Here is a 57258-nt window from a genome sequence, read left to right as displayed (position 1 = left end):
AGAGCCGTTGTTAATGGATCTCTCCGACCGGGCGGTCCTGGGCCAGGCGCGTACGCGTGGCGCGCCGGTGTGGTCTGAGGTGTTCCTGTCGGAGGTCAGCGCGCGCCTGGCGGTGAGCCTGGCGATTCCGGTCGGTGAAGACGTCCTGCTTGGCGAAGTGCCGATCGATCGGCTCGGCGAGTTTCTCGAGCGTCTGCCAGGCGAAGCCGGGATGTCGACAATGATCCTCGATCGCCGTGGCCAGGTGATTGTCAGTTCACCAAGCCGTTCTGACGCTCGGCAGCTCGAGCTCGCTCAGTTGCCGGTGATTGGCGACGGCATGCAGGGGCGTTTCGGCAGCCGGAATTTCGTCTGGGGCGGCGAGCGCTTTATTGGCACGCTGACCAGCGTTCCGCAACTCGGCTGGATGGTTCTCGTCGCGCAGCCACGAAGTGAGGCTTATGAACCTTTTCTGGCCACTTTCCGGGCGCTGGCTGCCGGCTTGTTGGCGGCACTGTTGTTGGCCATCAGCGCGACCTGGATCGTGGCGCGAGGTTTCGCCCGGCGCATCGGCGCTTATGCAGCACAAGCGCAGGCCTTTGCCGACGGCGACTATGAGCGGCCCTGGCCGCATGCGCACGTCAAGGAACTGGATAGCCTGGCGGAGCATCTCGATCGCATGTCGCTGGCCATTCGCCAGCGAGAACGCGAGCTGGCGATTGGCGAAGCCCGCTATCGCTCGCTGATCGGCAATCTGCCCCTGGTGATTTTCCAGTTCGACGCCCAGGGCGTGTTTACGCTCAGCGAAGGCAAGGGGCTGCGGAACTCCGGCTGGCAACCCGGCAGGGCGGTCGGGCAGTCGATCTTTTCTCTTTATCGCCACGACCCGGAGGTTTGCGAGAAGGCTCGCCGCGCGCTTGCCGGAGAGGCGCAGCACTTCACCCTGCGCGTCAACGACACGGTTTTCGAGACCTATTTCAATCCCGTCCGGGAGGCGGACGGCGCGCTGGAAGTGATCGGAGTGGCCGTTGATATCAGCGATCGCGTACGCGTCGAGGAGCAATTGCGGCAAGCGAACATGGTGGTGGAAAGCAGCCCGGCGATGCTTTTCCGCTGGCGTGCCGAAGAGGGTTGGCCCGTGGCATTTGCTTCCGACAACGTCAGCCAGCTGGGTTATTCGTCAGCGGAGTTGCGGGATGGATCGATTCGCTTCGACGCACTGATTCACCCGGACGACCGGCAACGGGTTTCTGCCGAGGTGCAAGCCCACGCCGCACACGACGACGAGCACTTTCAGCAGGAATACCGGGTCGTCTGCCGGGACGGGACGATTCGCTGGCTTGACGACAGGACCGCAATCGAGCGCAACGCGGCCGGGCAGGTGACCGAATATCGCGGTATCGTCATCGACATCAGCGAGCGCAAACACGCGGAACAGGCGCTGCAGCGAGTCAACCGGCAGCTGTCGATGATCAGCGAATGCAATCAGGCGCTGATTCGTGCCAACGACGAGAGCGAATTGCTGAACACCGTCTGCGAGATCGTCGTGCAGGTCGGTGCCTACCGAATGGCCTGGGTCGGTTACGCGGAAAATGACGCCGCGCGGAGCGTGCGACCGGTGGCGCACGCTGGCCATGCCTCCGGCTACCTCGAGCAGCTGAATTGCTCCTGGGTGGACAGCGAGCGCGGGGGCTGCGCCAGCGGCATCGCCATTCGTAGCGGCCACCCGTGCGTGCTGGCGAACATCGCCAATGAGCCCGGCTTCACACCCTGGCGCGCTGGCGCCATCGAGCGGGGTTATGTCGCCCTGTGCGCCCTGCCGCTGCGGCATGGCGAGCGGATCCTGGGCTCCTTGAGCATTTACTCGGCGGCCCTGGGGGCCTTCGACGCCGAGGAAGTGGCTCTGTTGAGCGAGCTGGCGGACGATCTGAGCTTTGGCATCAGCGTGCTGCGTACGCGGATCGAACGCCAACAGTCCGAGCAGGCGCTGCGCGAGAGCGAGGCGCGCTACCGGCTTCTCTTCGACGGCAATCCGCATCCGATGTGGGTCTACGACCGGGACTCGCTCGCTTTCCTGAACGTCAATGATGCGGCCCTGCGCAGGTATGGATATTCGCGCGCTGAATTCCTGAGCATGCCGGTGAGCGACATACGCCTCAGCGACGACACACCGCTTCTCCTCGAAGATGTCGTCTCGGTTGAAGAGAGCGGCGATTGCCCCGGGGTCTGGCAACATGTCACCAAGGACGGAACCATCATCGACGTCGAAATCGTGGCCCACGCCATCTCCTATCAGGGGCGTGCCGCGCAACTCGTTCTGGCCGAAGACGTCACCGAGCGCAGGCGCGCCGAGCAGGCGCTGCTGGAGAGCGAGTTGCAATACCGCGAACTCGTCGAAAACGCCAACAGCATCATCCTGCGCTGGAGTCCCGAGGGCAAGGTCAACTTCATCAACGACTTCGGTCTGAAGTTTTTTGGCTACTCGGAAGACGAATTGCTTGGCCGGCATGTGATTGGCACCATCGTTCCCCCGTATGAAACGAGTGGCAAGGATCTGCGCCCGCTGATGCTGGATATCTGTCGTAAACCGGAGAGCTTCGAGCGCAATATCAACGAGAACATGCGCCGCAGCGGTGAGCGCGTCTGGGTCTCGTGGACCAATCGGGCAATCAGCAACGGCCGCGGAGAGGTGGTGGAGGTCTTCAGCGTCGGCTCCGACATCACCGAGCGTCGGCAGGTCGAGGAGGAGCTACGACGCTATCGCGAACACCTCGAGGAACTGGTCGCCGAGCGTACCGACGAGCTGCGCCAGGCGATGGCGCAACTGCTGCAGGCGGAAAAGCTCGCCGCGCTGGGCAACCTGGTTGCCGGCGTGGCGCACGAACTGAACACACCGCTCGGCAACGCGCGCGTCGTCGCCAGTGTCCTCGGCGAGCAGTTTCGCGAGTTCGCCGACGCCGTTGCCAGCGGCCGCCTGAACCGTGCCCAGGTCGACACCCTGCTCAGCCGAGGCCGCGAAGCGCTCGACTTGCTCGAACGCAATACCGCCCGCGCCGCCGAACTGATCGGCCACTTCAAGCAGGTGGCGGTAGATCAGAGCAGCGCCCGCCGGCGCGTGTTCGACCTGCGGCAGACCGTGGACGAGATGCTGCTCACCCTGCGGCCCGGTTTCAAGCACAGCCGGCACCGCATCGAGCTGGAAATCCCGGCTGACCTGGCCATGGACAGCTACCCCGGTCCGCTCGAACAGGTCATCGCCAATCTCGTCGGCAACTCGCTGGCGCATGGCTTCGAGGGCAACGAGGGCAACGAGGGCAGCGTCGAGGGCCGCATCGAGATCATGGCGCAGCGTGTCGCCCCCGATCAGATCGTGCTGCGCTACCGCGACAACGGCAAGGGCATCCCCGCCGAGATCCTCCATCGCATCTTCGAACCCTTCTTCACCACCCGCCTCGGCCAGGGCGGCAGCGGCCTCGGACTGTACATCGTCTACAACCTGGTGACCGCGGTATTGGGCGGCAGCATCGAGGTCGATAGCCCGCCGGGGCAGGGTGCGAGTTTTACGCTGACTTTGCCGAGGACGGCGCCGGAGCGTGTGGTTGGGGGTTGAGTGGAGTGCAGTGGGGTGCGGCGTGCGGCGCTGGGCGATTGACGATCGCGGGCCGCGGGGGAGCGTTTGCTTTCGGTATCCCTGTTGAGCGGGATTGTGACAATTTGTGTCAGTTGAGTGACGAAATGTGGCGCCGTTGATCGGCGCTGCGTGCGGAAAGTCACGCTTTTGCGTGCTTTCAGGCTCCTGGCACGGAACTTGATACTGGTTAAATCAACGGATTGTCCGTTGCACCTACTGGAAGGAGTCCAAAACATGAAGAAGCTGCAAAAAGGCTTTACCCTGATCGAGCTGATGATCGTCGTCGCGATCATCGGTATTCTCGCCGCCATCGCCATCCCGCAGTTCTCCGAGTACACCAAGAAGGGTGAAGACAAGGCTGCGCAGTCGGACGCCAAGAACATTCTCACGGCAGCCGTTGTTGCCAGTACCCAAGAATAATCTCGCTATCTAGATCCTGGAGAATATGATGAAGAAAACTCTATTGCTGGCTGGCCTGCTGACGTCAGTCTTAAGTTCCGTCGCATACGCGGGTGGGGCGGCGATTTGTGTTGGTGATGGTGTATCCAAGACTGTTGCTGTTGGCGAGTACACCAAACGAACGTTCGAGGCTAAGTGCTCGGCGAACGTGTTTAGTCACTACGCTGACACCAACCTGTCGTTTGGGGTCGTTGCTGGATCATCGAAAGGGAAGAACACTTTTGGCGGTGGTACGGGCGGCGGTGGTATCAAGCCCATGGAATCGTGCGACAGTTCGACCGGTTGCGCGGCCAAAGTGACCGCTACTACTGCGGCTACCGCACGCGACTCGAGTTGATGGGTCACCCTGAAGGAAGAAGAACGCGCCTCGGCGCGTTTTTTCCGTTGCATGTGGTCATTCTGTCTTAGTGCGCTCCGTTCCGGCTTCCGTAGCCGGGCGGTGCTGCTGATCCTTGTCTTGGGGACGCTGCTGGTCGGCGTTGCCTTTCTGGCGGCCTCCTTTTCTCCGCGACAGCCGCAGACCGTGACCATGGACGTCGGGTTTTCCGGAATCCGCTTCAGCCTGGTGTTGTTCGCCCTTTTTTGGGTGCAGGAACTTGTCGGCCGCGAGGTGGAAAAGCGGACGGTGCTGTATGCATTGGCCTATCCGGTTTCCCGTGGGGCCTATTTGCTGGGCCGTTTCTTTGGTGTACTGGCTCTGCTGGCCGTCGCCGCTGTGGCGCTGGGCGGGCTGTTGTGGCTATCGGTGATCGTCTCCGGTAGTGAATATACTCAGAGCTATGCCGTCCAGACCGGCTGGCCCTACTGGCTGACCATTGGCGGTCTGTGGGCTGACGCTGCGGTGGTTGCGGCGTTTGCGTTGTGGATAGCCAGCCTGTCAACCGTGCAGATGCTCCCGGTTGCCTTGGGCGCGCTGTTCGCGGTGGCTGGAAAGAGCTTGGGTGCGGTGCTTGACTACCTTGAACGTGGTGCCGATGGCGATCAGGAGTTGATCGGTCGCTACGGGTCCTTGCTGGAGACCATCCAGTACCTGCTTCCCGACCTGTCTCGCCTCGACTGGCGGACGTGGCCGATGTATGGCGTCCCCCTGAGTGACGCGGCTGTTTCGTACGGATTGCTGATGGGCGCCGGCTATGTGCTCGTGCTGCTGGCCATGGCGGTGATTACTTTCGGCCGGCGCGAGTTCTTTTGAAGGCCGGCATGGGTCATCGTTTGTCGTTACTGCCGCTGCTGGTCGTGATTGCTGGGGGGCTTGTTTTCTGGCTGGGGCAGAGCGGCCTGAAAGGCGTCAAGCGATCACGGCCGAATGCGGAGATAGAGGTCGCGCTGCCGATTTTCGTGCAGGTCGCGCTGGCCGGTGGTGACCGCTACCTGGCGGCCAACTGGTCGGTCATACGCGCATTGGTCACCGAGACCAGCCGTATGGCACCCGAGGAATACGCGGTGCTTGGCCAGGTTCAGAAAGATGCGTCCTGGCTGAACCCTGCGCACGAAGACAACTACTACATTGCCACGGCGATACTGCCCTGGGAGGGGCAGGTAGAGCCCACGCAGGTCATCTTGCGTCGAGCCACGGTGGCGCGGTTTTTTGACTATCAGCCACCGTTCTACTACGCCTTCAACCTGTTTCACTTCATGGGTGACGTGCAGGGCGCGTCGGAGTGGTTGCGGCGAGCCGCAGAGGAACTGCCGGACCCGGATGAACGGCTAACGATGCAAGATCTTGCCGCCAGCTGGCTGGATCGCAGCCAGGATCTTGACATGGCCGCCCGAATCGTCGACGCGATGGCCGCCCAGGCCAAGCGCAAGGATTTTGCCGCTTACCTGCATCAGCGTAGTCAGCGCCTACGCGATCTCGCTGCCTTGCGGCGTGCGGCGACCGTCTATTCAGAGAGGCGTGGTAAACCGCCCGAATCGCTTCAGGACCTGCTGAGTGCCGGGTTGATCGATAGCCTGCCTGTCGATTCCTTTGGCTCCGGTTTTGCCATTGACGCCGATGGTCTTCCGGTCTTCGCGAGTAGCCTGAAAAAATGAGTCCCGCAATTTTCATTGATGCCTTGTGCAAGACCTACCCACGCTCCTGGCGGACACCGGCATTCGAGGCCGTGCGCGGACTGTCCTTGACCATCAGCGAAGGTGAAGTCTTCGGCTTCATCGGCCCCAATGGTGCGGGCAAGAGTACGACGATCAAGGTGCTGACTGGCGTATTGCAACCCAGCAAGGGGCGTGCAGAATTATTCGGCAAAGATGTGTCATTACCCGAGGCCAGGCGCGGCCTTGGCTACGTGCCGGAGAACCCGAGTCTCTACGACTATCTGACGCCGCTCGAAATCCTGACGATGGGTTTGGCGATCCATCGTGTCAAGCTGCCGGATGCGCGCCAGCACTGCATGCAGTGGCTGGACAGGTTTGCGCTCTCGCACGTGGCCGACAAGCGCGTCCGCAGCTTCTCGAAGGGTATGACGCAGCGCGTCGCGCTGGCACATGCGATGGCGATACGGCCACGCCTGCTGATTCTCGACGAGCCACTGTCCGGGCTTGACCCGGTGGGGCGCAAGGACGTTGTGGACGTCCTCAGCGACTATCGCAGCTCTGGCGGAACGATTCTGCTCACCTCACACGTGTTGCACGACGTCGAGCGCCTCGCCGACCGCTTCGGGCTGATCAATCGCGGCGAGCTGGTGACGGTGCAAGCGCCTGGCGAGCTGCTCCATGATGAACAAAAAGTGACCGTGCGCTCAGCAGGGGCCGGGCCGGTGAGCGGATTTGTTGCCGAAACGAATGGACGATGGCGTGCGGATGTCCGCCGTGACCAGCTCTGGCAGTCGCTCGATGCCTTGCGTGCGGCGCAGCATACGGTGCTCGACATCCGCCCCGCCCTCACCCTGGAGGACGCGTTTTTCCGCTTTATCGATTCGGCGCCGTCAAGTGAAGCGATGTGCCGATAGAAACGTAGGCGCCACAAGCGGGGTGTCAAAGCTGCGTGTGGCTGAGGACTATTTTTCTCGCGAGTAGGGTGCCGGAAGTGGCTTCATCCAATTCGGTAGCGTGGCAGTGCCGAGACGTCCGACGTAGTGCGCGGCGGCTTGGCCACCCTGGCGATCCGCCAGCGTGTAGTGGTAGTCCGCGGGGCTTCGATGAAAGGTGGCGGCGCGCCAGAACTCGTTGAAAGCCGTGTGCGCGCCGGCGAGAAGAAACAGGCAGGCCACCCAGAGGCTGGACGGCGCAGCGAGCCGGCCAGGTGCCAGAAGCGTTTGCACGCAGATCACCAGCAAGACCAGCAGCGGTGTCGTGCTGAGCCGCAGGCCGAGATCGTTCGAGGGTCCGAAACGGATTAGCGGCAGAGCCAGCAGTACGATCACTGCGAGCCAGAACTCCGCGCGGCTGTCGCGAACGTGTGGAGCGAGCACGAGGGTCAAGAACAGAAATTCGCAACTGACGAAGAGAGCGTACAAGTGGAGGGAAGCTGCCTGTAAAGGGTAGTTTACCGGAGCAGCGGGCGGCACCGTCGCCAGCGTGGACTCGATGTTCCCGGTGTCGAGCAGGAGGAAAAGGGCAATCGGCAGAGAAAACGCGGCTGCCGCAACGATGCTGCTCCACGGCAGGCTCTGCCCGCCAAACCGGCGTTGGTATTTCGCTGCTCCAAGCACCGCGAACGGTAGCAATCCCATTGCTGCGAAAGGGGTCCAGATCAGGGTTAAGGGCAGCAAGGCGACGGTGACCCGGAATAGTTCAGCCCCGTTCAGGTGGCGCAAGAAGACCACTGTTGCGATCCAGATCGGCAGGCAGTGATTGGGTGCCCAGAGCAGCTGATTGGTGAGCGAGGGGTAACTCATGGGAACCCACCATTCGAGCCGTAACGGAAAGAGCGGCATTGACTCTGTGGCGATGATCTGGCCAAGAAAGTCCATTCCGCTGAAGAAGACCACCAGTAGTAGCGCCACAGCGAGTCGCCAACCGGCTCTTCCAGGTAGCGGTAGCATCAGCAGGAAGATCAGCACACCGAAAGTGGTCCAGGCGTAGACCGCGAGGTCGAGATGAGCAAGCCCGAAGAGCTTGCCAAACACCGCAAGCGGCAGAAAGTAGCCAATTGCCGAGCGAAGAATCAGTGCTGTCCCGTCGGCCGCCAGGTAGTGGACTGGCCACTCGGCGTTTACGAGGTCACCGAGAACGGCGTCGCGAATGTACCAGTCGGCGTTGGCGTGCATGAAGTGGCTGCCACCGCCGAAGGCTGCCCAGGCGCAGCTCGTCAGGACCAGCAATACGACCGCCGACCGCGCATGTTGGGAACGCCATACGGCGGGCCACGGGCGGAACACCCGGGCGATGAAATAGATCATCGCGCTGCACAGCAGCAGGGCGATTGGCAGGCGCAACCAGCCAAACAAGAAAATCAGGTTCGGTAACGCCAGATAGGCCAGAGCGAGGGCGGTCAGTCCGTCGACGCCGGCAGGCGCGCCGACCAGGGCATCCGCCTGTTGGCGCTGCTGCGTTTGCCGAGCACCTGGCTCTAGCGCTGCGTCGTCCGCCGGGCCGCCTTCAAGCGGCATCATTCATCAACCGGCGAAAAATTGACGCGCTCCTTCTCCACCACCAGCGGTCGTTTCAGGACCTGCGTGTGAATCGCCGCAATGTATTCGCCGAGAATGCCGATGAAAAACAGCTGCACCGAAGCAAAGAAGAAGAAGCCGATGACCACTGGAGCGATGCCCACTGAAAACTGTTCCCAACTGACCAGTTTGTAGATCAGGTAGGCGATTGCCACCAGCAGGCTGAGCGCTGAAAGGGCGAATCCGGCCATCGTGGCCAGGCGGATCGGCACTTTCGAATGACTGGTGATGCCCAGGATCGCCATGTCGTACAGGGTGTAGAAGTTGTTCTTGCTGATGCCGCGGCTTCGCCGTGGCTGGACGAACGGGACTTCCGCGTGCGCAAAGCCGATGTCGGCGATCAGCCCGCGGAAATACGGGTAGGGGTCGTCCATTTGGCGAATGATTTCGATGACCTCCCGGTCATACAGGCCGAAGCCGGTGAAGTTGGGGATCAGTCGGGTATCCGAAATGCGCCCGATCGTAGCGTAGAAAAAGCGGCGAACGAAGGTCATCGCGGTGGTGTGGGCGCTACTCGGCTTCACTCCGGCGACGACGCGATAACCTTGCTCCCAGCGCGCGATGAATTCCGGAATCAGTTCGGGCGGTTCCTGCAGGTCCGAGGCCATGGCGATGACTGCTTCGCCGCGCGCCTGCAGCAGGGCGTGGGTCGGTGAGCGGATGTGGCCGAAGTTGCGGGTGTTGACGATCAGCTTGACGCGCTTGTCGTCTGCGGCGATGGCCTTGATGCGGGCGACGGTGCTATCGGTCGACGCGTTGTCGATAAAGATGTGCTCGTAGTCGTAAGCGGGGAGGCGTTCGAACTGCTCGCGGATGCGCGCGTAGAGCGCGTCGACGTTGTCCTCTTCGTTGAAGCAGCCGGTGACGACGCTGATCAGCTTCATGGCGTCGGATGTGTCATGACGAAAGCGTGCGAGAGTGCGGCGTGCCGTCGAGTGCGGGGAAGATTGCGCAAAACATGAAGCTATCCGATCACAGGCCGCGTTGATAAATGAGTGCCTTGAGTTGCTCGTTCTCGGCGTAAGGGCTGTCGATCATGTCGATCATGATCGGGCCGTCAGCGGCGACGTCACAGAGCAGCAACTCGCCGCGCATCAGCTCGCGGCAGGAAATCTGGCCTTTCTGCAGCGGGATGGCCAGGTAGATGTCCTCGTCGCAAAGCGCGTGCCCCTTGCCGAGCGCGTGGCGGGCGTAGACGCCGCGGACCAGCGCATCGAGGTACTGATTTTCCCGGCTCGGCGAGATGCGCTTCTGGGTGCCCGGTGCGCCGCACATTTCTGCAGCCTTTTTGTGCGCCTTGAACCACTGGTCAATCTGATGTGGCAGGCTGCAATACTCCGCGACCGGCAGGCCGTCAGCGGCGATGTCGATGTGTCGTTCAAACGTGCGCGCGCCTTTGGCGTAGGCGATGGCGATCGATGTCTGCCAGTCGCGCTGTTCGTGCGTCGAGAAACCGATGACATTGTGCGGATAGCGTCGGCGCAGGAAATCGATCTGGTTGAGCTCGATTTCGTGGTCTTCGGACGGGTAGAGCGAGACGCAGTGGTTGATCGCCAGCGGAATGCCGCGGCGATTGAAGAACTTGACCAGGTCGTCGATATCCTTCAGCGACGAGCCACCGGTGGAGACGATGACCGGCTTTTTGGTGGTCGCAATCTTCTCGATCAGGATCCAGTCGTTGATGTCCGAACTGGCGATCTTGACGAGCTCGACGCCAAGCTCGACGCAAAGCTCCACCGAGACTTCATCGAACGGCGTCGCCATGGGGATGCAGCCTGCTTGTCGGATGGCGTTGATCAGCGTCGCGTATTCGAGCTTTGAGAGCCGGGTGTCAAGGGTACGCTTGATGTAGCGGATGTCTGCGCGCTCACGAAAGTCGCGATGAATGAAAGCATCGACGTCGCGAAACTGCAGCTTGATCGCCGCCTTGACGTTGTTGAAGCGCACGATCCGCGAGAAGTCCCGGATGATCCGCAGTCCGCGCTCCAGGCGTCCCTGGTGATTGTTCGCCAGTTCGAGGACGAACAGATGTTCAAAAATCTCGGCGCCGGGCGACGTTTGCGAATGGCTCATGGGCTTGGCGGTGTGGTGGTCTAGCCACCGGGGTGGCACAGGTGGTTATGGGTGTCCGAGTGCTGATCTTGAGTCACGTGAATTCTATACGGATTGAACGCGCAGCGTCGCGCCTGGCCGTCCGAGCGCCTGCTTTCCGGACGGATCATCGACGAGATGTCGTCCGACATCGTCTCCCTCGCCGAGCGGATCATCGTTCGTGATCGCTTTCCGGGCGAGCGCAAAGATCTGCCCGGTACTGTTGATGCCTGAAGCGTCGATGACGAAGCCGCAGTTGCGCAGCAGGGCTTGGACCGACTCGGTGGTGAAGTAGTTGAGATGCTCGCGCATGGCGACGAAGCCTAGCGGCGGGAGCCGCCCGAGCTTGATGCGGCTGGCCGTGCACAGCACATCGGCGGCAATCAGCAACGGCCGATTGCGCAGCAGCAGACGCAGGCAGGCAGCGCGCAGTTTTCTGGAACCAGGCGCTGGCCGCCAAGCCTCTGCCGGAACTTCGACGTACAGCAGACTGCCAACAGTAGTCGACGATTTCAGGCAGGCGGGTCGGCATCGTTCGGCGGCCACAGGTTGCGCGCGAGTTCCTCTCTGTCGAGGAAGGGGTACATGTCCTCCAATGGCGCCGAGACGATGCGGCCGTCGTCGAGCTGGCGCGAACTCGTGCGGGGTTCGAATGACTGCTTCTCGTCAAGCATCACCTGACACAGCTGCGGACCAGGGGCGTCGAGAATGTCCTGAAGGCGTTCGGCGAAGTCGGCAGCATCGAGGCGCGACGCCGGAATGCCGAAGGCCTTGGCAATGGCGACGAAATCGGGCAGCGCTACGCCGGACTCGGGACCGGCGCCAGCCAGGCGGCCGAAGAAGTTGCTTTGCGAGCTGCGGATCGACAGGTAGCCGCAGTTGTCGAGCACGAAGATCTTCAGTGGCAGCCGGTGCTGGGCAGCGGTCTGCAACTCCTGAATGTTCATCATGATGCTGCCGTCTCCGGCCAGGCAAACGACGCGCCGCTGCTGATTACGGCCAGCGAGCGCACCGAAATACGCACCAATCGCAGCAGGCAGGTCGTAGCCCATCGACGCACTGCCCGAGTTCGAAAACATGCGCATGCCGCGCTTGATCGCTGCCGCCTGAAAGGGAACGATGGTCGCCGTGGCGTTGCCGCAGGCGACGATGTCGTCGCTTGCTAGTTGCTCGAAGAGTGTTTCGATGAAGTGGTAGGGGTTGATCGTAGCGCCGGCCGTTACGCGCTGTTCGGGGCGCACGTTCGGATAGTCGAGCAGGCGCTGTTTGCACCACGCCAGCCAGGCCTGGTGAGTCGCGGTTGGACGCCAGTCGTCCAAGGTCTTCGCGAACGCCGTGAGAAAGTGTTTGAGATCGGCAACAATTGGCAGATCGGGCTTCACGGTGGGCTTGTTCAGCTCGGCCTGGTCGATATCGACCTGAATCTTGAATGCCTGCGGCGCGAAGGCCTGCCAGTTGTAACTGACCTGCCGGACGTTGAGCCGACTCCCGAGAATCAGCAATAGATCCGCGTTCTGGACGGTGAAGTTGCCGGCGCGCGTACCTATCGTTCCGGGCCGACCACAGAACAGCGGGTCGTCCGAAGCGATCAAGTCGTGCGTCCAGGCGGTGGTGACCGGAATTCCGAGGCGCCGAATTACGGCATCGAACTCGGCAGTGGCGTGGGCCGCGCGCACACCACTGCCGGCGAGAATCACCGGTCGGTTGGCGCTGCGCAGGCGCTCGACAATGCGCTCGATGTCCGGGATGGATGTCGTGTCGCCGGTTGCGCACGCAGGCTCGAAGCGGCGAAGTTGCCGTGGGTCGACGGTCGCGCTTTGCACGTCGATGGGGATGTCCAGCCACACCGGCCCCGGCCGGCCAGAAGTCGTCAGGAGCAGCGCCTGATCGAGATGCCAGGCGATGTCCTCGGGTCGTTCCACGAGCGCCGCATACTTGGTAATGCCGCGGACCATGGGAACGATCCCGCACTCCTGGTCGCCCAGTTGCCGCAGCCCGGCAAGCGGCGTTGTCGCCAGGCAGGTGGCCCGTTTGACCTGGCCAGAAATGACGATCATCGGCACCGAATCGGTCCAGGCGCCGAAAACGCCGTTCAGGGCATTGATACCGCCCGGCCCGGTGGTGACGTTCAGGATCGGCGGCTGCCCGGCGATGCGGGCGTAGGCCTCGGCAGCCATGGCTGCGGCCTGCTCGTGATGGAAGAACACAGGCGCGATGTCGGGGTGATGACATAGGGCGTCGTTGAGGAACATCGCACCGCCGCCGGTGACCAGGAAGACGTGGCGATGGCCATGTTCGGCGAATCGGTTGGCGAGGTAACTTGCGACAGTGGTGGTCATTGAGGGATCTTCTTTATTTCGATCGGGTAGAGAGCAGGCCCGCGAAACGACGCATCAGGTTGACCAGCAGGCACCGCATTTGTGGCGGCAAGGACGCAAGCACCGCTTCCATGCCTAGAAAGAGCCACGCGAAACCCTTGCCGCCGGTTGCGCAGACATATCCCGATCGCCATGGTGACGCCAAGCCCGCCAACCATTGGCGGGGGGCTGTGAAAGGCCGGTAGGGACCAGGTGCGATCAAGGGAGCGCTCCATCCACCAGCGTGCCCTTCAGTGTGAACCAGGCTTTTTCCTACGACAATGGCGGCGGCACTGGGAAAGAATGCCAGTTTGAAGAGCGAATTCTGCGCTCCGCGCCGAAGTTCGTTATCGCTCTGACAATTCCATGAGGTGTCTCTCGCAAGTTCTTCGATGCGATCGAGAATGCCGGTACGTATGTCATTTGCGGATGCATCAGACGCGATTTCTGCGCGACGGATGTGATCCGCGGCGAGCAATGGAACGACCCGACCGTCCATTTCGCAGTAACTCAGGGTCGTTCCCTCATGGGCACGGCAAATTGCCTCGAGCAAGTGTGCTACGTGCCAGGCAGCGCCTTCGCGCAAATACCGACCACGGCGCTGGTCGGAAATGAGACCCAAAGCGGTCGGCGGCAACGTGTCCGGCGAACTGCCTTCAGACCACAGGCCGAAATAGAAGCCCGGCAGAATGCCGGGAACTACCTTCGACAGGTTGCTCTGGATACTGCCGCGCCATCCTATATCGACCAGTCCTGTTGATGACCCCGCGTCGATGCCCTGCTGAGAGAGATAGGTTAAAAGGAGCTTTTTTTGCTCCGCGATCATGGTCGCGACTTCTGCTTGAAATCCTTCGTCCGCAAACAGACCCGACAGCATGGATGACGAAGATATTCCGGTGTCCATGGCAAGTTTGTGCTTTTCAAGCTGATCGATCAGGCCGTTGCCGCCCAGCCCATGAAACTCCAACAGTTTGCCAACCGTAAGCGGCCCAGCGCGTACAGCCGAGGCGGCTTTGAACGCGGCGGCATCCATCGTGTCAAGGGCGGCCGGTGCTGTCGCTTGCCGGGACAGATAGATGTATACAAGATCAAGGGCGGGTTGTGCCGGTAAGCCATGCAGAAGCCTCTGGGTGGCTTTCCACAACAGTTCGCCATCGCGCGCGACGAAGGCAAGACGGTGGAGCTTTCTGCGCCCCGCCTCACGGATCAGTAGCAGGGCGAATGAGGCTATGACAGGACCTAGCGTGGCGTGCCCAAATTCGTAGTTGCTGGTTGGTTCGGAAGGATTCGCCATCTGGGACTTATGGAAAGCGCTATCGCCGAACTGCCGCCAATGGCAAACGAGCGACGTCTGCTGCAAGTCGGAGACACCAGCGTACGACATTGAGCAGGCCGCCGATGATCGGAAAGGCAAGGCGTGTCTGCCCTTCCTGCCACAGCGCATCTCGCACCAAGAATACTTTTTTGGCAGTTGTTGTCTTCGGCGTCACAGCCACCATTGCTGGAATTTCCCCTTGTCGACCAAAATCGGGGCAACGGCTACCGACTGTCATGGCGTGCACATCTTTTTCCGCGGGCAGGTAGATCAGTCGCTGCAGCCGCTTTGTCGCAAGCCTGAAGTCGCGGTTGATTTCCGTCGCCGGCTGGGGTTCGACATGCGCGTCAAAAAAATCGCAGATGCCCTCGTAGTATGGGTTGCCGGGCGTTTCGACCACGCTCTTCAACGACCTTGCCTCGATGTTGCACAGTGTCTGTCCCTCGTGGCCTCGGAAGTAGTATGCAACACTTGGTAACGGTGGCTCCATAGGCATCTCACAGATATGCCAATAGCGCAGAAAGGCTGTTGCCGGAACGAAAAGCGATGGATGGTCGCGGCCAAACACCAGGCCAAATGCGTCCAGATGATGCCGGGCGAATTCGCCCGTATAGTTGGCCTTGCCGAAATAGACTCCGGTCCAGTCAAGTTCGGAGTTCGCGGCCGCAAGCATGGCCTGAGTGCATCCGTAAAGCCCAGTATCACAAAGCAGGATACGACTATTAGTGCCTGCCAGTTCGAGCACGTAGTCGCGAAGCAGATCGCCCTGTTCTTCCAGGTGCTGCCTTAGCCACCGGCCGTATTCGCTGTCTGAATTCACCAGAGCATCAAAGGTTTCCGTGGAAACAGGCGCACCCATCAACTTATCCGAAACCTCGCCGGGCATCAATTGGATCGGCGGTTTCGTGCCGGATGGAATGAGCGCACCGGCAAGTGTGCCAATGGTTTGGGCTCGAAATATTCGCACCACTTGTTCCCGGACAACTTCCGGAGCGCTGCAGTAGCATCCCTTTGCGGCCGCCAGACGAGAAATCATGAACGGATGACAACGGACCGGGGAAGAAACCCTTTGTATTGCCAGAAACCGGTCATACAGAGCAAGCAGGCGCAGGCCACCCCGTGCGGCAAACAGAGCAACGGTGGACGCCTTGTCGGTTCCCATCTGGAATAACCACAGGCGGTGGCAGTAAGCATAGAAGATCGGCCCTAGAACTTCCGTAGCGAACTGGCGGCGCGTGAGATCTTCGCTCATCTGCTGAAGCGGCTGACCAAACGCCTTAGCCGTCGCAGCGGGTTGAAGCCCCCGAAGTCGTCGTGGAACTCTGCCCCATAGGCATGTGTTTGCTGCGGAGTCTCTGCCTTGCCTTCTTGCCAGGCGGCGACCTGCGCGGCGCGCAACGTAGCATCGTGGGGGTAGCGGGACGCGGCAATACGTTTCGGGCGCGCGACGGCCCAGAGGAACATGTCGGGATGGACTGTTGACAGCGGCCAGGCGACCTCCTGGCGGGCGAAAGCCAGGCCGCTTTCGTGGACAAAATCCTCTCTGACAAAAACGAGCATATTCTGTCTATACCACCAGCAGACATCATCGTTGTTCCACAAACGCGGACGCAGGAAATCAAGTGGTTCGAAACCAAAACTGCGGAACAGGGTAGCCCAGTATTCAGGCCAGTTTTCGTTGATATGGGCGGTGCCTCCTTGGTAAGGGATCGCAGCCGAAAACAAAACAACAGTTGACAATCGTGCAAGATCTCCAACGAAGGAACGCGCTCGGCCGGCAGGCAGGTGTTCCGCGACCTCAAGGGAGATGGCGAGGTCGTATTCGCGTTCTGCAGCAATACCTTCGGCCAGATTTGCCGGGCAAAAGCGATCGTGGGGAATCATGAGAGATTCGGTTGGCACGTGGCTGCCATCAAGTCCGCGGACGTCGTCAATCCCCAACTCCGTGCAGACCTTTAGCCAGGGACCGACACCGCATCCCACGTCTACCACCGATTTGGGGCGATAGTGCGTGAACAATAACGGAAGCACTATTCTGGCCGATCGCAGGCTTTCTGTTTGCTGCGCCGAGTAGAAGTCTTGAGTGTAGTCGGTCATGAATTCAGAGCCCCTTGAAGTGAACATGTTTGATGTAAAGGGCGCGATTCCACAGGCCGTTATAGAGTCGCCATGATATAGCTCTTGGCAGCCAAACTGCCCCAATGCCTTTGCGGCGCGGCGCAATGAAATCCGAACGAAAGTTGTCGCCCACATGAACAATCGCTGGAAATGACGTGCCTTCACGTTCCGCGACCAAGCTGAATAGATGTCCGCTGGCCTTGCTGACGCCATATTCGGCGCTGACATACACAGTCTCGCAAAAATCATCGAGGCCGTGGTGGCGCAGGAGGTGACGCAAGGAGAGGACATCCAGGTACATGTCGCTGACCACGGCTATGCGCAGGCCGTTTTGCAGGAGTTGGCGACACAGGTTGACGAGCGGAAGGTTGGGCCGGAGGCTTTTGGCTTCAAGTTCCAGTTCGTGGTTCAGAAAATCGTTTCGCAGGTCAGGGTGAAGAGCCAATGACGCCACCTGCATTTTCAGCACATCCTCGATTTTTGCCTCGCGAGTGGAGTTAACCGCCGCCGCCGCCTGATAGGCCAGTCTGCAGCACTGCAGCCTTGCCTCGAGGATTGCGGTTGAAGAGACGTTCTGGTCGCGACAATCGCTCAGGCCCGCCAGGCGATCGGCCAATCTCTTGAAGCGCGCGGTTTCTGGCCGAACGCCTCTCAACAGCAGGGTGTCGAACAGGTCAACAGTGAGCATTCGGCAGGCAGGCTGGGATGCCAGTCGTCGAAGCGCTGAAAGTCCGCCGCTGCCGGAACCAATTGCGTAATGTAGAAACTGCGACTCGGCAAGCCGGGTGAACATGGGCCGGAATCACATTCGCCGGAGCAGACGGTCAAGGCCGAATCGGGATCCCAGTCGCACCAGTCGCTGTATCGAGTTGTCGAGGCGGCGCAGTGCAAGGTGTTGCCGCCCTGTCGCAACCAGCCAGCCGAGCCCTGGCTTGCCTAGGGCCAGGTCTCGGCGAAGCAATCGATTGCGAACGACTGCGTCGTACTCGATATGGCGATTCTGGGCGGCATACAGGCTGTTGCCGTATTGGCTCTGCGCGTCCGACAGGTTGCGCCGATGGTGATAGTTGGCGAGAGCCTCGGGAACCACCCCGATGTCGGAATGTTCCAGAAAGCGCAGGTTGAATTCCCAGTCTCCCAGGACGGGCAGATCTTCGGCGTACAAGCCGACCTTTTCGATGACGGATCGGCGATACAGGAACGAGATCGGCGGGAACGTGTTTTCCTGAGCCATTTCGTGCAGGTAGATGCTCAGCAGGTCAGGATTGAACGGGCTGCGCGTCAGAATCTTGATGCCGTCCGGCAAAACCTCTTCCTCGATCTTGGTCGACTGGGTGACGACGCCGGCGTAGCGCGGGAACTCGCGAAGAAAGCCGACGCAGGTTTCCAGATACCCCCGCTCCCAACTGTCGTCATCATCATGGATCACGACGAACTCGCTGTCTGAGGCGCGAATTCCGGCGTTGCTGGCGGCTTCCATGCCACAGCTTTGTTGATGGTGGATGACGTTGACGAACAATCCCGTTTGCCGCGCCTGTTGGGCGATCGACTCGACGGGACCCGGTGCTCCGCCATCATTCACAAGCGTCCAGGCCACGTCAGAAAAAGTCTGCTTGGAAACGGATTCAAGAGCCCGCTCCAGCATTCGGGGGCGGTTCTTGGTTCTGGTGATGATCGCTACAACTGGCATGGTGGCTCCAGACCTCTGCATTAATGTGGACGGCTGGCCCTGATCAGCCGCTGCCATGCGCGTTGGAGCGCGAGTTTTGCTTGGTAGGCTAGTCTCCTGATGCTGAGATGCTGCTCAAGATAACGGACATATTGTTCCTGTTCTGCCAAGACCCTCGCTTGTTCGTTTACCACAGACTGCAAGTTAATTACCGGCAGCCGTTGGAGCGTCGTCAAGTCGGCCGGATGTGCAAGTGCGCGGAGGCTATTTACACAGTTTGTCGCCGCGGCCGCGACTTCGGTGAGCTCAAAGTAGGGGAAATCGAAAGGGCAGTGCTTGCTACCCAACCAAGCAGTTTTTCCACCTGACATCATGGCAAAGAACGCGTCGACGCCTCGATTGAAGTATCGATGCGCATCATCGGTTTCGCCTTGGGCTAGCAATAGTCTGCCGGCGTTATAGGCAGCGCTCACGGTCTTGGTGGCCAGGGTGTGCGAAAAGTACAGGTAGTCATAATCAGCGCAGCGCCGGAACCAATAGGTGGCGTCGTCTAGAGCGCCGATCCTGCGTGAGAGTAACGCGGCTGCATAGGCATTGGAAATTTGCCAGCGGCGGTAGTGAGGAATCGCGATGTTTGAGTTGCATATGGCTTCGATTCCGCGAACGATGTCGCGGGTGTTCTCGACAGTCAAGGTCGGGTCGTCCAGTGCCTGATAGGCCAGAACGCAGATTGCAGCAGCATGGTCCGAAGTGCCAGAATCGTAGTGATCGCGGACGCGCCGCGCCAGATCTGCCAGCAGGGTTTTGTCCCGAAGCCGCCACGGCAACGAAACCAGCGCATGGACGAGATGCGGATTGACGTAGTCGCGGGCAAACTCGATCAGATTGGCGGGCGCCTGTGCATCCGGATACATGGTGTCCCGGTAGGGAACGTCCTCTCCCGCAACAGGATCACGCATGGCAACAGCCAACAGCCACTCACTGTCACGCAGCGGGTGCCCTTGTCCAGGGAACGTAAAGAACTCCCTGTGGTGATCAGGAAGACGCATTCCGCCTCCGGCGGTTTCTCCGCAGCCCTGTTCGACGAGGAAGCAACGCTCCAACTGCTGATGTAATCGGGTCCAGTCATACACGTGAAGGTGCCAGGGGCTCGGATCTTTGCCGCTTTCGTCAGCCCAGTGGTTGGGTACGCTGATGAGCAGCCTGCCACCGGGCTTGAGGATCCGCGCCGCCTCTGCAAGCAATGCGTCAGGATCCGGCACATGTTCAAGCGTCTCGAAACTGACGAACAGATCGATCGATGCGTCGTCGATAAAGGAAAGCCGGCAGGCGTCTGAGAGATAGAAATCGATGCGCGAGGAGTAGTTGCCAAAGTTTTGCTTGGCGTAATCGACGGCATATTCGGAAACATCGACGCCAATAATTCGTCCCGCAGGGGTGAGGCTGGCCAAGAGATGTGAGCCATAGCCGAGGCCGCAGGCGGCATCGACCACCACATCTCCCGGTCTGACGAACCCGGAGGCGAATTGATAGCGATGCACGTGAGCGTCTGAGCGGCGTCCGGTCTCGCGGAACATATCCATGTGCAGATCACGCTCAAGCTGCAAGGCATTCAAGGGGTAGGCAGTCAATGCCTTGTCCAGAATCTTCTCCAGCGGAATCGTTACTGTATAGCCATCGTATTCCAAGGCTTCAAAAGGGTTGATCCGGTAATACCCCGGGTGTTTGCGGAAGCCGGCTTGGAACGCCATCTGCTCCCACCAGGCCCGCTTCTCGATCGTCAGGTGCCAGCGACCGTCCCTGTCGGGCCCGGTGGCCACGCGCAGGAACACCTGTCGACGACAAATTCGATGAATCTCGGCTAGAGCGGTCGCTACGTCGTTTGGGGCAAGATGCTCCAGACAGTCAGTGCTAATGACCGTATCGAAGCTACCGTCGGGGAATGGAAGGTTCAATATCGAGCCTGAAAAAAATCGGCCAGTGGCATATCGATTGCAGTGCGCGACAGCTGTCGGCGATACATCCACGCCCTGCGCATCAACGCCTTGGGCAAGTAGCTCTCTGACGAGCGCGCCCATGCCACAGCCGACATCAAGCATTCTGCCCGAGCCACAGAGCTCGACTATTTGGCGTGCAATCGGTTCAGGGTCATCAAAAGAGGATTCGCCAATTCGGTCCGGACGTTGCCAATACCCGTCATAGAGGCCGAGATAGTCAGTCATTGAAAACGGCTTTCCCACGCATGTCGCAGACTCCACCAAAGACATGTACGGCAGAATTCATCTCCACACGGAAGAATCCCGCCTCATCCTGCCAGTGCAGGATCTGCTGCGATCCGTATTGCTTCCCCAATTCTCGAGAAATCACTGCCTGCACCTCATAGCTTTCTGCTCCCAGGTTACCGTCGAGGCAGAGCGTGACAACAGTTTCATCACCAATGTTGAATTCCTTGTCCCAAAATACATCCCTCTCCTCAACTCCGGCCCAAACAGCAATGTCCTGATTGAACGTTCCCCAAGAGTAAATCTTTGTACCGGTGAGGGTTCTGATAACAACTGCAACATTCAAGTGGGTCAATGGCGTCTCGATCTGAGCAGAAATTTCGATGACGATCTGTTCGCCAGCCAGAAAGACCATGCGTGGCCTCCGGTCTGCCGCGAATATCCGAACCCGCTTGATCGTGGCTCCGCCCATGCCGAAGGACGACTCCGGCTTGCCTTGGCGCAGTTGGGCGCGCTGCATAGCGTCGGCATCTGCTCCTCCCCAATAGTGTGCTTCTTCCTCGAAAAGCAGTTTTCGGTAACTGCGGGTAACTTCCTTGGTTTTTCCCCAGGCAACGACGCGTCCATGATCCAGCAGCAAGGCCTTTTCCGTGAGGTTCCGGACAAGTTCGTGATCATGAGAAACCAGCAGCAGCGTCAAGCCCGACTCACGCAGGCGCATAATCTTGGCATGGCATCGTTTCTGAAAAAGTGCGTCGCCGACCGCCAAGGCTTCGTCCACAATCAGAATCTCGGGATCAATGCTGACCGCAACCGCGAAGGCCAAACGGACAAACATACCGCTTGAATATGTCTTTGCCGGTTGCGTCATGTACTCGCCAATGTCTGCGAACGCTGCAATGTCATCCAAGCGGGCTTCCATTTCTTCGCGAGTTAGCCCGATGATCGCGCCTTGCAGGAACACGTTCTCGCGCCCCGTAAACTCAGGGTGAAAGCCGGAACCGAGTTCGAGCAGTGCAGATACCCGGCCTGAAACGTCGATCTTGCCGGATGTTGGTTTGCAGACGCCACAGATCAATTGCAACAGGGTGCTTTTCCCAGAACCATTTCTGCCAACTATTCCGACACTATCACCTTTCTGAATTTCAAGGCTCACATCGTGCAGCGCGTGGAATTCCTTGTGCCGTCCGATGCGGCCGCTGCTGGCACGGGCCAGCAGCGCATGTAGTGGATGATCGTAGGCGCGATAGGTCTTGCTGACCCCGGATACTGAAATCACGGTGTCAGAGCACATCGGCAAACTCCTCGCGGCATCGAGCAAAAAAAGTGTATCCAAGCAGTAGGCAGGTGATGCCGATTCCCAACATGCCGAACCATGTTATCCAAACTGGTGATTCCCCAGTCAGAAGCGTCCGCCGCATATCTTCCATTGCGACAGCCAATGGATTGATTCGATTGATGGCCTGCAATATCCCCGGAGCGGCATTGCTCGGGTAAAAAACTGGCAGCATGAACATCAGCAACTGCACAAGGATGGGGATGCCATGGGCCACGTCGCGGACGTAGGCTCCGGCTGCGGTGAGGAACCATGCGATGCCAAGCGTCATCAGCCATGCCGGAACAAGAACGAGAGGTATGAGCAGCGCCGTGCTGTGATGATGACCCGCCAGCAGTGCACCCAGTACCAGTAGAACGATATGCGCGACGCCATGTACGCTTGCCGCCACCAGCGCAACAAGGGGCAGGATTTCTGTTGGGAAAACAACCTTCTTGACGAAGTTCTGGTTAGCCAGGAGTAGCTTTGGGGCGTTGGTGACAACCTCGGAAAATGGCGCGTAGAGGACGAGGCCGCAATAAATGAACAAAGCCATTTCAAATCCGCTTTTGCCACCGCCGCCGCCGCTCCAGCGGCCGCCAAAAATGCCGCCAAAGACCAGAGTGAAGGCAAAAAGGAGCAGCAGCGGATAGAGGAATGACCAGCCTATCCCCAATATGGAGCCTCGATACTTGAGCAGCACTTCGCGGCGCACCAGTTGGCCGACAAGGTAGCGGTGGGCAAGCAGCGAATTGATGAGCTTGAGCCTGGTCATTCTGCTCGGGTGCCCGGATCGTCGGTTCGGTGTTGCGCCATTATTGTGGTCAGTGCCGACCAGGTTCTCTTCACTGCCTGATCAAAGGAAATCCAAACGTCGAGGCCAAGCCCGAGCTTCGCGTGGGAGATATCCGGTACATATGTATCCGCGCTGAATGTGCCGGGTGATTCACGAACCTCGATGCTGCACGCGGTTGCAGAGCAGCATGCGATTCGTTTTGCCATTTGAAGCGTCGAAACCGCCTCGTCGCTGCCGACATTATAGGCTCGCCCAGCTTCACCGTGCAGCAGGAGCGTGAGCAACCAGATGACCATGTCCGCGGCATGCAAATAGCTGCGTATGGCCGATCCGTCGCCCTGGATTACGATGGGACCACCCACCATCGCATCGCGCAGGAAATTGCCGACCGCAAAACGCGCGTCGAGCGGCAGATGCGGCCCGATGAAGGAGAAGCACCGGGCGATCACAGTATCGACCTCGGGTGCCAGCGCACACATCTGCTCAACCAGTCGCTTGCCCTCACCGTAGGCGGAGGCCGGGCTCATGGGGTTGGGTGCGCCGCAGTAGCTTTCGGGGATGCGCTTGAGTTCTGCCGGCTGCCGGCCATAGACGGCGCCGGAACTGCTGACCAGCATACGGCGGCTGCCGGTTTGGCGCGCGTAGTCGAGCACGTGTGCGATGCTGGACAGCTTGTTTTTCAGCATTTCGACGGGATCGGTCTGGCCGAGGTGAGCGCTGGTGGCTGTAGCCAGATGAAGCACGTAGTCGTGATGGGCTTTCGGGAAGCTGAAGATCGCCGGGTGTCCGTGTATCCAGTGGAACTCGGTGCGGCTCGCCAAGTGCGGCATGCGGGCGAGAAAGCGCTGCGGGTCGCGGCTCAGCACCGTGGCGCCAACGCTGACTTTCAGCGCGTCATTGGCGGCGGCGATGCTTTCAAGCATCCATTTGCCGAAGAATCCTGTGCCGCCCGTAATGAAGATGCGCGATCCCGCCAGTTCGCGCCACAAATGTGCCGTGTGGGCGAGGATGTGCTCGAGGTCGGCGGCCGGCAGGGGTAGGCTGGGCGGGTTCAGGAACCGACTCCGAGAAACTTGCCGATCTTGTCAGCAGCGTAATCAAGCATCCCGGTGCTGAGTCCCGGCCATACGCCAATCCAGAAAGTGTCGTTCATCACCCGGTCGGTGTTCGTCAGCGACCCGGCAACGCGGAAATTTCGCCCGCTCATGTACGGCTGGCGCGTCACGTTACCAGCAAAGAGCAGGCGCGTCCCGATGCGCTGTTCGTCCAGGTACCTGAGCAGGTCGACGCGGTCGCAGGCGGCTTCCGGCTTGAGCGTCAGTGGAAAACCGAACCACGAGGGAGCGCTGCCCGGCGTTGCTTCCGGCAGGAGCAAAAAATCGGCAAGAGGCGCCAGGCGCTGCGTCAGCCAGGCGAAGTTCCTTTTCCGTGCGGCGATGAATCCGGGTAGACGGTCGAATTGCGCCAGCGCGCAGGCTGCCTGCACGTCGGTGATTTTCAGGTTGTAACCGAGCTGCGAGTAGGTGTACTTGTGGTCATAGCCGAAGGGCAGGTCGCCGTGCTGCTGCGCGAAGCGTTTGCCGCAGGTGTTGTCGCAGCCGGTTGCGCAATAGCAGTCGCGGCCCCAGTCGCGCAGCGATTCCAGAATGCGCTTCAGCTGCGCATTCTGCGTGAAGACTGCACCGCCTTCGCCCATGGTGATGTGGTGCGCGGGGTAGAAGCTGAGCGTGCCGATGTCGCCGAAACTGCCGACCGGGCGACCGTCGTAGGTCGAGCCGAGCGCGTCGCAGCAGTCTTCGATCAACCACAGCCCGTGCTTCCTGGCGATGCGACAGACTTCAGCGAGGTCAAAGGGGTTGCCCAGCGTGTGCGCGAGCATGATCGCTCGCGTGCGGCTGGAGATCGCTTTCTCAATCTGGGCCACGTCGATGTTGTAGGTCGGCAGGGTGACGTCGACGAAAACCGGCACACAGCCATTCTGGAGGATTGGATTGATGGTCGTCGGAAAGCCGGCGGCAACCGTGATTACTTCGTCACCGATCTTGATGGCGCGCTCGCCAAGGCTCGGCGAGCAGAGCGCACTGAATGCCAGCAGGTTCGCCGAGGAGCCCGAGTTGGTCGTCAGCACGTGCTCGACAGCAAGGAACTGCCCCAGCCGCTGCTCGAACCCGGTGTTGAAGCGGCCGCTGGTCAGCCAGCCGTCGAGCACGGCGTCGACCATGTTTCGAAGCTCGCCGGCGCCAATCACCTTGCCGGCCGCCGGTACGGCGCTGGCACCCGCCCGGAATGTGGTGCTGCGCTGCGTCTCGCGGGCGTGACGCTCGACGAGATCGAGGATCTGTTCTCTCAGCGGGTCGGCGTTCATGCCATACCTGCGCTGGAAGTGGCTCGGCAGTAGCTGTCGATCTGTTGTCTGGAAACGGCGGCCATATCTTCGCCGCGCAAATGCGCGCGGTGCCAGGCTACGGTCATCCGCAGGGCGGAACCGAGCGACCAGCGCGGCTGCCAGCGCAGCATCGAGATTGCTTTCGAAGCATCGAGTCGAAGCTGCTGCGCTTCATGCGGATGCGGGTTGTGGTCGCGCTTCCAGGTAGTACCGTCGCCCCAGAGGCTAACCAGCGCATCGAGTAGCTGTTCGACACTGGGCGCGTTTTCGTTGGCCGGGCCGAAGTTCCATGCGTCGGCGAAGCTTGCGCCCTGTTGGACCAGTTGCTCGGCGAGCATCAGGTAGCCGGCCAGGGGTTCGAGAACGTGCTGCCACGGGCGAATCGCCGCGGGATGGCGTACCTGTAGCGGCTGCTTGTCGACAAAAGCGCGAATGGCATCGGGAATCAAACGGTTCGCCGACCAGTCACCACCACCGATGGCGTTGCCGGTGCGGGCGGTGGCTATCGCCGTGCCGTGCCTGGCGTGATCGACGGGGTTGAAGAAGGAGGAACGATAGGCGGCGGCGACCAGTTCGGCACAGCCCTTGCTGCTGCTATAGGGATCGGCGCCGCCAAGTGAATCGCTCTCGCGGTAGGCCTGTCCCGACTCTCGGTTCTCATAGCATTTGTCGCTGGTGACGACGACGACGGCACGCACGCCCTGGCTCTGGCGCACGGCCTCGAGAACATGGACGGTGCCCATCACATTGGTGCTGTAGGTCTCAACGGGGTGGGAATACGCGGGCAGTATCTCGGCCTGCGCCGCGAGATGGAAGACCACTTCCGGCTGGTGCGTGGAAAAGGCTGCGCGCAGCTGGTCCGGGTCCCTGATGTCGGCGAGAATCGACTCCATCTTCTGGCCGACGCGGGCGATCTCGAACAGGTTCGGCTGAGTGGCCGGCGGTAGCGCATAGCCAGTGACTTCGGCACCCATCGTCTGCAGCCACAGGCACAGCCAGCCACCCTTGAAGCCGGTATGTCCGGTGACCAGGACGCGCCTGTCTTTCCAGAACGCGGGCTCAATCACCAGTTTTTCCAAGGGGCCGTGCCGGAGGCCCAGAGATTTTCAAGGTGGTTCTTCTCGCGCAGGGTGTCCATGCCCTGCCAGAAGCCGTCGTGTCGCCACGCGGCAAGTTGGCCGGTCTGAGCCAAACGTTCGACCGGAGCCGCTTCCCAAATGCAGGCATCGCCGTCGATCAGGTCGAATACGCTGGGGTTGAGAACGAAAAAGCCGCCGTTTATCCAGCCGCCGTCGCCGCGCGGCTTCTCGCAAAAGGCGACGACACGCTCATCCGCCAGCTCAAGGGCACCAAAACGCCCAGGCGGGGTGACCGCGGTGACCGTGGCGCTCACCTGACGCTGGCGATGGAAGGCAATCGCTGCACTGACGTCGATGTTCCCGACGCCATCGCCGTAGGTGAAACAGAACGCTTCGTCCTTGTCGAGATGCGCACGCACACGGCGCAACCGGCCGCCGGTTTGCGTTGCCTCTCCGGTGTCGATCAGCGTTACTCGCCATGGCTCTGTGTGACGCTCGTGCACTTGCATCTGGTTGCTCGCCATGTCGAAGGTCACGTCCGAAGTATGCAGGAAGTAGTTGGCGAAGTACTCCTTGATCATGTAGCCCTTGTAGCCCAGGCAGATGACGAAGTCGTTGATGCCATGGCCGGCATAGATCTTCATGATGTGCCAGAGGATCGGCTTGCCGCCGATTTCAAGCATCGGTTTTGGTCTTATGATCGTCTCTTCGGCTAGGCGCGTGCCCGTTCCGCCGGCAAGGATGACGGCTTTCATGCGCCGTCGTCGTTTTTGGGAAGGGCCTCAGAAGCGCCACAAGGTCCGCGTGGCGGCCTGCGTCGTGCGCAACCGGACTGGTTGCTGACGTTGTCGATGAACGCGGGCAGCGCGCGTCCTGCGGCGAGGATTGGCGTCGACGGACAGGGGCGCCGGCTGTCCGGTAAGGTGCGGTCAAGGTCGAGAATCATGGTGGCAACTCTTCTGTTCATCTTGTCTGCCGCTGAGTCCGCATGCGGACGCCACGTGCCCGAGGCTAATCAGTTCGCTGTTGGGGCGAACACGGAGGCCATATCCGGCGCGGTAAGGGCTGCATCGAACCAGGCTTCGACCTGTGCGAGGTCGGCCGCTGCTATTCTCTCGCCAATGGCCATCGGGATCGTGCCAAAGCGCTGGGAAAGAAGGCGTTGCAGAGCGCGAGCCTCGCCTTCGAGTTTGCCAATCTGCAGGCCTTTTTGCTCGCCCAGTCGCATGCCTTCCGCTATCGCCTTGGCTTTCCATTGATCAATATTCGTTTCCAGCATTTCGGTTCCTTTGAGCATGTCATCGAGTCCCGGCAGTGGCAGTCCGGGCATCTTGCGACTGAGACGGTACTGCATCCACTGCATCACCGCGCGATCTATGGTCTGCTTGAATGGCGATTGGGCGACGGCCTGGCCAAGATAGCGGATTGCCCGTTTCGCATCTTCCGTGTCGTGAGTGTGCTCCATCCGGAATATCGCCGCCATTACTCGTTGCAAGCCTTCGAGGTACTCGGCACTGAAGCGCCCCTCATCGAGCAACCAGAATTTCAGTTTTGGCTGAAATTCAGTCAGCACCGCCGGGTGCGGCTGGATCAGGTCGAAGATCTCGGGGCTGTGCTTCCAGCGCGTGTCGCCGTTGTAGATCACGATCGGCAGGACTGGCGGCAGGCCGTCTGCCGGATCGACGGTCTTGCTGCGCACCAGATGGTCGTAGAGCGCTGCGACGTACTGCATCATCCGCACCGGCATGCCCTTGTCAATCGAGGCCTGAAATTCGAGCAGCAGATAGAGGTAGATGCGTTGGCCTTTTAGTTCGATCGACCAGACCACGTCGTCTTCGCGCTTTTTCATCGCCGGCGTGATGAAGCTGCCGGTTTCCGGACGCAGCGTGCCGTAGTCCAGCAGTTCGCTTAGGCCGGGAGGGGCAAACACCTCGAGCAGCTCGCGCACAAGGTCGGCGTGCGAGAACAGGTATTTGTAGCCCGCGTCGTGAAGGTGAACCATGGCGCCGATTGTAGTTCTTCGACAGGGGGTGAGCAAAGCGAACGGACAGCGGCCGGTGCTCCTATTTGGGCTTGCCAAACAGCGCCAGCAGTCCTTCGGCGAGGCTGTTCACGGTCTGCGGGTCCGGTACCGGCAGTCTGAGATAGCGCTGGCCGGTCGCCGGGTCGGTGTGCACCAGGGTTGACTGACGCTCGCCTTGCGACGCTGCTGCCAGTTCCCCGAGCAACTGGGCGCCGGCTGCCAGCAGCGGCGCCCAGGGATCGGCGCCGTCCGGTGCTGCCGTTTCGCCGGTGGCTGGAGCTGCTTGCGCAGTGGTGTCGGGCGAGGTGCCGGGACGCTCATCACCCACTCCGGTGTCTGGCTGTGTCGCGGCGGCTCTCATCGCCTCGGTCGCGCGCTCGTCGGCATCGGCGTCTGCCGCCTCGCCGGTAGCGTCCAGCGGCGGCGTGTCCAGGCCGGCGTCTTCGCTGGCGGCCTGGCCTTCGACGGCGCTGGTGGCTTTTTCGACCGCTTCCATGAATTTCGACAGCCGCGTCCCTTGCAGGACGACTTCGCTTTCGCCGCCGTCGAGCACGCCGGCAAACAGTGACTGCTTGAAGGCCAGTACCGAGAGCATGCCTTCCTCGATCGTGCCGCGGGCGACGAAGTTGATGACCTGCACGCCGCGCGTCTGGCCGAGGCGATGCACGCGGCCGATGCGTTGTTCGAGCACCGCCGGATTCCACGGCAGATCCATGTTCACGATCACCGCCGCGGCGTGTTGCAGGTTGAGGCCGACGCCGCCGGCGTCGGTACTGAGAAAGACGCGGCAGTCGGGGTCGTTGTTGAAGCGGTCGATCAGCGCGCCGCGCTTGTCGCTGGGGACGCCGCCGTGGAACAGCACGTGTTGCCAACCGCGCTCGCTGAGGCGGCGGACGATCAACTCGTGTGTGCGCAGCCACTGGCTGAAGACGACGACCTTGGCTTGCGCGTCGTCGAGGATGTCGTCGAGCAACGCGGCCAGTTCGTCGGCCTTGTAGCCATGGTCTGTTTCGTGGTCGATCAGGAAAGTGCTGTTACACGACATGCGCATGTTCTGCAGCGCGCAGCGCATGCGCAGCTGATCTTTCTCGGAGAGAAAGCCGGTGTGGCGCCAGCGGTGCACGATGCGCGCCACCTGCGCACGGTTTTCCTCGTGATGGTCGGCCTGCTGCGGGGTCATCGGTACGAACAGGGTGTTGTCCACGCGCTCGGGCAGTTGTTCGAGCACTGCCGCCTTGCGCCGCCGCAACATGATCGGGGCCAGGGTCTCGCCAATCTGCTGCAGCTTGCGGTAGCCGATGACGCGGCCGCGCTCGTCGCGCTCCTGGTGTTCGTCGAGCAGGCGCCAGGTCGGGCCGAGGCGATGCTGATCGACGAACTGGACGATCGAGATCAGCTCTTCGAGGCGGTTTTCCAGCGGCGTGCCGGTGAGTACCAGGGCGTAGGGGCTGTCGACGCGCTTCAGCGCGCGCGCGGCGATGGTGTTCCAGTTTTTGATGCGCTGCGCTTCGTCGACGATCACCAGGTCCGGTGCCCAGGCCTGGATCAGGTCGAGGTCGCGGCCCAGGGTTTCGTAGTTGGTGATCTTGCAGAAATCGTCTTGCGCGTAGCGCTCCTGGCGGACCGCACGCAGACCGCCGATGACCGTCGCCTGACGTTCGCTGAAGCGCGCGATCTCGCGTTCCCACTGATGCTTGAGCGAAGTCGGGCAGACCACCAGTACGCGTTCGGCGGCGAAGTGGCGAGCGAAAATTTCCATCGCCGCGATCGCCTGTACGGTTTTGCCGAGGCCCATTTCGTCGCCAATCAGGGCGCGCCCGGCGCGCGCGGCGAATAGCGCGCCTTCGCGCTGGTAGGGATACATGCCAACCTTGAGCAGCTGCTGCAGCGCGGGGGTGTCGGCGCCGAGCGGATAGATCAGGGCGAGTGCCTTGCGACGCGCTTCGCCATCGCGGACTTCGGCGACGTAGGCTAGGGCGTCGTCCTGGCAGCGCAGGTCGTGCCCCGTGTTGCGTACCTGGTCGATGAAGTCGGGGAGGTCGGCAAAGCGCTGCGGCGTCAGTTGCCAGCCGCTGCTGGTGTCGAAGAGGGTGTTTGCCTGCGCCTGCAGCTCGGCGGGGAAGTCGCTGCCGAGACGCAGGCGGACGCGTCGCTGGCCGGTGTAGTCGAGAAACAGCTCGCTGAACGATTCGCGAAAGCCTTGTTCGAGTGCGTGCTTGTCTGCTGCATTGGCGGTGAGGCGGGCAAGGGTGAATTCGATGTGCTTGCAGGTGCCGAGATCGTTGGTCGCGAAATCGGGGCAGGAGCAGCGGTTGTCGCCAGGCTGCGCGCCGCGGATGACGACCCGGTAGCGGCGCCGGCTTTCGGGGTTGAAGACGGCGAAATCGGAAAACACGGGATCGTCGCCCAGATTCTCGAAAGCGAAGGCCTGCTCGCGACCGAACTGGCGGCGCAGCCCCCTTTGCCAGGCGTCGGTCGGCAGGTCCGCCGGTTTGCGCTGGCGCGAGAGGCGCGGTTCGCTGGTGCCGCGGGAGGTCGTCTTGCGGCCTTTGGGCTTGCTCTGTCCGGGGGGTTTGGTCATGGTGTCAGCGCGCGTCGCGTGCTCCGTGGTGGGGTGGTGCCGACGATTATAGTGTCTCGCTGCAGCGTTCCGGGTGCGGGCGAAGGCGTGGATCCTCGTAGCTTCCCTTCCTCACCGTGAACGTCGCGTGCGCGACTCACGAAGCTCCCTTCTCACCTTGCGGGAGAAGGGGTGGGGAAGGGGGAAACGGTCATGACTTTCATGATTTGGGGTGTCTTCACGAGTCATGACCGTTAGCGCAGGAAAGCGCAGAGTTCCTGCGGCGTACTGAAGTAAAGCCTGCCTGCGTTCGGGAACTCGCCGTAGCCCCAGCTCACGGCCGCAAAACGCAGGCCGTTGGCGCGGGCCGCGGCTTCGTCCTCCGGCGTGTCGCCGACATAGATGCAGTTCTGGGCGTCCAGCGCCTGCTCGGCGAGGAGGCGGGCGAGCATGGTGCTCTTGTCGGGCAGTCGCGGCGTCTCGCGATCGAGCGCGTACACCTCGGCGAAGAACGGCTCCCACTGCAGGTGCTGCAAAATCAGGCGCGTCGGTGCAAGGCGCTTGTTGGTGGCCAGGAAGCAGCGCGTGCCGCTTGCCGTCAGCGCTGTGAGCAGCTCAGGGATGTCGGCGAAGACTTCGCTGGCACGGTAGCCAGTGCTGTCGTAGTGCGCCTTGAAGTGCTCGGCGAGCGATTCGAGGAGGGCCTCGTCGTCGCTACCGCTGAGCTCGCGCAAGGTCTCGGCAAGCGGCGGACCGATGCGCACAGCGGAGAGCGCGATCCGCGGTGCGATGCCTTTTTCCGCCAGGGCCTTGCCGAAAGCGTCCAGGATGGCGGCGCGCGAGTCGATCAGCGTGCCGTCGAGGTCGAAAATGATGGCCTGGAACATGGTGCGATCCGATGTGGGTGTGCGTGGGTCAATGAGCGCCATGAGCGGTTTGCTGGCGGCACAGGGGCGGTCGATGGTGTTGCCTTCATGGACTTCGTGGAAGCTATGGAATTCATACAATCCGACGATCCGATCGGCGAATTGTATGCACTTGGTGGCTGGCTGGACGAGCCGACAAGGAAGGCAGGATCGTCGCGGGGTTCGTGGATTGGCAGCAATCGCACTCTCCTAGCCGAGTGCGGCATTGATTCTGCCCGCCGGGACTGCTGTGATTCCCTCGCTCAAGGGCCAGGGAGTACCTTCACCATGGCAGATCACATAGAGCTGTTCGAGTTCGAGGACCTCGCGTGCCGAGCGCATGGCGGCGGTGACTTTCGGGAATGCGCTGAGCTTGATTTCAAAGCCCACGCGTTTGCCGTCCTTGACAATCAGCAAGTCCAACTCGGCTCCGGTATGCACGCCCGAGAAGAAAGCTTCGTCCCTTCGTGCTCCACTGCGGCGGATGATTTCGCGCACCATCAGGCCTGCCCACGATGCGCCACACTTCGGGTGGGCACGCAGGCTTTCTGCATCGCCAATGCCGAGCAGGCGGTGCAGGATGCCGGAGTCAGAAAGGTAGACCTTGGGCGCCTTTACTTCCCGTTTGCCGAGATTGGTGTGCCAGGGTAGGAGGCGGTACGTCATGTAGGTGCCTTCCAGGATGTCGAGATAGCGGCCGACGGTCTTGTCGCTCACCCCCAGAGAACGAGCAAGTTCGCTGCTGTTCCACGATTGACCGTGGTAGTGCGCGAGCATGGTCCAGAATCGTCGCACGCTTAGCGCGGGCAAATTGATTCCGAGTTGCGGCAGGTCACGTTCCAGACAGGTGCGGATGAAAGCGTCTCGCCAGGTGCGACTCGCGGCGAGATCCCTGGCCAGTAAGGCACGTGGAAAACCGCCACGCAGCCAGCGCGTATCGAGCCAGTTCGGGGTGAGCTCCGGCAGACTATGCACTGATCTAAGGCGACTTCTGTCAAAGAAGATACCATCTTGCTTGTCTTTTCGCCCGTCTTCTGTGTTGCGACAACAGTTACATAGTTCGACCATGCGCCTGTTGTCGCGCCTTGAAGCCGACCGAAAATCCGGCGCAATCTGGTACGTTCTTTTCCGGCAATCGCCTAAGTTCATCCAGCCCAAAGCCGTCGAGTTCCTGAAACGCGACGCGACCGGCCAGTGTCTCTGCTGTGCGTTGCAGCAGTTCCGGCGCGGCACTCCCGAGGATCAGGAAGCGGGCCGGGGTAGCGGTGCGGTCTGCCAGGACACGCAGCAGTGGGAAGAGGTCTGGCCGCATCTGGATCTCGTCCAGAATCACCAGCCCGGTCAGCGGGCGAAGCACGAAGGCGGGGTCGGCGAGTCGTGCCTGATCGTCGGGGTCTTCGCAGTCGAAGAGCCTGACGGGCCCTTGCCAGGTCGCCGCAAGCTGTCGTGCACGCGTCGTCTTGCCCACTTGGCGAGGCCCCAGGAGGGCCAGCACCGGAAACTGCGACAGGCCTTGCGTGAGGTGATCGAGATGAGCCAAGCGTGGGATCACGCTCGAATTTACCATGAAATTTCGGAGTGCGAGTCCGAGATTTCATGGTGTTCATGTTTGGCGAGAGTGGATGGCGCCGCTTGTCGTTGCGCGTTCAGCGCTTCAGTCGGGCAAACGCGCTGGCCATCGCGCCGCTTGCTTGGGGCTGGCGTTGCCGAGCCTTCGCGGAGACTGGCGCCGGCGCCGCGGGTGAGCCTGTGCTCCCCTTCGCGGTGCTCGGCAGCTCATCGGCAAGGCGCATGCTGAGCGCGATGCGCTGGCGCGGCAGGTCGACCTCGAGCACCTTGACCTTGACCACGTCGCCGGCCTTGACGACGCTGCGCGGATCCTTGACAAACTGGTTGGCGATCGCCGAGATATGCACCAGGCCATCCTGATGGACGCCGATGTCCACGAAGGCGCCGAAGTTGGCGACGTTGGTGACCACGCCTTCGAGGATCATCCCCGGCTGCAGGTCCTTGACCGTCTCGACGCCTTCCCTGAAAGCGGCGGTCTTGAACTCCGGGCGCGGGTCGCGGCCGGGTTTTTCGAGTTCCTTGAGAATGTCGCGGACGGTCGGCAGGCCGAATTTCTCGTCGGTGTATTTCTCCGGAGCCAGCGCCTTGAGCAGGCGGCTGTCGCCGATGCACTCGCGGATTCCCTTTTTGATGTCGGCGAGCATGCGCTCGACGAGCGGATAGGCTTCCGGGTGTACCGCCGAACTGTCGAGTGGATTGTCGCTGTCGTTGATGCGCAGGAAGCCGGCGGCGAGCTCGAATGTTTTCTCGCCGAGGCGCGGCACTTCTCTGAGCGCTTGCCGGTTGGCGAAGGCGCCGTGCCGGTCGCGGTGGGCAACGATGTTCGCGGCCAGGGTCGCGCTCAGTCCGGAGACGCGCGTCAGTAGCGGTACCGAGGCGGTGTTGACGTCCACGCCGACGGCGTTGACGCAGTCTTCGACGACGGCGTTGAGCGCCTTCGCCAGGCGGGTCTGGCTGACGTCGTGCTGGTACTGGCCGACGCCTATCGACTTGGGGTCGATCTTGACCAGTTCGGCCAGCGGATCCTGCAGGCGACGGGCGATAGATACCGCGCCGCGCAGGCTGACGTCGACGTCCGGGAATTCACGCGAGGCGTATTCGGACGCCGAATAGACCGAGGCGCCGGCTTCGGAGACGACGATCTTGCGCAGGCGCAGATCGGGATGGCGGCTGATCAGCTCGCCGGCCAGGCGGTCGGTTTCGCGCGATGCCGTGCCGTTGCCGATGCTGATCAGGTCGACCTGGTGTTTGCCAGCCAGCAAGGCCAGTTGGTGCAGCGCCCCGTCCCAGTCGCGGCGCGGTTCGTGCGGGTAGATGGTGGTCGTGTCGAGGAGCTTGCCGGTGGCGTCCACGACGGCCACCTTGACGCCGGTGCGCAGACCGGGATCGAGGCCCATGGTGGCGTGCTTGCCGGCTGGCGCAGCGAGTAGCAGGTCGTGCAAATTGGCGCCAAAAACGCGGATCGCCTCGGCTTCGGCGCGCTCGCGCAGGGCGTTCATCAGTTCCAGTTCGAGGTGCAGGGAGACCTTGATCCGCCAGGTCCAGCGCACGGTGTCGGCGAGCCACTTGTCGGCCGGGCGGCCACGGTCGACGATGGCGAAGCGTCCGGCAATGCGTGCTTCGCAGGGGTTGCTGCCGCTGGCCTGGTCCTGCTCTTCGCTGTCGAGGACCAGCGCCAGTTGCAGCATTCCCTCGTTGCGGCCGCGCAACAGCGCCAGCGCGCGGTGCGAGGGGATGGCCAGGATCGCTTCCGAGTAGGCGAAATAGTCGCGGAATTTGGCGGCATCGTTCTCCTTGCCGGCGACCACGCTGGCGCGCAATACACCGTGCTCTTCAAGGTGACTGCGTAGATTGCCGAGTAGCGCGGCGTCTTCGGAGAAACGCTCCATGAGGATCTGGCGGGCGCCGTCGAGGACGCTCCTGACGTCGGCGAAGCCGGCTTCGGCGTTGAGGTAGCGCTCGGCTTCGCTTGCGGGGGACAGCATAGGGTCGGCAAACAAGGCATCGGCGAGCGCTTCGAGGCCTGCTTCGCGGGCGATCTGCGCCTTGCTGCGCCGCTTCGGCTTGTAGGGCAGATAGAGGTCTTCGAGGCGCTGCTTGGTTTCGGCAGTCCTGATTTCCGCGCTCAATTCGGCAGTCAGCTTGCCCTGTTCGTCGATCGACGCGAGGACGGCGTTGCGTCGCTCTTCCAGCTCGCGCAAATAGATCAGGCGCTCGTCGAGCAGGCGCAACTGGATGTCGTCGAGACCTCCGGTCACTTCCTTGCGGTAGCGGGCGATGAAGGGCACGGTTGCGCCTTCGTCGAGCAGCGCGGCGGTGGCCTGGACCTGCGCTGGGCGGCAGCCGATTTCTTCGGCAATTTTTTCGGCAATACGTTGTTCGGTGGTTGTTGATGGCATCGTTGATTTGTTGGCAGCGTGGCTGACGGAAAAGACGCGCACTATGCAGAATCAAGCGCCAGAACTCAAGGAGGGCGATGCTAACGGTCATGACAAACGAGACACCCCGGATGATGAAAGTCATGACCGTTCCCCCTCTTCCCCTGACCCTTCTCCCGCAAGGGGAGAAGGGAGCTTCGTGAGTCGCATACGCGACTTTCACATTAAGGCGACGGCGGCTGGCGCTGATCGAATTGCCGCTGCCCGGCGAATGGGGTTAAATGCTGGCTCTTGGCTGCTCGCCGCAGCGGCCGCTCAGGGGGACCTCATGAAAATCGATCTCGAACGCTTCGGGCTGAAAGATGTGCCCGTCGACCCGGACACCGTGTTCACTTTTGCCCAGGGGCTGGCCGGTTTTCCCGACTGTCGACAGTTCAAGATTTTTCACGAAGAAGGCAAGGCGACGGTCTTCTGGCTGCAATCGCTCGACGATGCCGATTTGAGTTTCCCGATCGTGCCGCCGCAGAGCCTGGATCTTGAATACCAGATCGAGCTCTCCGACGCCGACTGCGCCTTGCTCGGTCTCGAAAACGCCGATGACGCGAGCGTGGCGCTGATTGTTTATCGTAACCAGGCGGAAGGCGGGAAGATCGCCGCCAACACGCGCTCGCCGATCATCCTCAACGCGAGCAATCGGCGCGGAATGCAGAAGCTTCTGCAGGACGTTCATCCGACGCTGCTCTACCGCGCACGCTGATCGGCGCGAGCGTGCGACATGCTGGTCAGCGCCGGCGTCGCACCTGCAGGGGCTGTCGGCCTATTCCCGGGCGGGCGTGATCATCGGTGAAGCCACACGTCAGGCGCCTGGCGACTGGCCCGGCCGTCCGCTCGGCGAGGTGTGCGTGCATGGCCGCAAGGCGCCGCTGGCTATCCACGAAGCGCTTGCCCACTGAAGGAATCCTGCTGATTGGCGATGTCTTTGGCTGTTTTTTCGCGAAGGAGCCTAAAGAAGGCTTAGTTCATGCCGTAGCTGTCTCCATGTAACTAGAAAATCGCCAATAACCAGGAGGAGCAAGGAATGGCTGGAGTTGCTTGGAAGATCCGCGCCGTAATGCTGCTTCAGGTGGCTGCGGCGGCGCTGGCCGTGTGGCTGGCGAACAGCGTTCTCGGGGGCGACCTCAAGGCCTGGCTGATGGCTCTCGGCTTTCTGGCGCTGGTCGCGCTGCTGCTCGGCGTGGTCCTTGAGAAAAGCCTGGTCAGCCGTCTGAACGCCTTGAGTGCGGTGATCGCCGGCATGTACGCGGATGGCGACCTGACCCGCCGCGCCGTGGTTCAGGGGAAAGACGAAATAGCCGCCGTGGCGGACGATTTCAACCGCCTGATCGGCAGCTTTGCGACGATCGTCGGCAAGGTGTTGTTCAACTCGGTGGAAGTGGTCAATGCGTCCAAACAACTGATGGGTGACGCCAATCGTGTCGCCTCGGGCTCCAACCAGCAGCGTGACGCGGCTCTGGCCACGGCGGGTGCGATGGGCGAACTGACCGAGAACATGAACCAGGTCAGTAAGAGCGCGAGCGAAACGGCCGACATTTCGGAAACCTCGAGCGCGCTGTCTACCGAGGGCATGAGAATCGTCCATAGCGCTTCGGCGGAAATGGAGCAGATCGCCGCGTCGGTCACCGAGTCGGCGCGGGTGGTTTGCGCTCTCGGCGAGCGCTCGAAGGCGATCAGCGGCATTGTTCAGACGATTCGCGAAATCGCCGACCAGACCAATCTGCTGGCGCTCAATGCGGCCATCGAGGCGGCTCGCGCTGGCGACCAGGGGCGCGGTTTCGCGGTCGTCGCCGACGAGGTACGCAAGCTCGCCGAACGGACCTCACAAGCCACCGGCGAAATCAGCCAGATGATTTCGGCCATACAAGGTGAAACGCAGAGCGCGATCGCCAGCATCGAAGCCGGCAGCGGGCAGGCTCGCAACGGCGCGGAACTGGCGCAGCAGGCAGCGCAATCGCTGGAGCGCATCAACAGCGGCGCGCGGGCAACGATGGAAAAAGTCGAGTCGATCGCCGCTGCCGTGGCCCGGCAGAGCCACACCGGGCAGAGCATTGCCGATCACGTACGGCGCATCCAGGACATGGCCGACACCAACAACGCGGTCGCTGCGGAGACCCTGGTGGCCGTCGATCATGTCGAATGCCTGGCCGAGAATCTCCGCGAAATCAGCAACGTCTTCAAGCTTGGTCCGGCCGGCGAGCAGGCGCTGAGCACGCACGCCCGCATGCCGGCGCTGGTCAGGCAGGCGGCGCTGAGCATTGCGCAGCTCTTCGACAAGGCGGTCGATGCGGGCAGGATCAAGGTCGACGATCTGTTTGACGACCGCTACCAGCCGATCGCCAATACGCGGCCACAGAAGTACAAGACGCGTTTCGACGACTTTACCGATCAGAACCTGTCGCCCCTGCAGGAGAGCCTGCTCGAGCAATGCAAGGCGGCGGTGTACGCGATCAGTATCGATCGCAACGCCTATGTGCCGACGCACAACCGGAAATTCTCGCAGCCGCTGACCGGCAATGAGAAGATCGATTTCGTGAACAGCCGCAGCAAGCGCCTGTTCGATGACCCGGTGGGCAAGCGCTGCGGGGCGCACGAGCAAGCCTTCCTGCTGCAAACCTATCGTCGTGACACCGGTGAGGTGATGCATGACATCTCGGCGCCGATCTACGTCAAGGGCCGCCATTGGGGCGGTTTTCGGATTGGTTACAAGACCGAAGTTTGAGTCGGCTGGCGGCTTCTGCGGGCGGCCGCCCGCGCATGACGCTACGGCGTCAATTGATTTAAGATGCTTGTCGCCATGCGAAGGAAATGAACCATGTCGGATCTACTGAAGAACATTGATGCGCGCACCAAGCTGGCGGGCACCAACAAGCTGGAGATTCTCTTGTTCTCGCTGGGAACCGACGCGCGGACCGGGCGCCAGGAGACATTCGGCATCAATGTCTTCAAGGTTCGCGAGGTGATGCGTACGCCGCCGATCACGGCGGCACCGGAAATGCCGGCAGCGGTCGAGGGCATGGTCAGTCTGCGCGGGGCACTGGTGCCGGTGGTCGATCTGGCACGCTACGCGCGGGTGGATACGCAAGCGCCGCGCTCGATCATGATCGTTACCGAGTATGCCGGCCATACGCAGGGTTTTCTCGTCGCGGCGGTGGACACCATTCTGCGTCTTGACTGGAGTCAGATGCGGGTGCCGCCGGCGATGCTGCTGGCCGAGCTGGGCGGGCTGGTGACGGCGGTCACCGAGTTGCCGGACGGTCGCCTGGTGATGTTGATGGACGTCGAGAAAATTCTCTCGGAAACCACCCGCTACGATGACGAGATTGTCTATCGCAATATCAAGCCGCTCGACAATCCCGAGCTGACGGTTTTCTTTGCCGACGACTCGGCCGTGGCGCGCAAGCAGATCGAACGTACGCTGGAAGCGATGGGTGTCAGATACGTCGCTGCGATCAATGGTCGAGAAGCCTGGAACGAGCTGGAGAAAGCGGCCATGTCGGCGCAGACGGCTGGTCAGAAAGTGAGTGAGCTGATCAGTCTGGTATTGACCGACATCGAGATGCCGGAGATGGATGGCTACATTCTCACCAAGAAGATCAAGTCGGACCCGCGCTTCGTGGGCGTGCCGGTGATCATGCATTCGTCGCTCTCCGGGATGTCGAACCAGCAACTCGGGAAGTCGGTTGGCGTCGACGAGTACGTGCCCAAATTCGAACCGCAGCGCTTGTCGGAGACGCTGACGCGCAGGCTGTTGGGTGATCTTCCGGCGGCGCAGTTGAGCGCGTCGTTGTGAGCCCATCCCGCGACCTCTGGAGCGATCATCAATGATGGATTTGGCAGAACGAAAAGGCCTGCTCGAGGGCATAGACGCGCGGACGAGCGTGGCGGGCTCCAACAAGATGGAGATTCTCCTGTTCTCCCTGGGAACGCGCGAGACGTTCGGGATCAATGTCTTCAAAGTGCGCGAAGTCGGGCGAACGCCGCACATTACCAAGACTCCGAACATGCCGCGCGGCGTCGAAGGCCTGATTTCGCTGCGCGGCAACGTCATTCCGGTGTTGTCTCTGATTTCCTTTCTCGAACACAAGGAACAACCGCGGGAGCACGGCAAGACGATGATGGTCGCCGAGTATTCGAAGCGGACCCTGGGCTTCCTGGTGCACGAAGTCGACCGCATCATCCGTGTCGACTGGGAAAGAGTGAAGGCGCCAGAAAGCGTCTTGTCGAGCAATCAGGGCTTGATCACGGCGATCACCGAACTCGACGATGGTAAGTTGGTGTCTATTCTCGACGTCGAGCAGATCCTGGCCAATGCCTTTGGCGAGGCGCTGATCGTCGATATCCAGCGCGCCAACGTTGCCGATGATGTGGGGATGTTTTTCGCCGACGATTCGATCGTCGCCCGGCGCAAGATTGTCGAGGTGCTCGACAGGCTGGGCGTCAAGCACAAACACGCCACCAACGGTGCGGAAGCGTGGGGCCGTTTGCAGGCCATCGCCGCGCAGGCCAGCCAGAGCGGGGCCAGCGTGCGCGACGAAATACGCCTGATCCTGGTTGATGCCGAAATGCCGGAGATGGACGGTTATGTCCTCACCAAGAACATCAAGGGTGATGCACGCTTTGCAGGTATTCCGGTGGTGATGCACTCGTCGCTGTCGTCCGAGGCCAATCACGCGATGGGCAAGGCGGTGGGCGTCGACGCCTACGTTGCCAAGTTCGACGCGGAGGTGCTTGCCGACACCTTGCGCCCCTTGCTTGAACGTTAAGATGGAAGTCGCGCAAGCGGCTCGCGAATCTCCTTTCTCCCCTCGCGGGAGAAAGGCCGGGAAAGAGGGAAACGGTCATGACTTTCATGATCTGCGGCGCCTCGACATGTCATGACCGTTGAAAGAAGAATCAGGAAAGAACCAGGAGTAGAGAATGGCCGATCCAAAAATGAGAATTCTGGTGGTGGACGATTTCTCGACGATGCGCCGCATCGTCAGAAATCTTCTCAAGGAGCTGAGCTTCTCCAACGTCGACGAGGCCGAGGATGGCGCCATCGCACTGCAGAAGCTGCATGCCGGCGGTGTCGAATTCGTCGTCACCGACTGGAACATGCCGAACATGGACGGCCTGCAACTCCTCAAGGCGATTCGCGGCGCGCCGACGCTCAAACATCTGCCGGTGCTGATGATCACCGCTGAAGCCAAGAAGGAGAACATTATCGCCGCGGCGCAGGCGGGGGCCAGTGGCTACATCGTCAAGCCTTTCACCGCCGCAACCCTCGCCGAGAAGCTGCAGAAAATTTTTGACAAGATGGGTGGCTGAGATGACCGACTTCGATAGCGCGGGTGATTCGACAGAGCTCGAAGCCCTGTTTGACAGCATTGCCGCAGCCGTCACCACGACCGGCACCGCCGCCGCGCCGGCCGCAGCAGCCACACCGTCGCTACTGCAGCAATTGCGCGAAGTCGAAGCCGAGGAGGATGATAGCGACGACTTGCAGGCCTTGTTCGATGCCGTGCTCGCTGCACAAGCGCCGGCCGTTGCGAGCTCGGCTAACGATCGTGTCAGTCGAGATACCCCGGATGATGAAAGTCATGACCGTCCCTCCTCTTCCCCCGGCCCTTCTCCCGCAGGTGGAGAAGGGAGGTTCGTGAGTCGCATGCGCGACTTTCACATTAAGGAGAGCGGCGAAGGTGGCGAACAGGAAAGTGGCAACGAGAAAGTGTTTCAACGCGTGGGTCAAATGGCCCGGCAGTTGCACGACACACTCGGCGAACTCGGCTATCACGAGCTTCTCGGCACGGCCGCTGCCGCCATTCCCGATACCCGGGACCGCCTCAACTATGTCGCCAGCTTGACCGAGAAGGCCGCCTGCCGGGTTTTGAACGCCACCGACATCGCCAATCCGCTGCAGGACCAGCTCGAAGCGAGTTCCGCAGCTCTGGCCGCGAAATGGGATGCGCTGTATGCCAACCAGATGGGGGTCGAAGAGTTCAAGAAACTGGCCGACGACACGCGTGCCTTCCTGAAGCAGGGTTTGCCGCAGCACACCGGCGCGACCAAGGCACAATTGCTCGAGATCATGATGGCGCAGGATTTTCAGGACCTGACCGGGCAGGTGATCAAGAAGACCATTGCCGTGGCGCAGGAACTGGAGGCGCAACTGATGGGCGTGCTGATCGAGACCATGCCTGGCGAGCGGCGCACCGAATCGGTGATGAGTCTGCTCAACGGGCCGGTGATCAACGCCGAAGGGCGCAGTGATGTCGTCGCCACGCAGCAGCAAGTCGACGACCTGCTCGGCAGCCTGGGCTTCTAGGAGATGCAAAATGAGTGATTTTGCCGGGATGGAAGACCTGCTGCAGGATTTCCTGCAGGAAGCCGGTGACCTGCTGTCGGATGTGGACAACAAGCTCGTCGATCTCGAGAGACGTCCTGACGACAGTCGTTTGCTCAACGACATCTTTCGTGGCTTTCACACCATCAAGGGTGGCGCCGGCTTTCTCAACGCCGGCGAACTGGTGAAGCTTTGCCACTTGACCGAAAACCTTTTCGACAAACTCAGAAATGGCGAGGAGACGCTGACGCCCGAGTTGATGGACACCATCATGGCGGCGACGCAGGGGGTTCGCAACATGTTTGGCGAGATCGCGCAGGGGACGCAACCTGACCCGGCGCCCGCCGCAGTAAGCGCTCACTTGCGCGCCGCACTGGCAGGGCCGGTCGCCGCGCCGGTCGACACCCCCGTGCCTGCGCTCATGGCCGGCAAGGCGCCGACGGCGCCAACTCCGGCCGAGGGTGCTGCCGCCGGCCCCGACTGGCAGCTACTGCACCAGGCTCTGGTCGGCCGGCAAGCGATGGCGTCGGCCGCGACGGCACCGTCGGCCGCTGTTTCGCCGTCGCCTGCCGCGGCGGCCATCAGCGCGCCGCGACCGCGGACCAGGACGGCAGTGGACGCAGCCCGGATGCAGCCACATTTCCCGCCGGAAGGCCGGCGCAGCACCGATAAGCCTGGCGCCGTCGCCAGTGCGGCGCCTGCCGGCCGGCGTGGCGAAGAAAAGGCGGCCGTTCGCGAAACCACCATTCGTGTCGATACGGCACGCCTCGACCAGGTGCTCAACCTGTCGGGAGAGATCGGCCTCACCAAGAACCGGCTGACCAGCCTGCGTGCCGACATTCTCGCCGGTAGAACCGATTCCGAAACGCTGCAGGCCCTCGATCAGGCGGTCAGCCAGCTCGACCTGCTGGTCTCCGACCTGCAAAACTCGGTGATGAAGACGCGCATGCAGCCGATTGGCCGCCTGTTCCAGAAATACCCACGCATTGCCCGCGATCTGGCGCGGCAGTTGGGCAAGGACATCGAGCTGGAACTGCTGGGAGAAGAGACCGAAGTCGACAAGACGATGATCGAGGATCTGGCCGATCCTTTGGTCCACCTGATTCGTAACGCCGTCGATCACGGCGTCGAGACGGCCGCGCAGCGGCAGGCGGCCGGCAAGCCGGTGAAGAGCGTCGTTCGCCTCGAAGCGCGTCAGGAGGGGGATCACATCGTGCTGATCATTGCCGACGACGGACGCGGCATGAGCCCGGAGAAGATTCGCGCCAAGGCGATTGAAAAAAACATCATCAGTGAAGAAGAAGCCAATACGCTCGATGATCGGCAGAGCCTGAACCTGATCTTCCTGCCCGGTTTTTCGACCATGGCGCAGGCCTCGGCGGTATCGGGCCGCGGCGTCGGAATGGATGTGGTCAAGACCAATATCCAGAAGCTCAACGGCTCGATCGAGATTCGCTCCGAGCCTGGCAAGGGATCGGTGTTCAGTATTTCGCTGCCCTTGACGCTGGCCATCCTGCCGGTGCTCCTGGTGCTTCTGGGTGAGCAGCCCTTCGCCCTGCCGCTGTCCATGGTCCGGGAGATTCTGCCGATCGACCACGAGCGAATGCAGGAAGTGGGTGGCAAGGAGACGGTCGTCGTGCGCGGTGAGATCCTGCCGGTGATCGCGCTATCGCGCCTGCTCGGCTGGCCGCAGCTGCGGCGCCCCGAGTATGGCGTCCTGATGCAGACCGCCGAGCGCAGCTTCATTCTCGCGGTCGACAATTTTGCCGGTCGTGACGATGCGGTGATAAAGGCACTTGACGACTTTCGTCCGCGCGGAGTGGCGGGCGTGACGACGCTGTCGAATGGGCAGATCGTGCTGATCCTCGAGATGAAGGAATTACTCAGCGATTTGTCGGCCAACAACGACCGCGAGGCGCGCAGCGCACCGACCAGAGCGCTCGAATTCTTCGCGTAAACATGTGCATCAGCAGGTGTTTTCTTTTTGGGGGCTACGGCCCCCATTTTTTTGTGCGTCAGCAACAAGTGTTGCTGACGCGCCACTATTCGAGAATTGGCCTAAATAAAGCCTCTTACATCCCTATTTAATATAGTTTTTTCCTATAATAGCCTCGAGACCACTGGGAGCTCGAAATGGCTGAGGAAAGCGACCTCGAAAAAACCGAAGCAGCATCGTCAAGGCGCTTGGAGCAGGCGCGCGAGGAGGGGCAGGTTCCGCGCTCGCGGGAGATTGGCACCTTCCTCGTTCTGATGGTTGGCGCGGCGGCGTTCTGGCTGATGGGGCCGTGGATGGTTCAGCGGGTGTCCGGGTTTTTTCGCCGCGGTCTGGTGCTCGATCACGACCTGGCCACTGAGCCGACACTGATGCTGGTTCGCCTGGCAGATATTTCGCTCGACGCCTTGCTTTCTTTCGCACCGCTGTTCGCGGCGCTGATCGTTGCCGCGCTACTGTCGCCGTTTTTCCTGGGTAGCTGGAACTTTTCGCCGAAAGCACTGCAGCCTGACTTGAGCCGTCTCAATCTGCTCAAGGGTCTGGGGCGCGTGATCTCGTGGAACGGCCTGGTGGAACTGGTCAAGGCCGTGGTCAAGTCGTCGCTGGTTGGGGGTGTCGCCGTTCTCGTGCTGTGGAACGAGAGTGGCGATCTGCTGGCGATGTTTGCGCAATCGATCGAGCTTGCTCTGGCCAGCGCGGGCCATTTGCTCAGCTTCAATTTTCTGGTCATCGTTTCGGCCATGCTCTTGATCGTTGCCGTCGACGTGCCGTTTCAGATCTGGCAATACCACGACAAACTCAAGATGACGCGTGCGGAAGTCAAGAAGGAAGGCAAGGAGCTGGAAGGCAATCCCGAAGTCAAGAGCCGCATTCGTCAGCTGCAGCGCGAGGCTGCCCGCAAGCGCATGATGTCGGCGGTGCCGGCGGCCGATGTGATCGTCACCAACCCCAGTCATTACGCGGTGGCGCTGGCTTACAAGACCGGCATGGGAGCGCCGAAACTGCTGGCCAAGGGGATGGGTGAGGTGGCGCTCAAGATTCGCCAGATCGGCGCGGAGAATGCTGTTCCGACTGTCGAGGCTGCGCCCCTGGCGCGCGCGCTTTATCGTCACGGCGAACTCGACCAGGAGATACCTGCCGCCCTTTACGCGGCGGTCGCCGAGGTGCTGGCCTATGTCTACCAGCTGAGCAGCTGGCGCGCGGTGGGCGGCATCTATCCGCTGCCGCCGCGAGAAATCGCTGTTCCGGCCGAACTCGTCCCGGAGGCCGCGCATGGCTAACGCCGGCGCCATCGTGCTGCAGGATCTCTTCGCTCGTTTCGGGCAGCGGCAGCTCGCCGGTCCGCTGCTGATCCTGGCGATCCTGGCGATGATGGTATTGCCTCTGCCACCGTTTGTGCTGGATCTCTTTTTTACTTTCAATATTGCCATTTCGGTGATCGTCATGCTGGTTGCGATGAGCGTGATGAAGCCGCTGGATTTCTCCGTCTTCCCGACCGTGCTGCTGGTTACCACCCTCCTGCGCCTGTCACTAAACGTTGCCTCGACGCGCATCGTGCTGCTTGAAGGGCACACCGGGCCGGGCGCCGCGGGGCAGGTCATCGAAGCCTTCGGGCATTTCCTGGTTGGTGGCAACTATGCTGTCGGCTTGGTGGTGTTTACGATTCTGGTGATCATCAACTTCGTGGTCATCACCAAGGGTGCCGGTCGGGTCGCGGAAGTGGCGGCGCGCTTCACTCTGGATGCCATGCCCGGCAAGCAGATGGCCATCGACGCCGATCTCAATGCCGGCCTGATCGGTGAGGACGAGGCGCGCAAGCGCCGCGCAACGATTGCTGAAGAAGCGGATTTCTTCGGTTCCATGGACGGGGCCTCGAAGTTCGTCCGTGGCGATGCGGTCGCCGGCATTCTGATCATGTTGATCAACGTCGTCGGCGGGCTCTTCGTCGGCGTCCTGCAGCACGACATGGACATCGCGGCGGCGGCCAAGACCTACACCTTGTTGACCATTGGCGATGGCCTGGTGGCGCAGATCCCGGCGTTGATCATATCGATCGCCGCCGGCATGGTGGTGACCCGCGTCGGCGACGACCAGGACGTCTCGCAGCAGTTCATCGCGCAGCTTTTCAAGAATCCCCGGCTGATCTTTCTGAGCGCCGGGATCATTGGTCTGCTGGGCCTGATTCCGGGCATGCCGAACTTCGTTTTTCTGCTCCTGGCCGGTGTTTTGGGGGCCATCGCCTGGCGGATCGAGAAAGGCGAGCGGGTCGCCGCACCGCTACCGGTTGCCGCCGCACCAGTTGCTGCCCGGGAAACTCAGGAGGCGAGTTGGGCCGACGTCACGGCGCTCGACATCCTCGGGCTGGAGGTCGGCTACCGCCTGATTCCTCTGGTCGACAAGGCGCAGGACGGTGAGTTGCTGCGCCGCATCCGCGGTATTCGCAAGAAATTTGCCCAGGAAGTGGGCTTCCTGGTTTCCCCGGTGCACATTCGCGACAACCTGGAACTGAAACCGAATGCCTACAAGATCTTGCTCAAGGGCGTCGAAATCGGCGACGGCGAAGCTTTCCCCGGGAATTTGCTGGCCATCAACCCCGGTCGCGTCGCCGGCGAGGTACCGGGAACGGTGACCAAGGATCCTGCCTACGGCCTGCCGGCGGTGTGGATCGAGATGGCTTTGCGGGAGCAGGCGCAGGCCTATGGATACACCGTCGTCGATGCCAGCACGGTGACTGCGACGCACCTCAATCAGCTGATTCTGTCGCACGCCGCCGAGCTTCTCGGGCGCCAGGAGACGCAGGCTCTGCTCGATCACCTGGCCAAGGAGATGCCCAAGCTGGTCGAGGACGTGGTGCCCAAGCTGCTGACCCTTGGCGTTTTCCAGAAAGTCTTGCGCAACCTCCTCGAAGAGGGGGTGTCGTTGCGCGACATGCGCACGATCATCGAAACCCTGGCCGAAGCGGCGCCGCGCTCGCAGGACGCGGAAGTGCTGACCGCACACCTGCGCATTGCCCTGGGTCGTTCGATTGCTCAGGAGCTGTTCCCGGGAGGGGCTGAAATGCAGGTGATGTCGCTGGATCCGCAGCTTGAGCGGATTCTTCTCCAGGCGCTTGGCGGTGGCGGCGATGGTGCCAGTATCGAACCAGGTCTGGCTGATACCCTGCTACGTGAGGCGGTCGCGGCGGCGCAGCGGCAGGAAGAGGTCGGCTTGCCGACCGTGCTGCTGGTTCCCGGAAATCTCCGCACGCTGCTGTCCCGCTTTCTGCGTCGGAGCATCCCGCATTTGAAAGTGCTGGCGCACGGCGAAGTGCCTGAAAACAGAACCATCAAAGTTACCTCGATTATTGGAGGCAAGGTATGAACGTCAGGAAATTCATCGCCGCGACCGCGCGTGACGCATTGCGCAAGGTCAAGGAGACGCTGGGGCCCGACGCGATCATTCTCTCCAATCGTGGGATTCCCGGAGGTGTCGAGATCATGGCGGTTGCCGCCCGCGACATGGAGATGATCGTTCCGACCGCCGAGCGCGAGCCAGGGCCACGTCGCAAGGAGCTTGCCCCAGGTCCTTCGCTCGAGCCGCTCGGCGAGCGCCTCGCGGCCTCGCGACAGGCGCCGGCGTCGGCCGCGTCAGCTACCAGTGCCCCGCAGCGGGCACGCCTTGGACAGCCGCCGCCGCGGCCGTCGCCGCCGTTGTCGGTGCGCGCCAGGCCGCAGGTCGATCTGCCACGAGCAGCGCCGCCGAATGCCCTGCCGGTGAAAGCAGAAGTCGTTCCGGCGGCCGTAATCGACGAGATTCGCTCCTTGCGAAAAATTGTCGAGCAGCACCTGGCCGGTTTTGCCTGGGGCGAATCGGCGCGCGCCGAGCCGGTGAAGACCGAGATTCTTCGCCAGTTGCTCGACGCCGGCTTTTCGCCACAGTTCGCCCGCGACTTGCTTGCCGATCTGCCGCGCGATCTCGATGCCGCACAGTCGCTGGCCTGGGTCAAGGGAGGGGCCGATCGAGGCCTGCTGACCACCGACAGCGAGAGCGATATCGTCGACCGTGGTGGGGTCTACGCACTGGTCGGGCCGACCGGTGTCGGCAAGACCACCACCACCGCCAAACTCGCCGCCCGCTGCGTGCTGCGGCACGGCGCCAGGAAGCTGGCGCTGGTAACTACCGACGGTTATCGGATCGGCGCGCACGAACAGCTGCGCATTTATGGGCGGATTCTCGGCGTTTCGGTTCATCTGGCCAGGGACACCGCCGACCTGCGTGCGACGCTGCAGGATCTGCAGCACACGCATATGGTGCTGATCGACACCATGGGCATGAGTCAGCGCGATCGGCTGGTCAGTGAGCAGGTGGCGATGTTCGTTGATAACGACGTCAAGTCGCTGCTGCTGTTGTCGGCGACCAGTCGTGGCGATACGCTCGACGACGTGATCAAGGCGTATAACGGACTGCAGAACCTCGCCGGTTGCATTCTGACCAAGGTCGACGAAGCCGCGAGTCTGGCGTCGTCGCTCGATGTCATCATCCGTCATCGCCTGCGCCTGTACTACGTCTCGAACGGGCAGCGCGTGCCGGAAGACCTGCACCTGCCCAATCGCCCTTATCTGGTGCACCGTGCTTTCAAGGATTTGCCGGACAGCTCGCCGCATCGTCTTGCTGGCCTCGAGCCAGGCCTGATGATGGCCAGCGCCGCAGCCAACGCGGCCCACACGACCAAGGTCGTTTCTGCCGGAGGAGGTCAGCGTGCTTAATCTGCGCGGCGATCAGGCGGCTGGGCTGAGGCGTCTCTTCGGCCGCCCGCGGCTGCGTATCGTCAGTTTCGCCGCCGGCAGCGTCGGTGTTGGCAAGAGCGTTTCGGTGGCCAACCTGGCGGCTTGCCTGGCCCGTCAGGGCAAGGAAGTGCTGGTCGTCGACGAGAACAGCGACGACAGTGTTGCCGCCTACTACGGCGTCCTCGTGCGCCACGATCTGCAGCAGGTGGTGCGTTGCGAGAAGCCATTGTCCGAGGTGATTCTTTCGGTGGCGCCAGGGGTCCGCGTTCTGCCGGCGGCGAAGGTGGTCCAACGGCTCGCGACTCTGAGTGCTGCCGAGCAGCGCATCCTGCTCGATAGTTTTGGTCAGATTGACCGACCGGCCGACATCGTTCTCGTCGATACCTCGCTTGATCATCCGCTCGGCTTTTCGCCACTCGGCCTGGCGGCGCACGATACGGTCATTGTCGTCTCGCCGAACGGGGCGTCGATTACCGACGCCTACGCGCTGATCAAGAAAGTCAGCCTGGGCTATGCGCGCAAGCACTTTCGCATTCTGGTGAACAAGGCGCGCAACGCGAGCGATGCGCAGGCGGTCCATGACAACATTGCCGCGGTGGCGCACAGTCGCCAGCTCGCCCGTCTTGATTATGCCGGTTACGTACCGCTCGACGAGTCCCTGCGGCAGGCCTCCCGGCTCTGCCAACCGGTCGCCGCGCTGTTTCCGGAGGCGCCGTCAGCAATGGCCTATCAAAATGTGGTCAGCGAACTGCTCAACTGGCCCGGCGGTGACGCCGATGCCCGCGGCCTGGAACATTTCGTGCAACAACTGCTACACTTGAGCCAACGTATCGACCCCACAGCTATCTACGCCTGATCGCTCTCTGCCAAACGGTCATGCCTTCTAGCTCCCCCTGATGATGAATGTCATGACCACTTCCCTCACTTGCAGTGTGCACTCCGGCTTGCCCGCCGGAATCGCCCGACGGGCAGGAAACCTGTTCCTCGAATTCCTCATCTCACTCATCTCACTCATCTCACGCTCCGCTCCTTTTCGCGCACGACGGAGAACGGCGAGTCGTGAGTCGCGGACGCGACTTTCACGGTAGCTGCATGTATAACGCCGTTGGTCAGATCAACAGGGAGCAGCTGGTCGAGCGCTTCGCGCCAATGGTCAAGCGCATCGCTTGCCATCTGATGGCGCGCCTGCCGGCCAGCGTTCTGCTCGACGACCTGGTGCAGAACGGGATGCTCGGCCTGCTCGACGCGATTGGCCGTTTCGAGGTCGGTGTGGGAGCACAGTTCGAAGCCTACGCGGTGCAGCGGGTACGTGGCGCGATGCTCGACAGCCTGCGCGAGAACGATTGGTTGCCACGCAGTTTGCGACGCAGCTGTCGCCTCATCGAGGCGACCATCACGCAGCTGCAACAGCAAACGGGGCGCGCGCCGACCGAAAAAGAGCTCGCCGACGCTCTCGACATGACGCTGGCCGACTATCAGAAGATGCTGCAGAGCGCTCGCGGGCACCAGTTGGTTTATCTAGAAGACCTGATCAGCGAAGAGGGTGAGGATTTTCTGGAGCGTCATCAGGTTGAGGAGAATAGCGATCCGGCGCAGCTCTTCGAGGACGAGAGTACCCGTCAGGCGCTGGTCAAGGCGATTGCCGATCTGCCCGAGCGGGAAAAGCTGATGATGGCGCTCTACTATGAGCAGGATCTCAATCTGCGTGAAATCGGGGAAGTGATGGGCGTCAGCGAATCACGCGTTTGTCAGCTGCACAGTCAGGCCGTGATGCGATTGCGTACGCGCCTGGCTGGCGCCGTGGACAAGAAGCGAAAGAAAATCGACAAGAATGGATAGGACCAGTGTTCTCGGCTTGCTGATCGGCGTGCTGGCGATCGTCGGCGGGCAAATCCTCGAAGGTGGCCACGTTGGCTCCTTGTCGCAGCCGACAGCGCTGCTGATCGTCGTTGGCGGTACCCTGGGGGCGGTCATGTTGCAGAGTCCGTATGCGACCTTCGTGCGCGGCATCCGCATGGCGAAGTGGGTTTTTCGCCCGCCAGTTTCGGATCCGCAGCAACTGATCCAGCAAATTGCCAACTGGAGCCAGGTGTCGCGGCGTGAGGGCTTGCTGGCACTCGATGCGCTGGTCAATGAGCTGTCGGACGAGTTCACCCGCAAGGGATTGCAGCTGCTTGTCGACGGTGCCGAACCGGAGCGCCTGCGTGAGGTTCTGGAGGTCGAAATAAACACCTTCGACCAGGAAATGAAACTCTCGGCCAGAATCTGGGAGGCGGCTGGCGGTTACTCGCCGACGATCGGCATCCTCGGCGCGGTAATGGGTCTGATTCACGTGATGGAGAACCTGTCCGATCCGTCCAAGCTTGGCGCCGGCATCGCCGTGGCTTTCGTGGCCACGATCTACGGCGTCGGCCTGGCCAACCTGGTCTATCTACCGATGGCCGGCAAGTTGAAGGCGCACATCAATCGCATGATCACACAGCGCGAAATGATCGTCGACGGACTGGTCGGTATCGCCAATGGTGATAATCCACGCATCATTGAAAGCCGCCTGCGCGGCTATATCTTCTAGACTGTGGCACGTCGAAAACGCGCCGAGGAAGGGCACGAAAACCACGAGCGCTGGCTGGTTTCGTACGCGGATTTCATTACCCTGCTGTTCGCTTTCTTTGTTGTGATGTACGCCCTTTCCTCAGTCAATGAGGGCAAGTACCGAATCCTGAGCGATTCGATGGTCAGCGCTTTTCGCAATGTTCCGGTCAACAGCGCCGGCCAGCTGGCGCTGATCGTGCCGACACCGGCGCCGGTGACGAAGCCCAGCCTGACCAGCAAGACGCAGGAGGCCGTCAAACAGAAACAGCGCGAGAGTATGCGCAGTATTGCCAAGGACATTCTTGAGGTGATGGCGCCTCTGGTTGCGCAGGGGAAGGTGCGAGTCCTTGAAACCAGTCGCGGAGTGACCATAGAAATCAACGACAGCATTCTGTTCTCGCCAGGGCAGGCCTTGATTCAGCCGCCGCTGGCACGGGCCATGGAGGCGGTGGCCGAGGTGCTGGTGGGGACCGATTTCCCGATTACCATCGAAGGGCACACCGACGACGTGCCGATCAGCAATACACAGTTCCCTTCCAACTGGGAGCTCTCGGCGGTGCGCGCTACGACCGTTCTGCGCCTCTTCGCGGCAGCCGGGATCGCGGCGCCCCGGCTGACCGCGATTGGCTATGCCGATACGCGCCCGGTCGAGCCGAATGCACTGGCGGACGGGCGAGCGCGCAATCGTCGGGTCTCGATTCTGATCGACTCGGCGATCCCGGAAAAAGGCACCGAGGTCGATCTGCAGGGGCAGGGCGAGAGCGCCGCGGTGGCCGTCGATCCGACGCCAGCGGAAGCACCAGTACCACCGGCAAGTACTGCAGCTCCGCGGCAGCTGCCAGCACGTTAGGCACTATCGCTGATGCGGCGGCCGCTGGGGGGCGCGCTTTGTCCGTCCGGGCCATACAGATTGCTGGCCGCGTTGCTTCCCAGGAGCACTTCGAGCGCCTGCGTATTGTTCTGCATGCGTTCCTGGATCAGTTCGCCATTGGCGCGATTCAGTTCGCGCGCCTGGGCGGCGACGGCCAACAAGACCGACCAGGCGCTGTGAACGCTTTTTTCTACGGGGTGCGCAGCAAACCAGGCGGCTATTCCCGCGCGATCATTGGGCAGGCCGCTGGCGGCCAGCAAGCGTTTGCGTTGGGCGGCGAGCCTTGCCAGTTCGGCGGCGACATTGTTCTTTTGGCGGACGAGACCGAGAAGGTCGTCCACTTCGCCTTTGACCAGCATTTGCTGTTCGCGCTCGAGCAGGGCGACAAAGCTCTGCGCTGCGGCGATCTCGCTGTCGACGGTCTGCGCGAAGTCGGCACTTGCGCTGCGCTCGCCGACCTCGCTTCCCTCTGGTTTCGCGGCCATTGGCTTGGCGGCCGTCAGGTCTGCCGTTGCGAACCGATCAGTTCGCTGGCCGACTCGATCAGGCGGTCGGCAATGGCTTCGGCGTTGATCGTGAAGCGACCCTCGGCGATAGCCTGTTTGATCTCGGCAACGCGGGTGGCATCATAGGCCGGGGCCTCCCCCGACGAATGCAGATGGGTTGCCAATTCACTGAGATGCACTTCGGCAGCCGCGTTGCTGGTCGGTTTGCTGATGTTGCCGCGCGTGCGGGTGTCACTGCTGACGGTGGCGCTGGCCGTCGTGCTGGTGCTGTCGATCTTCACGGTGTTGCCCCTTGAGCGGTTGTTCTCAATTCATCTATCGGCGCAGAACGGCAAAACTTTAACATTATTTTCAGCAACATCTTGCAGCTAGCTCAATAGCTCACTTCAACGATGCCGCCGGGACGTGCGACTCCGCTGACGACCTGCCCGGAAGCGGTGCTTACCCGGACGATCTCACCGTCGCTGGCGTTGTTGAGAGCCTTGCCCTCGTTGCTGACCGAGAAACCCGCGCCTTTCGACTGCAGCTTTACGCTTTGTCCCTGCTGCACTGCCAAGGGCGCGGTGAGCAGGTCGTTGCGCAGGGGTTGGCCGGCCGCGACGCCGTTCTTGACCGTTTTGCCGATGGCCTGCGCCGGGTCGGTCACGATGCTGGCCGGCAGACTGCCGAGATCGCCCTGTTGCGCAAAGACGTCGGCGGCGCTGATTACCTGGCCACGATTGAGCTGCCGCGCCGTGACCAGGTAGCTTCCGGAGATTCTGATCTGCACCGGCACATAGATCGTCCATGCCTCGGGTGCCAGGCAACGTACGCCGATGGTGGTTCTTCCCCAGAGCCGACTACCCTGCGGCAGGAAGGGCTCGTAAGCGCTACATGGCGCCTCCTGCGCGTGCTGGTCGAGACGACCGATGCTATAGCTTGCCTTGCCCGGCAAGCCCTGGGTCTGAAGGCGCAGATAGTTGTCGAGAGCGGCACTCAGTGACTCCTGCGCGCCGACCCCGCTGCTCGCGGCGGCGAGAAGAAGAACGAGCAGCGATCTGGCAAGGCGGGTGGCGCGATGGGTGACGAGCTTCGAGATAGGCATCGCGTCATTCTGCCTGATTCCGGCGGCCCCGCGAAGCGGCCCGGAGATGAATGCCTGGCGTGGAAGGCGGCAAAATTTGCCGTGGGGCCGGCAAATGCCGGTCGGCGGCTGCGGCAGAGCGCTGGCAAATGCTTGCCGGCTCGCCACCAAAGGAGGTGGCACGGCTATTGCTTGTTGACTGTTCACGAGAACAGGACACGGAGGGCACGCTGATGGTCGGCAAAATCCAGGATTCGCTTTCCTTCCAGCTGCAGGCATTGACCCTGCGCGCCGAGCGGCAGCAGGTGCTGGCCGGTAATATTGCCAACGCCGATACGCCGCATTACCAGGCACGCGACTTTGATTTCGCAAGCACCCTGCAGCAGGCGGTCAGTGGTCGTGAGCAGGCGGGTCTGCGTCTGGCGACCCTGGGCTTGGCCACCACTTCCCCGCAGCATTCGCCGGGCAGGGCGGCAGCCGATCCCCTGCAGCTGCTCTATCGGCAGCCGACGCAGGCCAGTGCCGATGGCAACACGGTGGACATGGATGTCGAGCGGGCGCAGTTTGCCGAGAATTCCTTCTTCTACGAAGCGGGCCTGACTTTTCTTTCCGGGCGCATCAATACCTTGCGCACGGCGATCCAGGGGCAATAAGCGATGAGTGTTTTCAACACCTTCAAAGTGGCCGGTAGCGCCATGACCGCGCAGGCGCTGCGCCTCAACGTGGTGGCCAGCAACTTGGCCAATGCGGATAGCGTGATCAGTTCCGACGGCAAACCGTATCGCGCCAAGCAGGTGGTGTTCGCGGCGACGCCGATGGGCAGCGGGGCGGCGCAGGGCGTCCGGGTGACGCAGGTCGTCGAGGACAGCAGCCCTGGACGCCTGCTCTATGACCCGCGTAATCCGGCGGCCGACGAAAGCGGCTACGTGACCATGCCCAATGTGAGCGTGGTCGACGAGATGACCAACATGATCTCGGCGTCGCGCGCCTACCAGACCAACGCCGAAGTCATGAATACCGCCAAACAATTGCTGCTCAAGACGCTGGCGCTTGGCCAGTAGTCACGACGACACCCTGGAGAAAGAAACAATGGAAAGCGTGCAATCGGGCACTTCAAGCAGTGACATCCTGGCGTCGCTCAACGCTCAGACCAAGTCCGGCAACAATCAGCTGCTGTCGACGACCGAGGAGGTCCAGAATCGCTTTCTCAAACTACTGGTAACGCAGTTGAAGAACCAGGATCCGCTCAACCCGCTCGACAACGCGGCGGTCACCTCCCAGATTTCGCAGATCAATACCGTGACCGGCATCGAGCGGCTGAATACGACGCTCGAGACTTTGCTCAGTACCTTCAACGAGGGACAGGCCATGCAGGCCGCCGGGCTGATCGGCAAGAACGTCCTGGTCGGCGGGTCCGGGCTGGCTCTGGTCAATGGTCAGGCGAATGGCGGGGTCAATCTTGCCGCGCCTGCCGACAACGTGACGCTGACGATTTTCGGGGCTGGCGACAACGTCATTCAGAGCGAGCGCCTCGGCGCCCGTGACGCCGGTAGCTTTGCGTTCACCTGGGATGGGATGACTGCGCAGGGCATCCCAGCGCCAGATGGCACTTATCGTTTCACGGTGAACGCGGTGCGCGGTAGTGAAACGGTGGCCGCTGAGGCTCTGCAGATTGGCACGGTAAATGCTTTGGTTAGAGAAAAAGGCAGCTATCAGCTCGACCTGGGTGGGCTGGGCCGGGTCGCTTTCGACAAGGTTCAACAGATTCTCTAGGCGTAGGAGAAAAGGATGAGTTTTCAGCAGGGTTTGAGCGGTCTGAACGCGGCGTCTTCGTCGCTGGACGTGATCGGCAACAATATTTCCAACTCCAGCACGGTTGGTTTCAAGAGCGGCAGCGCGAATTTCTCGGACATCTACGCTGCGTCGCTGGGCATCGTCTCCGGTGCCAAGATCGGTATCGGCGTCGGCATCGGGGCAGTTCAGCAGCAGTTTACGCAGGGCAATCTGACGACCACCAACAACCCGCTCGATCTGGCGCTCAATGGTGGCGGCTTCTTTCGCCTGAGCGACGAAGGTGCCATCAGCTACACCCGAAACGGTCAGTTTCACATCGACAATGACGGTTATGTGATCAACGACCAGCGCGCTCGCCTGACCGGTTACCCGGTCGCCGCCAACGGTGCAATCACCCCTTCCAACCCGATCGAGCTGCAGATTTCGGCAGGCCAGATCGCCCCGCGTGCGAGCAGTGACCCGCTCGCCGGAGAACTGCGGGCGGTGCTCAATCTCGACTCGCGCGACTCGGCTCCGGCCATCTCTCCATTCGACTATAGCGATCCGGAAACCTACAATTTTTCCACCGCATTGACGGTTTTCGACACCCTCGGCGTGGTGCACAACATGACGACGTTCTACGTTCTCAATGGCCCGACGGCACCTGGCCAGTGGACCGTGCATGCCACCCTCGATGGCGCGGATCCGAAAGTCGTGGAGGGCGGGAATCTGATCTTCAACACTTCGGGTGCGCTCGACCCGGCCTCGGCGTTGCGGGATCTGCCGTCCTGGAGTCTGACCACCGGTGCCGTATCGCCGTGGTCGCCGGGGAAAATGGATTTCACCGGTACCACCCAGTACGGCAGCGGTTCGAACGTCGATCGCCTGACGCAGGGAGGTTTCACTTCGGGCAGCCTGGTCGGGGTGGGTGTGAACGCCGATGGCATCGTCCAGGGGCGTTACAGCAATGGCCAGACGCGCAACATGGGGCAGGTGGTGCTGGCCTCGTTTGCCGATCCGAACGGGCTCTTGAGCCTGGGCAACAACCAGTGGAGCCTGACCTCGCTGTCCGGGCCGGAGCTGATTGGTGCGCCGGCCTCGGGCAGTCGCGGGGTGATTCAGTCGGCGGCAGTCGAAGATTCGAACGTCGATCTGACCAAGCAACTGGTGGACATGATCACCGCTCAGCGCAACTACCAGGCCAATGCACAGACCATCAAGACCCAGGATCAGATCATGCAGACGCTGGTCAATCTGCGCTGATGGCTGTTGAGCTCGAGCGAAGGACTGGGGAGTAGCCATGGACCGCCTGATCTACACGGCGATGAGTGGTGCCAAGCAGGTCGTTCTGCAGCAGGCTGGCGTCGCCCAGAATCTCGCCAATGCCACGAGCACCGGCTATCGGGCGATGGAGCATCGCTTCCGCGCCGTGCCGGTGCTGGGCGAAGGTGCGCCGACCCGGGCATTCGTCGCCGACGCCGCGGTGGCTGATGTTTTCGAAGAGGGGCCGATCGCGGTCACCGGTCGGCCGCTCGACGTGGCGGTAGATGGCAATGGCTGGATTGCCGTGCAGGCTGCGGACGGGCGTGAGGCCTACACCCGTGCCGGCAATCTCAAGACCGACGCCAATGGCATGCTGCAGACCAGCACCGGCTTGAATGTCGTCGGTGAAGGTGGACCGATCTCGCTGCCGCCCGACAACAATATTGTCATCGCTACTGACGGAACGGTGTCGAGCATTCCGCGCCTGGGTGCCGGGGCCGTCAACAGTGTCAACGTGGTGGGCCGGATCAAGCTGGTCAATCCACCGGAAAACGATCTCGTGCGCGGCGATGACGGCCTCTTCCGGACGC

51 protein-coding genes (2 of these 51 cut by a window edge) are annotated in these 57258 nt (G+C 61.6%); 25 read left to right on the top strand and 26 right to left on the bottom strand.

Translation table 11 applies throughout. The features are described from left to right. The 6 genes from QZ648_RS16585 to QZ648_RS16560 form a co-directional block, all read left to right on the top strand. Positions 1–3589 carry the 3' portion of a PAS domain S-box protein gene (locus tag QZ648_RS16585; RefSeq protein ID WP_291997714.1) on the top strand. 425 nt of this gene lie to the left of the window's left edge, so the window shows 3589 of its 4014 coding nt (coding positions 426–4014); its start codon lies beyond the left edge, outside the window; its stop codon occupies positions 3587–3589. 255 nt (positions 3590–3844) lie between these two features. Next, positions 3845–4030 (top strand): prepilin-type N-terminal cleavage/methylation domain-containing protein, encoded by a 186-nt coding sequence (locus QZ648_RS16580; protein ID WP_169066994.1) that lies wholly within the window; start codon positions 3845–3847, stop codon positions 4028–4030. A 25-nt stretch (positions 4031–4055) separates the two neighbouring features. Continuing rightward, a complete protein-coding gene (locus QZ648_RS16575; RefSeq protein WP_291997713.1) occupies positions 4056–4406 on the top strand; it encodes a hypothetical protein in 351 nt (116 codons plus the stop codon). A 51-nt stretch (positions 4407–4457) separates the two neighbouring features. After that, complete coding sequence (locus QZ648_RS16570) at positions 4458–5261, top strand: ABC transporter permease subunit (RefSeq protein ID WP_336511684.1); 804 nt, start codon at positions 4458–4460, stop codon at positions 5259–5261. An 8-nt stretch (positions 5262–5269) separates the two neighbouring features. After that, positions 5270–6103 carry a hypothetical protein gene (locus QZ648_RS16565; RefSeq protein ID WP_169066991.1) on the top strand — a complete coding sequence of 278 codons (834 nt, stop codon included), beginning with the start codon at positions 5270–5272 and terminating at the stop codon, positions 6101–6103. Beyond that, a complete protein-coding gene (locus tag QZ648_RS16560; protein ID WP_169066990.1) occupies positions 6100–7017 on the top strand; it encodes an ABC transporter ATP-binding protein in 918 nt (305 codons plus the stop codon). The genes QZ648_RS16565 and QZ648_RS16560 overlap by 4 nt, the downstream gene beginning before the upstream one ends. A 48-nt stretch (positions 7018–7065) precedes the next feature. Here the strand turns inward: QZ648_RS16560 and QZ648_RS16555 are convergent, their stop codons facing one another. The 23 genes from QZ648_RS16555 to QZ648_RS16445 all read right to left on the bottom strand — a co-directional run bounded on the left by QZ648_RS16555 (position 7066) and on the right by QZ648_RS16445 (position 35483). Then, positions 7066–8622: a hypothetical protein gene (locus tag QZ648_RS16555; RefSeq protein ID WP_169066989.1), complete on the bottom strand. Its 1557-nt coding sequence runs from the start codon at positions 8620–8622 to the stop codon at positions 7066–7068. Next, positions 8619–9563, bottom strand: a complete 945-nt coding sequence (locus tag QZ648_RS16550; RefSeq protein ID WP_169066988.1) for a glycosyltransferase family 2 protein — start codon at positions 9561–9563, stop codon at positions 8619–8621. Before QZ648_RS16550 ends, QZ648_RS16555 begins: the two co-directional genes overlap by 4 nt. A gap of 88 nt (positions 9564–9651) precedes the next feature. Next, positions 9652–10752, bottom strand: a complete 1101-nt coding sequence (locus QZ648_RS16545; RefSeq protein WP_291997712.1) for an N-acetylneuraminate synthase family protein — start codon at positions 10750–10752, stop codon at positions 9652–9654. A gap of 84 nt (positions 10753–10836) precedes the next feature. Beyond that, a complete protein-coding gene (locus tag QZ648_RS16540) occupies positions 10837–11160 on the bottom strand; it encodes a hypothetical protein (protein WP_169066987.1) in 324 nt (107 codons plus the stop codon). A gap of 122 nt (positions 11161–11282) precedes the next feature. After that, positions 11283–13109: a thiamine pyrophosphate-binding protein gene (locus tag QZ648_RS16535; protein ID WP_291997711.1), complete on the bottom strand. Its 1827-nt coding sequence runs from the start codon at positions 13107–13109 to the stop codon at positions 11283–11285. A 13-nt stretch (positions 13110–13122) separates the two neighbouring features. Continuing rightward, positions 13123–14421, bottom strand: a complete 1299-nt coding sequence (locus QZ648_RS16530) for a hypothetical protein (protein ID WP_291997710.1) — start codon at positions 14419–14421, stop codon at positions 13123–13125. A gap of 19 nt (positions 14422–14440) precedes the next feature. After that, positions 14441–15694: a hypothetical protein gene (locus QZ648_RS16525; RefSeq protein WP_291997709.1), complete on the bottom strand. Its 1254-nt coding sequence runs from the start codon at positions 15692–15694 to the stop codon at positions 14441–14443. Further along, positions 15691–16539 (bottom strand): methyltransferase domain-containing protein, encoded by an 849-nt coding sequence (locus tag QZ648_RS16520; protein WP_291997708.1) that lies wholly within the window; start codon positions 16537–16539, stop codon positions 15691–15693. The genes QZ648_RS16525 and QZ648_RS16520 overlap by 4 nt, the downstream gene beginning before the upstream one ends. 4 nt (positions 16540–16543) lie before the next feature. Continuing rightward, the gene (locus QZ648_RS16515; RefSeq protein ID WP_291997707.1) at positions 16544–17353 is read right to left on the bottom strand and encodes an HAD family hydrolase; all 810 of its coding nucleotides are present in this window, start codon (positions 17351–17353) and stop codon (positions 16544–16546) included. Positions 17354–17362: 9 nt separating this feature from the next. Continuing rightward, positions 17363–18307 (bottom strand): glycosyltransferase family A protein, encoded by a 945-nt coding sequence (locus QZ648_RS16510; protein WP_291997706.1) that lies wholly within the window; start codon positions 18305–18307, stop codon positions 17363–17365. After that, positions 18271–20451, bottom strand: coding sequence for a methyltransferase domain-containing protein (locus tag QZ648_RS16505; protein ID WP_291997705.1), 2181 nt, complete (start codon positions 20449–20451; stop codon positions 18271–18273). The genes QZ648_RS16510 and QZ648_RS16505 overlap by 37 nt, the downstream gene beginning before the upstream one ends. Beyond that, on the bottom strand, positions 20444–21745 hold the full coding sequence (locus QZ648_RS16500; protein ID WP_291997704.1) for an ABC transporter ATP-binding protein: 1302 nt from the start codon (positions 21743–21745) through the stop codon (positions 20444–20446). Before QZ648_RS16500 ends, QZ648_RS16505 begins: the two co-directional genes overlap by 8 nt. Next, on the bottom strand, positions 21735–22541 hold the full coding sequence (locus tag QZ648_RS16495) for an ABC transporter permease (RefSeq protein ID WP_291997703.1): 807 nt from the start codon (positions 22539–22541) through the stop codon (positions 21735–21737). The genes QZ648_RS16500 and QZ648_RS16495 overlap by 11 nt, the downstream gene beginning before the upstream one ends. Beyond that, positions 22538–23551 (bottom strand): NAD-dependent epimerase/dehydratase family protein, encoded by a 1014-nt coding sequence (locus tag QZ648_RS16490; protein ID WP_291997702.1) that lies wholly within the window; start codon positions 23549–23551, stop codon positions 22538–22540. The genes QZ648_RS16495 and QZ648_RS16490 overlap by 4 nt, the downstream gene beginning before the upstream one ends. 62 nt (positions 23552–23613) lie before the next feature. Continuing rightward, positions 23614–24927, bottom strand: a complete 1314-nt coding sequence (gene rfbH, locus QZ648_RS16485) for a lipopolysaccharide biosynthesis protein RfbH (RefSeq protein ID WP_291997701.1) — start codon at positions 24925–24927, stop codon at positions 23614–23616. Further along, positions 24924–26015 (bottom strand): CDP-glucose 4,6-dehydratase, encoded by a 1092-nt coding sequence (gene rfbG / locus QZ648_RS16480; protein ID WP_291997700.1) that lies wholly within the window; start codon positions 26013–26015, stop codon positions 24924–24926. The genes rfbH and rfbG overlap by 4 nt, the downstream gene beginning before the upstream one ends. Beyond that, on the bottom strand, positions 26012–26782 hold the full coding sequence (gene rfbF / locus QZ648_RS16475) for a glucose-1-phosphate cytidylyltransferase (RefSeq protein WP_291997699.1): 771 nt from the start codon (positions 26780–26782) through the stop codon (positions 26012–26014). The genes rfbG and rfbF overlap by 4 nt, the downstream gene beginning before the upstream one ends. A gap of 260 nt (positions 26783–27042) precedes the next feature. After that, positions 27043–28029: an Rpn family recombination-promoting nuclease/putative transposase gene (locus tag QZ648_RS16470; protein WP_291997698.1), complete on the bottom strand. Its 987-nt coding sequence runs from the start codon at positions 28027–28029 to the stop codon at positions 27043–27045. A 61-nt stretch (positions 28030–28090) separates the two neighbouring features. Beyond that, a complete protein-coding gene (locus QZ648_RS16465) occupies positions 28091–30631 on the bottom strand; it encodes an SNF2-related protein (RefSeq protein WP_291997697.1) in 2541 nt (846 codons plus the stop codon). 233 nt (positions 30632–30864) lie between these two features. Beyond that, complete coding sequence (locus QZ648_RS16460) at positions 30865–31617, bottom strand: HAD hydrolase-like protein (RefSeq protein WP_291997696.1); 753 nt, start codon at positions 31615–31617, stop codon at positions 30865–30867. Positions 31618–31725: 108 nt separating this feature from the next. Further along, the gene (locus QZ648_RS16455; protein ID WP_291997695.1) at positions 31726–32490 is read right to left on the bottom strand and encodes a DUF4143 domain-containing protein; all 765 of its coding nucleotides are present in this window, start codon (positions 32488–32490) and stop codon (positions 31726–31728) included. Positions 32491–32566: 76 nt separating this feature from the next. Continuing rightward, positions 32567–33082: an AAA family ATPase gene (locus QZ648_RS16450; protein WP_291997694.1), complete on the bottom strand. Its 516-nt coding sequence runs from the start codon at positions 33080–33082 to the stop codon at positions 32567–32569. A 79-nt stretch (positions 33083–33161) separates the two neighbouring features. Further along, positions 33162–35483 carry a Tex family protein gene (locus QZ648_RS16445; RefSeq protein WP_291997693.1) on the bottom strand — a complete coding sequence of 774 codons (2322 nt, stop codon included), beginning with the start codon at positions 35481–35483 and terminating at the stop codon, positions 33162–33164. Positions 35484–35790: 307 nt separating this feature from the next. Between QZ648_RS16445 and fliW the strand changes: the two genes are divergently transcribed. The 14 genes from fliW (at position 35791) to motD (ending at position 52042) form a co-directional block, all read left to right on the top strand. Then, positions 35791–36219 (top strand): flagellar assembly protein FliW, encoded by a 429-nt coding sequence (gene fliW / locus QZ648_RS16440; protein ID WP_169066971.1) that lies wholly within the window; start codon positions 35791–35793, stop codon positions 36217–36219. Between the two features lie 321 nt (positions 36220–36540). After that, positions 36541–38238 (top strand): methyl-accepting chemotaxis protein, encoded by a 1698-nt coding sequence (locus tag QZ648_RS16435; protein WP_291997692.1) that lies wholly within the window; start codon positions 36541–36543, stop codon positions 38236–38238. Between the two features lie 93 nt (positions 38239–38331). Continuing rightward, entirely contained in the window at positions 38332–39309 is a 978-nt protein-coding gene (locus QZ648_RS16430; RefSeq protein WP_169066969.1) for a chemotaxis protein, read from the top strand. A 34-nt stretch (positions 39310–39343) separates the two neighbouring features. Further along, complete coding sequence (locus QZ648_RS16425; RefSeq protein ID WP_169067001.1) at positions 39344–40282, top strand: chemotaxis protein; 939 nt, start codon at positions 39344–39346, stop codon at positions 40280–40282. Between the two features lie 154 nt (positions 40283–40436). Next, positions 40437–40826 (top strand): chemotaxis response regulator CheY, encoded by a 390-nt coding sequence (gene cheY / locus QZ648_RS16420; protein WP_291997691.1) that lies wholly within the window; start codon positions 40437–40439, stop codon positions 40824–40826. Position 40827: 1 nt separating this feature from the next. Beyond that, a complete protein-coding gene (cheZ, locus tag QZ648_RS16415) occupies positions 40828–41823 on the top strand; it encodes a protein phosphatase CheZ (protein WP_291997690.1) in 996 nt (331 codons plus the stop codon). 10 nt (positions 41824–41833) lie between these two features. Next, positions 41834–43798: a chemotaxis protein CheA gene (locus tag QZ648_RS16410; RefSeq protein WP_291997689.1), complete on the top strand. Its 1965-nt coding sequence runs from the start codon at positions 41834–41836 to the stop codon at positions 43796–43798. A gap of 176 nt (positions 43799–43974) precedes the next feature. Beyond that, entirely contained in the window at positions 43975–45114 is a 1140-nt protein-coding gene (flhB, locus tag QZ648_RS16405) for a flagellar biosynthesis protein FlhB (protein ID WP_291997688.1), read from the top strand. After that, entirely contained in the window at positions 45107–47194 is a 2088-nt protein-coding gene (gene flhA, locus QZ648_RS16400; protein ID WP_169066967.1) for a flagellar biosynthesis protein FlhA, read from the top strand. The genes flhB and flhA overlap by 8 nt, the downstream gene beginning before the upstream one ends. Then, complete coding sequence (gene flhF / locus QZ648_RS16395; protein ID WP_291997687.1) at positions 47191–48579, top strand: flagellar biosynthesis protein FlhF; 1389 nt, start codon at positions 47191–47193, stop codon at positions 48577–48579. Before flhA ends, flhF begins: the two co-directional genes overlap by 4 nt. Continuing rightward, positions 48572–49456: an AAA family ATPase gene (locus QZ648_RS16390; protein ID WP_291997686.1), complete on the top strand. Its 885-nt coding sequence runs from the start codon at positions 48572–48574 to the stop codon at positions 49454–49456. Before flhF ends, QZ648_RS16390 begins: the two co-directional genes overlap by 8 nt. Before the next feature lie 236 nt (positions 49457–49692). Further along, positions 49693–50439 carry an RNA polymerase sigma factor FliA gene (locus QZ648_RS16385; RefSeq protein WP_169066998.1) on the top strand — a complete coding sequence of 249 codons (747 nt, stop codon included), beginning with the start codon at positions 49693–49695 and terminating at the stop codon, positions 50437–50439. Then, positions 50432–51172: a flagellar motor protein gene (locus QZ648_RS16380; RefSeq protein ID WP_169066964.1), complete on the top strand. Its 741-nt coding sequence runs from the start codon at positions 50432–50434 to the stop codon at positions 51170–51172. The genes QZ648_RS16385 and QZ648_RS16380 overlap by 8 nt, the downstream gene beginning before the upstream one ends. Before the next feature lie 3 nt (positions 51173–51175). Continuing rightward, positions 51176–52042, top strand: a complete 867-nt coding sequence (gene motD / locus QZ648_RS16375) for a flagellar motor protein MotD (RefSeq protein WP_291997685.1) — start codon at positions 51176–51178, stop codon at positions 52040–52042. Here the strand turns inward: motD and QZ648_RS16370 are convergent. The 3 genes from QZ648_RS16370 to flgA form a co-directional block, all read right to left on the bottom strand. Beyond that, positions 52039–52548, bottom strand: coding sequence for a flagella synthesis protein FlgN (locus QZ648_RS16370; RefSeq protein WP_169066962.1), 510 nt, complete (start codon positions 52546–52548; stop codon positions 52039–52041). The genes motD and QZ648_RS16370 overlap by 4 nt on opposite strands. Positions 52549–52562: 14 nt before the next feature. After that, a complete protein-coding gene (gene flgM / locus QZ648_RS16365) occupies positions 52563–52850 on the bottom strand; it encodes a flagellar biosynthesis anti-sigma factor FlgM (RefSeq protein WP_169066961.1) in 288 nt (95 codons plus the stop codon). Positions 52851–52942: 92 nt separating this feature from the next. After that, the gene (gene flgA, locus QZ648_RS16360; protein ID WP_169066960.1) at positions 52943–53653 is read right to left on the bottom strand and encodes a flagellar basal body P-ring formation chaperone FlgA; all 711 of its coding nucleotides are present in this window, start codon (positions 53651–53653) and stop codon (positions 52943–52945) included. 212 nt (positions 53654–53865) lie between these two features. Between flgA and flgB the strand changes: the two genes are divergently transcribed. The 5 genes in view from flgB to QZ648_RS16335 are tightly spaced (at most 37 nt apart) and all read left to right on the top strand, a layout consistent with a single transcriptional unit that may run on beyond the window. Further along, complete coding sequence (gene flgB, locus QZ648_RS16355) at positions 53866–54285, top strand: flagellar basal body rod protein FlgB (protein ID WP_169066959.1); 420 nt, start codon at positions 53866–53868, stop codon at positions 54283–54285. Between the two features lie 3 nt (positions 54286–54288). After that, a complete protein-coding gene (gene flgC / locus QZ648_RS16350) occupies positions 54289–54693 on the top strand; it encodes a flagellar basal body rod protein FlgC (protein WP_169066958.1) in 405 nt (134 codons plus the stop codon). 28 nt (positions 54694–54721) lie between these two features. Continuing rightward, the gene (locus QZ648_RS16345) at positions 54722–55405 is read left to right on the top strand and encodes a flagellar hook assembly protein FlgD (RefSeq protein WP_291997684.1); all 684 of its coding nucleotides are present in this window, start codon (positions 54722–54724) and stop codon (positions 55403–55405) included. Positions 55406–55420: 15 nt separating this feature from the next. Then, positions 55421–56668, top strand: a complete 1248-nt coding sequence (gene flgE, locus QZ648_RS16340; protein WP_291997683.1) for a flagellar hook protein FlgE — start codon at positions 55421–55423, stop codon at positions 56666–56668. 37 nt (positions 56669–56705) lie between these two features. Next, on the top strand, positions 56706–57258 hold the 5' portion of the coding sequence (locus QZ648_RS16335; protein WP_169066955.1) for a flagellar basal body rod protein FlgF. Its footprint extends 197 nt past the window's final position; 553 of the gene's 750 nt are visible here — the first part of the coding sequence; its start codon is at positions 56706–56708; its stop codon lies off the right edge, out of view.

The organism is Candidatus Accumulibacter sp. ACC012 (genome assembly GCF_907163155.1).
Taxonomy (GTDB): domain Bacteria; phylum Pseudomonadota; class Gammaproteobacteria; order Burkholderiales; family Rhodocyclaceae; genus Accumulibacter; species Accumulibacter delftensis.
The sequence above is the reverse complement of the archived record's forward strand: the minus strand, read 5'-3'. Positions and strand labels throughout refer to the sequence as shown.

What these genes read in the sequence shown, in the direction of transcription:
- QZ648_RS16580 (WP_169066994.1), top strand. Translation starts at nt 3,845, where the DNA reads ATGAAGAAGCTGCAAAAAGGCTTTACCCTGATCGAGCTGATGATCGTC.
- QZ648_RS16575 (WP_291997713.1), top strand. Translation starts at nt 4,056, where the DNA reads ATGATGAAGAAAACTCTATTGCTGGCTGGCCTGCTGACGTCAGTCTTA.
- QZ648_RS16570 (WP_336511684.1), top strand. Translation starts at nt 4,458, where the DNA reads ATGTGGTCATTCTGTCTTAGTGCGCTCCGTTCCGGCTTCCGTAGCCGG.
- QZ648_RS16565 (WP_169066991.1), top strand. Translation starts at nt 5,270, where the DNA reads ATGGGTCATCGTTTGTCGTTACTGCCGCTGCTGGTCGTGATTGCTGGG.
- QZ648_RS16560 (WP_169066990.1), top strand. Translation starts at nt 6,100, where the DNA reads ATGAGTCCCGCAATTTTCATTGATGCCTTGTGCAAGACCTACCCACGC.
- QZ648_RS16555 (WP_169066989.1), bottom strand. Translation starts at nt 8,622, where the DNA reads ATGATGCCGCTTGAAGGCGGCCCGGCGGACGACGCAGCGCTAGAGCCA.
- QZ648_RS16550 (WP_169066988.1), bottom strand. Translation starts at nt 9,563, where the DNA reads ATGAAGCTGATCAGCGTCGTCACCGGCTGCTTCAACGAAGAGGACAAC.
- QZ648_RS16545 (WP_291997712.1), bottom strand. Translation starts at nt 10,752, where the DNA reads ATGAGCCATTCGCAAACGTCGCCCGGCGCCGAGATTTTTGAACATCTG.
- QZ648_RS16535 (WP_291997711.1), bottom strand. Translation starts at nt 13,109, where the DNA reads ATGACCACCACTGTCGCAAGTTACCTCGCCAACCGATTCGCCGAACAT.
- QZ648_RS16530 (WP_291997710.1), bottom strand. Translation starts at nt 14,421, where the DNA reads ATGGCGAATCCTTCCGAACCAACCAGCAACTACGAATTTGGGCACGCC.
- QZ648_RS16525 (WP_291997709.1), bottom strand. Translation starts at nt 15,694, where the DNA reads ATGAGCGAAGATCTCACGCGCCGCCAGTTCGCTACGGAAGTTCTAGGG.
- QZ648_RS16520 (WP_291997708.1), bottom strand. Translation starts at nt 16,539, where the DNA reads ATGACCGACTACACTCAAGACTTCTACTCGGCGCAGCAAACAGAAAGC.
- QZ648_RS16515 (WP_291997707.1), bottom strand. Translation starts at nt 17,353, where the DNA reads ATGTTCACCCGGCTTGCCGAGTCGCAGTTTCTACATTACGCAATTGGT.
- QZ648_RS16510 (WP_291997706.1), bottom strand. Translation starts at nt 18,307, where the DNA reads ATGGCAGCGGCTGATCAGGGCCAGCCGTCCACATTAATGCAGAGGTCT.
- QZ648_RS16505 (WP_291997705.1), bottom strand. Translation starts at nt 20,451, where the DNA reads ATGACTGACTATCTCGGCCTCTATGACGGGTATTGGCAACGTCCGGAC.
- QZ648_RS16500 (WP_291997704.1), bottom strand. Translation starts at nt 21,745, where the DNA reads ATGTGCTCTGACACCGTGATTTCAGTATCCGGGGTCAGCAAGACCTAT.
- QZ648_RS16495 (WP_291997703.1), bottom strand. Translation starts at nt 22,541, where the DNA reads ATGACCAGGCTCAAGCTCATCAATTCGCTGCTTGCCCACCGCTACCTT.
- rfbH (WP_291997701.1), bottom strand. Translation starts at nt 24,927, where the DNA reads ATGAACGCCGACCCGCTGAGAGAACAGATCCTCGATCTCGTCGAGCGT.
- rfbF (WP_291997699.1), bottom strand. Translation starts at nt 26,782, where the DNA reads ATGAAAGCCGTCATCCTTGCCGGCGGAACGGGCACGCGCCTAGCCGAA.
- QZ648_RS16470 (WP_291997698.1), bottom strand. Translation starts at nt 28,029, where the DNA reads ATGGTTCACCTTCACGACGCGGGCTACAAATACCTGTTCTCGCACGCC.
- QZ648_RS16465 (WP_291997697.1), bottom strand. Translation starts at nt 30,631, where the DNA reads ATGACCAAACCCCCCGGACAGAGCAAGCCCAAAGGCCGCAAGACGACC.
- QZ648_RS16450 (WP_291997694.1), bottom strand. Translation starts at nt 33,082, where the DNA reads ATGGTAAATTCGAGCGTGATCCCACGCTTGGCTCATCTCGATCACCTC.
- QZ648_RS16445 (WP_291997693.1), bottom strand. Translation starts at nt 35,483, where the DNA reads ATGCCATCAACAACCACCGAACAACGTATTGCCGAAAAAATTGCCGAA.
- fliW (WP_169066971.1), top strand. Translation starts at nt 35,791, where the DNA reads ATGAAAATCGATCTCGAACGCTTCGGGCTGAAAGATGTGCCCGTCGAC.
- QZ648_RS16435 (WP_291997692.1), top strand. Translation starts at nt 36,541, where the DNA reads ATGGCTGGAGTTGCTTGGAAGATCCGCGCCGTAATGCTGCTTCAGGTG.
- QZ648_RS16430 (WP_169066969.1), top strand. Translation starts at nt 38,332, where the DNA reads ATGTCGGATCTACTGAAGAACATTGATGCGCGCACCAAGCTGGCGGGC.
- QZ648_RS16425 (WP_169067001.1), top strand. Translation starts at nt 39,344, where the DNA reads ATGGATTTGGCAGAACGAAAAGGCCTGCTCGAGGGCATAGACGCGCGG.
- cheY (WP_291997691.1), top strand. Translation starts at nt 40,437, where the DNA reads ATGGCCGATCCAAAAATGAGAATTCTGGTGGTGGACGATTTCTCGACG.
- cheZ (WP_291997690.1), top strand. Translation starts at nt 40,828, where the DNA reads ATGACCGACTTCGATAGCGCGGGTGATTCGACAGAGCTCGAAGCCCTG.
- QZ648_RS16410 (WP_291997689.1), top strand. Translation starts at nt 41,834, where the DNA reads ATGAGTGATTTTGCCGGGATGGAAGACCTGCTGCAGGATTTCCTGCAG.
- flhB (WP_291997688.1), top strand. Translation starts at nt 43,975, where the DNA reads ATGGCTGAGGAAAGCGACCTCGAAAAAACCGAAGCAGCATCGTCAAGG.
- flhA (WP_169066967.1), top strand. Translation starts at nt 45,107, where the DNA reads ATGGCTAACGCCGGCGCCATCGTGCTGCAGGATCTCTTCGCTCGTTTC.
- flhF (WP_291997687.1), top strand. Translation starts at nt 47,191, where the DNA reads ATGAACGTCAGGAAATTCATCGCCGCGACCGCGCGTGACGCATTGCGC.
- QZ648_RS16385 (WP_169066998.1), top strand. Translation starts at nt 49,693, where the DNA reads ATGTATAACGCCGTTGGTCAGATCAACAGGGAGCAGCTGGTCGAGCGC.
- QZ648_RS16380 (WP_169066964.1), top strand. Translation starts at nt 50,432, where the DNA reads ATGGATAGGACCAGTGTTCTCGGCTTGCTGATCGGCGTGCTGGCGATC.
- QZ648_RS16370 (WP_169066962.1), bottom strand. Translation starts at nt 52,548, where the DNA reads ATGGCCGCGAAACCAGAGGGAAGCGAGGTCGGCGAGCGCAGCGCAAGT.
- flgA (WP_169066960.1), bottom strand. Translation starts at nt 53,653, where the DNA reads ATGCCTATCTCGAAGCTCGTCACCCATCGCGCCACCCGCCTTGCCAGA.
- flgB (WP_169066959.1), top strand. Translation starts at nt 53,866, where the DNA reads ATGGTCGGCAAAATCCAGGATTCGCTTTCCTTCCAGCTGCAGGCATTG.
- flgC (WP_169066958.1), top strand. Translation starts at nt 54,289, where the DNA reads ATGAGTGTTTTCAACACCTTCAAAGTGGCCGGTAGCGCCATGACCGCG.
- QZ648_RS16345 (WP_291997684.1), top strand. Translation starts at nt 54,722, where the DNA reads ATGGAAAGCGTGCAATCGGGCACTTCAAGCAGTGACATCCTGGCGTCG.
- flgE (WP_291997683.1), top strand. Translation starts at nt 55,421, where the DNA reads ATGAGTTTTCAGCAGGGTTTGAGCGGTCTGAACGCGGCGTCTTCGTCG.